Source organism: Xenorhabdus sp. PR6a, assembly GCF_028599065.1.
GTDB classification, from domain to species: Bacteria; Pseudomonadota; Gammaproteobacteria; order Enterobacterales; family Enterobacteriaceae; genus Xenorhabdus; species Xenorhabdus doucetiae.
Genome location: NZ_JAQRFJ010000025.1, coordinates 1 through 46,657 on the forward strand (window position 1 = coordinate 1; position 46,657 = coordinate 46,657).

Consider the following 46,657-nt stretch of genomic DNA (forward strand, 5'->3'; position numbering starts at 1 on the left):
CCAAACCACAAACTGTAACCACCAAATTCAAGCCCGATTCTTTCTATATAAATGGCCCGTGTATAACAACAGGGCCAGTAACTATAAGTTCTATCTGCAAAAATCACAGATTACTTGAAACCAAGTTTTTAAACTGTGATAAAGAAGCAACGCCGACCAGAGAATCAACAGGCTGGCCATTCTTGTAAACTAATGTTGTCGGGATACTACGGATACCGTATTTCATTGCAACTTCTTGAGCCTCATCAATATTGATCTCAGCAAAAGTAGCATTTTTTTGCATTTCAGCCGAAAGCTGACTGAATATCGGTGCAACCATTCGGCATGGTCCACACCATGGTGCCCAGAATCTCACCACACACACGCCCTCTGTACTTATGATGCTGTCAAAATTATCTTCAGTTAATTCAATTAAGGCACTCATAGAAACCTCTATCTAATTGATTTATAAGAATCATAAAAAACTGCGATATCAAGTGTCATCCTAAACCTTCCTGGCAATATATTCAATTATTATATTGAATATTTGTTTTGTGGTGAGTGTCTATACTGGTTTAGCAATATTTCAGCAATCTTATAACTTAACACTTGAGTATCAATGATCTCCTGATTGCCCAAGACAGCAATGGTTAAATGTGAATCTGGAAAACGCATAAAATAAGCTCTGTAACCTGCCCATTCGCCGGAATGCTCCAAACTCGGCTCTGCTAAGTGGTTGTTATGTTCTAAGCCAAATGCATAAGACTCATGATTTTTAACGATATCTCCAGTCAATGTTGTTTCTGGTAATACTTGAGTCATACGCTGGACTAATGCTTTCCCGCCAACCCTACCATGAGATAGATTTTCTCCCCATAACATGAGATCGCCAACCGTTGTGTGTACCGCCCCATCACCAGTATGTGTCCAGGGAGATTCAAAAAGCCGCCCTTCTTGACTATAGGCACGTGCAAATTCAACAGTTATTGGATATTCGTCAACAATAAATGTATTTTTCATCCCAAGAGGTTTGAAGATATGTTCTTGGCTGAATTCACTGAGTCTCATCTTGCTGGTTTTTTCAACCACTTGAGCCAATAAAAAGTATCCGGTATTGCTGTATTCAAATGCTGTTCCTGGGGAAAATACAGCTTTAGATTGCGCGTACAAATGACGCAGTGATTGTTCGATTGTCAACGGATCTTGTTCACTAATACCAACTGATTCAGCCAGCTCCATATAATCGACTAGTCCACCAGTATGATAGATTAAGTGGCGCAAAGTGACTGTCTCTGCATAATTACCTAAATCAGGCAGGAACTTTATGATTGAATCACCTAACGATAGATAACCGTCCTTTTCTAATAATAGAAGCGCAAATGCAGTGAATTGTTTTGAAACTGAGGCAATATTAAATATGCTGTCTATTGAAAGTGGTTTATATGATCCTAAGCAAGCTAACCCTACAGAACCTTGATAAGTTAATCCGTTGTCATATTTAGCCATGTATACAACACCGGGAGCATTTTTATCAAATGGTGTTAAAAGCTCCTCTAGTGCTTTAATGATTTTGGGATTTTTTTTCATAATCTAGCTAAAACCATCTCCATAAGATATTAATCATTCATTTTCAACCAATCGGTATATCCTTTGGCCCCATTACCGTAATAAGCGTCATTATTCGCATCAACCAGTTCAATTCCGTAACGTAGGCGTTCTACCAAATCGGGATTGGAAATGAACGGGCGTCCGAATGCAACTGCATCAACCTTACCTTCCGCTCGACGGGATATCGCCATTTCAAGGTCATAATTGTTATTGCCGATATAAGCGCCGTCAAATAATGATCTGAGTATATCCAGATCAATACCTTCAGGAATATCACGGCTTTTTCCCGTAGTTCCTTCAACAAAGTGGAGATAAGCCAGCTTGAATTTATTTAATTGCTGAATCAAATAGCGATAAGTTGCCATCACATGACTATCAAGTGGTGTGTTCCCTACCTCTGTGGTGACTGGGGACAATCTAATCCCAACTCGACCACCACCCCAAATATGTGCCACAACTTCAACCACTTCGAGAATCAATCTTGCTCGGTTTTCAATTGAACCACCGTATTGATCATTGCGATGGTTAGTTGAATCACGTAAGAACTGTTCCAGCAGATAATTGTTAGCTGCATGGACTTCTACACCATCAAACCCTGCACGTTTAGCACATTCTGCCGCATGACGATATTGTTCGATAATATCCGGTATTTCATCGGTTCTGAGTGCACGTGGCATAGAAGCTTCTTCAATACCACGGCGGGTATAAACATTACCATCCGCTTTAATCGCCGATGGTGCTATTGGTGCTTCTCCATTTGGTTGAAGAGAAACGTGTGAGCAACGACCGACATGCCACAATTGCATGACTATTTTTCCCCCAGCAGCGTGAACAGCGTCGGTCACTTTTTTCCATCCCGCTACCTGATCTTCTGTCCAGATACCCGGTGTCATGGCATAACCGCGCCCCTGCGCTGAAATATTGGTTGCTTCTGAAATGATCAAACCGGCACTCGCGCGCTGAACATAATATGTGATATTAAGTTCGTTCGGGACCCCCTCTTCATTCATACGACCACGGGTTAAAGGTGCCATAACAATACGATTGGCAAGCTCAATTTCACCTAATTTGGTCGGTGAGAAAAGATCGGTTCGAATACTATTATCAGTCATAATATTTCCTATTTTTAATATTGACATTCATTGTTGTACTATAACTTAGTGAATTTCCAAACGGAGAAATGTATGTTGGATAAATTAATTCCCCTCAAACCTCTTATTATGTCTTTTTGTGAAGGAGATCCGAATGAAAACCCGTGGGTTAACGGCATTAAACGGATACCAGAGCCTATTATTGTCGTTCCTTACGATACCGAATGGGATAATATTTACAACGAAGAAAAAAATAAAATCCAGCAACAATTGCAAGAGAAAATTATTAGTATTGCGCATATCGGCTCTACAGCCGTGCCTGGTTTACCCGCAAAACCCATCATAGATAAGTGCTTATCCGAACTGGATATTTCTAATCATGCGTAGAACGGATCATTTCGGTGGGATAACAGAGTTTGTTACCACAGCACAGCTAGGAAGTTTCACTGCGGCAGCAGAACGTCTTGGGTTGACCAAATCAGCGGTAGGAAAAAGTGTCGGCCGGCTTGAAGATCGCTTAGGCATCAAGCTGTTTCAACGCTCAACACGTCGTTTGAGTTTGACGCCTGATGGAAAATCCTTCCTGACAAGTTGTCAGAGTGCGATTGATATTCTCGAACAGGCTGGATCTGTGCTGACTTCACATATTACTCATCCTTCAGGGCGGCTCCGCATCGATTTGCCGGCGGCTTTTGGTCGCCAACGCATACTCCCTGCTCTTTTGAAAATAACTCGTGATTACCCTGAGCTGTCTCTTACCGTTTCATTCAGTGAGCGATTTGTTGATTTAATTGAGGAAGGCATTGATCTTGCTATACGTATCGGTGAGCTTGCTGACAGTAGTGGTTTGGTTGCCCGTAAATTAACGACGCAAAAACTTGTTATTTGTGCTGCACCGGATTATTTTTCTGCCAGAAATGAACCCCAAATTCCCGAAGAATTGAACCAACATCAATGTATTGTGGGATTTCGCAGGAATCAGCCTATATCTTGGTTATTAAAGGAGCAGAGCGGAAAAATAAAACGTTACACTCCACCAGCAACTTATGAATTTGCTGATGGAGATGCCATGTTATCCGCTGTATTGGCAGGATGTGGCTTTGCTCAACTGCCATTATGGATGGTAGGAAAACACCTTGAAAATGGAGAACTTAAAGAAGTATTACAAGCATATTCAGGTATAGAAACCCCGATCAGCGCTCTGTGGCCGCAAAACCGTCAATTATTACCCAAAATACGCTATGTTGTAGATACTTTGGTGGAAATGGCAGAAAACGGTTTATTGGATTAATTTCCACAATGGTTTTTTACATGGCCTTTAATGTAAATGCTAATAAAGCCCATTAAAGCAAAAAGGATGCTGCTCAGAACAATCGTATCTACGCCGAATTGTGAAAGAAACCATCCGCCAGTTATAGAGCCAATGGTAATGCCCAAATTTGAAAAAGAAATGTAAAGGCTGTTGGCAAACTCTGGTGCTTCGCTGGCTTCCTGCATAAGCCACGTTTGGCTGACGACCAGACCCGCAGAATGCAACCCACCCCAGAAAATCGTCTGCATACACATCGCTATGGGTGAAAACCCCCAATACCACACTTGGAGATAAAGTAAAATTAACAAGATAGGATAAGCATAAGTTGTAATAACAAGGTATTTTTGCAAAAAACCGCTAAAAATGAAGTTACCGATAAATCCACAAACTCCAAAGAGTATTAAAATGATACTGATAAGGTCATGATCAAACTGGGTAATTTTTGCAAGATAGTCAGCGATATAACTGAAACTTGAAAACATCGCAGAAAAAATCAATGTCACGGTAACAATGGCCAACCATAATTCCCCCTTTCGCAGCACATTTAATTGTTCGATATTGATACGGTTATTTGTCGCGGGGAGAGAAGGAACAAACCATAAAATACCAACGAAAGCCAGTGAACAAATAACAGCACTAAAATAAAACGCTGCACTCAGTGACAGATATTCTGCGATAAATGAACTCATGGGCATTCCCAACACCATTCCAACCGCAACGCCGGCAAAAACGATTGCCGTGGCTCCCGTACTTTTTTCTTTAGGAACGGAATTTGCTGCAATCACAAGGGCAACAGCAAAGAAAACCGCATGTACCAGTCCGGGAAGAACCCTAAATAACAGCATTAAATTAAAAATATCTGTCGTGGCATAAATCAGGTTGGAAACGACAAAAATAAGGAGAATAGTAAGAAGAACATATTTTTTGTTATATCCAGAAAGCAGCAAAGTAATAAATGGCCCCGTGACAGCGACGACAATAGCATAGATACCAACCAGAAATCCCACCTGAGTGGGTGTCACATGCAGTTGAGCTTCAAGTTGTGGCAGTAATCCAATCACAGCTATTTCAGTAGTAATAACGCCAAAAACGGCGATTGATAAGGTCAACAACATAAGAGAGTTTTTATTTTGCATAGTGGCAATCTATTTGATTTTGAAAAGGTAAGAAAAATAATGACAAATCATGAATAAAAACAGAAGGATACTTTTGTCTACTGTCTGTAGACAAAATTTCTTCAATGATTTTTTCTATGGATTTGAAGCCGCAATATTGCGGCAATAGGATGGATTTTTGTTTAGGGAGGTCAGATAAGATGAAATTTATGAGAGAATATTTTCAACAACTTTAAACTCGAACACGACAATTTCCATATCAGATGAAAAAGTCCCCTCGCGCTCAAAAAAACGCTGATGCTCTAATTGCCAGTTAAGGAGGCTTCTGTCTCCCTCTCCTTCTTTCCAGGCAAGTTCTGCGGTCATTTCTGAAAATTTCATCAGGTGCATGGCAGTAACTCTGACAACACAAACCGGATTTTCCCGACTATCAAAGACAATATAATGATGGCCAATCGTTTCTGGATCACAAGAGTAAGCATGGAATGAGCAAGCTGTCGCCGTTTTTATCCCTTTGGTCACCAACTCAGTTAATTCATCCTGCATTGCAGGAGAATCACCAAATACCCAACGCCCTGCTTTTGGATATTTGTTTTCAATTAACGTCATAACTTTGTTTGTTGTTTTCATATTATCTTTTAATACCCGTACATTTATTGTTGGGCGGCCAAAATACCCCGCCCATAAAATTAAAGGGAGTTTCCCTTATTGAATTTGGTGCAAAACATCACCCACTGCATTGAACAGACGATCAAGATCATCAGCTTTGGCATTAAACATGGGGCCAAATTGCAACGTATCACCACCAAAGCGGACATAAAAACCCGCTTTCCATAATGCAATACCGACATCAAAAGGCCGGACAACGGTATCGCCATCCCGCGGGGCAATTTGAATTGCACCTACTAGCCCGCCGTTACGAATGTCCACGACGTTTGGGCAGTACCTCAGGGCATGTAGTTTTTGTTCAAAATGGGGAGCTAATTCCGCAGCTTGTTGAGGCAGGTTTTCTTTTTCCAATAGTTCCAAGGTAGCTAACCCGGCTGCGCAAGCAACCGGATGACCGGAATAAGTATAACCGTGGCTGAATTCGATCATATGTTCGGGTAGAGGCTGCGACATAAAAGCATCGTAGATCTTGCTGGACGCAACAACGCCTCCCAGAGGAATAGCCCCGTTAGTAATTTGTTTAGCGAAATTGAGGATATCTGGCGTGACACCAAAATGTTCAGCACCGCTCCAACACCCCAAACGCCCGAAGCCGGTAATGACCTCATCAAAAATCAGCAAGATATCGTGTTGGGTACAGATTTCCCGCAAACGTTGTAAATAACCTTGTGGCGGGATAATAGCACCAGCCGATCCAGAAAGTGGTTCGACGATAACCGCCGCAATATTACTGGCGTCATGCAGTTCAATCAGTTTCAGTAGCTCATCTGCCAGTTCAGGGCCACCAGCAGATGGCATTCCCTTAGTAAAAGCCATATTAGATTGTAATGTATGTGGCAGATGGTCAACATCCATAAACTGACCAAACATTTTGCGATTACCGCCAATACCACCAAGACTGGTTCCTGCAATATTGACACCATGATAGCCGCGCGCCCGACCGATAAATTTAGTTTTTGCTGGTTGCCCTTGAATTCGCCAGTAAGCACGAGCCATTTTCACGGCGGTATCGGCTGCTTCTGAACCTGAGCTGGTGAAAAATACATGATTCAAATCATCGGGCATAAGACTGGCAATCTTATCGGCCAGCTTAAATGACAATGGATGGCCATATTGGAAGCCAGGGGAATAATCCAATGTTCCCAGTTGTTCTGAGACGGCTTGACGAATTTCAGTGCGTGAATGACCTGCCCCGCACGCCCACAATCCTGATAAGCTGTCATAAATACGCCGGCCTTGATCATCGACCAGCCAGTTTCCTTCCGCTGAGACAATTAAACGTGGATCTTGTTGAAAATGACGATTAGCACTGAAAGGCATCCAATGTGCTTTAAGGTTCAGTGTTTGAAAATAATTTCTATCTGACATTTTTTAACTCCTCGTACAAGGTTTTCACAAAGCGCTTGCAGTGAAACGAGACTCAAGTTAAATCTCAATTATTAAATCATTAGTCAAGCTCATTTGGTGAACGTCGGGATTTGGATAAAAATTAACATAAGCACAGGCAGGCATAATCCAAAATATTTTAACAATCTCCACCCGAAATGCAGTAAGATTAGCTTCCAATCGTGAAACTGATCTGGATCATTAGCTTGTTATCGCTTTTTCACCTATCACAACGTCGAACACCTGCCATTATCGCTTTACTGGCGATTCTGATGTTGTTCATTGCACCGGTGGTATCAAAAACACTGGAGCACTCCCGTGAAGGAATAAAAGCACACACCATGAATCATCATCATGGTGCAGATCATATCCATATGGGATTGATGGATGATATCGCTTGTGGTTACTGCCAGCTTTTGATTAATCTGCCGCTATTGGCAGGCGATTTTGTTCCTTTTATTTTACTGACACTCATTGTGTCCAGGGCACCACCGGTACTGCGCTTCTCTGGCCCAATTATTCGGCTGTTCTACGGTGAATCACAACCCCGCGCCCCACCCCTTAATTAGCCTGATTATTTGAAATAAATCATTTTTTCCTTGCTTTACGCAGTTTGTACAGCAAGTCAGTCATTTTTCAAACAAACTCCAAAACCGGAATTTGTTGCTAGTTAAGGGATTTTTTATGTCTACTACACAATTATCTACTACACCGTTATTGCGTATATCGCCTCTGACAGCTGCTTTGGTTATCGCACTCGCTATACCAACCAGTGGTTTGGCTGCTACCAATGCGGAACACAGCAAAGAAACAAAAGATGGACATCACGTTAATAATGTTGACGAAACGGTGATAACCGTAATCGCCCCGGCAACTTCACCGCTTGAGGTCGCTTCTTCACTGAAAACGCCTCGCCAACCCGTGCCAGCCAGCGACGGTTCTGATTACCTGAAAACCATTCCTGGTTTTTCCCAGATCCGTAACGGGGGAACTAACGGCGATCCGGTATTCCGTGGCATGTTTGGTTCCCGTCTGAGAATGTTGATTGATGACAGCGAAATTCTCGGTTCTTGTGGCGGGCGTATGGATGCACCAAGTTCCTATATCTCACCAGAGAATTATGATGTCCTGAGTCTGGTTAAAGGCCCACAAACGGTACTTTGGGGCCCCGGTAACTCAGCGGGAACGATCCGTTTTGAGCGCACTCGCCCTCAGTTTGAACACGTTGGCGCTCAAGGTAATGTCAGCACAGTGATTGGTTCTAATCGTCGTTGGGATGGTAATGCCGATCTCAGTATTGGCAACAAACAAGGGTATATCCGCCTGATCGGTAACAAATCCCGCTCCAATGATTATAAAGATGGTGATGGTAACCGCGTTCCTTCCCGCTGGGATAAATGGAATACCGATATCGCATTGGGCTGGACACCTGATGAAAATACGTTACTGGAATTAAATGCTGGACAAGGTGATGGTGAGGCACGTTACGCCACACGTATGATGGATGGTGCACAATTTAAGCGTAAAAGTTTTGGTGTGCGTTTTGAGAAATCCAATATTGGCGAAGTGTTTGATAAATTTGAAACCAATTTTTATTACAACTACACCGACCATGTGATGGATAGCTATTCCATGCGTCATTCAAAAATGGGAAAAATGATCTCAGAACCCGATCGCCTGACAATGGGTGGCCGAATGATGGGAACTTGGATCTGGGAAGATTTCAAGTTACAGAGCGGTGCAGATATGCAGATGAATACTCGTCGCACCAAAGAAACGGGCTGGGTGAAAAACGCCCGTTTTCGTGATTACGGTATTTTTGGTGAATTAACCTGGGATGCCACTGAACAGAGTAAAATTATTGGTGGGGTGCGTCTAGATCGTGCGACAGTATATAAATATGTGACCCAACAAGAGCGTAAGGAAACCCTCCCTGCCGGCTTTATTCGGTTTGAACATAACCTGAAAGATGTTCCTGTGATGTTTTATGCCGGTGTTGGTCATACCGAGCGTTTTCCTGATTATTGGGAGTTGTTTTCAGGTAAAGCGGGCGGAAATGCGTTCAAGGATATCAAAACTGAGAAAACCACCCAGTTGGATATTGGTGCGCAATATAACGATGACCAATTGAAAGGTTGGATATCCGCGTATGTCGGTAAAGTGAATGATTTTATCCTGTTTGATTATGGCAAAAAATCCGCCCACAACGTGAATGCGACCATTATGGGGGGAGAAACGGGTGTGGCTTATAAGTTCAACGATCATTGGAAAACCGATGCCAGCTTAGCGTATTCCTGGGCGCAAAATACGACTAACCATCGTCCACTGCCGCAAATCCCACCGTTGGAAGCCCGTTTTGGCCTGACTTGGGAACAGGGTGATTGGACGAGCAGCGGTTTGTTACGTCTGGTCAACAGCCAGCATCGGGTAGCCATCAATGAGGGTAACGTGGTCGGCAAAGATTTTGATAGCAGCAAAGGCTTCGCCATCCTATCGGCGAACTCAGCCTATCAGGTGACCAAAAATGTTCAGATCAGTGCCGGTATTGACAATATTTTTGATAAAACTTACAGCGAGCACCTTAACTTGGCGGGAAATAAGGACTTTGGTTATTCCGGTGACACGATGGTCAACGAACCGGGTCGTACTTACTGGGCAAGAGTTAATGTGAAGTTCTAATTTTCTCTACGCTTAAACCTATTTCGCCCTGACATCAGCCAGGGCGAAATAGGTTTAAGATTCATTCGCCAGCAACCAATCCCGCAACAGGGTTGCAAGCTGTTCTTGTTGAGTGTCTGTCAGTGGTTCGAGAATTGCTTTTTGGTTTTCCAAATGGCTTTCCACGGCTTTATCTATTAATGCCTTTCCCTTTGGCGTCAGAAAAATCTTGCAACTACGTCGATCTTTTTCATTCGCAATACGCTCAATCAATCCTCGCTGCACCATATGTTCAATACGTGTGCTCATGGCTCCGGAAGTCAACATGACGGATTGATACATTTCGGTTGGTGTGACTGGCGTGTTATTACGACGCAGTGTCGCAAGGATATCAAACTCTATGCCACTTAAGTCATGTTTTTTGAAAGCATGTTGCAAGCGTTGTTCAACAATTTTGTTTATCCGGCATAGCCGTCCAATAACGCCTATTGACGACGGATCAAGGTCTGGGCGTTGCTGTTCCCACTGCATCAATAATCGGTCAACGTGATCGTACTTCATGCCTTTTTCCCTATTCATTTTATTTCGACAAAAAGATACTTGATAAAAATCGGTTAGGCTATTATTTTAATTTATCTTCACGTAAAGATACTTCACGTAAAGATAAATTAAAATTGAGGTATTAAGGAACTGATATACAAGGTGAAAAAAATGTCAGAAATTAGATTTATCCGGAATATCCTGCTGACTGCGTTGGCTCCGATTGTTTGGGGAAGTACTTACATTATTACAACAGAAGTATTACCACCGAATATGCCTCTGCTGGCTTCTACCATCAGGGCGTTACCTGCCGGTATATTATTACTGTTGATTTGCCGTACCGCACCCAAAGGGATCTGGTGGTTACGTATTATGGTATTAGGCCTGCTCAATATCGGGGCTTTCTTCTATTTTCTCTTTGTTGCGGCGGGATATCTCCCTGGTGGAACGGCGTCACTCATCGTGGCTTGCCAACCCATTATTGTTATTTTGTTAAGCACCTGTCTATTAAAAACTTCCCTCACCATAAAACACACTATCTCGGCAATATTGGGCATTATCGGGATCAGCTTATTGGTCTTGAATTCAACCACCCACTTAAATTGGCAAGGCGTTATTGCAGGTTTAGCGGGATGTGGCTGCATGGCTTTGGGGGTTGTACTGACTAAATATTGGCACCGCCCAACTAACTTATCATTGCTCAGTTTTACTGGCTGGCAATTAACTTTTGGGGGATTGATGTTATTACCCGTCGCTATTTACATGGAAGGTCTGCCGCAACATCTTACTGTGACCAATATTCTCGGTTACAGCTATTTATGTCTGGTTGGCGCCGTATTTTCTTACATTATTTGGTTTCGCGGAATTGAAAAGTTACCGGTTGTGACAATCTCTTTTTTGGGATTTCTGAGTGCCCTTTCCGCTTGTATTTTGGGCTATTTGTTTCTAAAACAAACATTTTCCTTGCTGCAACTGTTTGGAGCATGCACCATTATTATCGCTGTTTGGCTTTCTATTCCACGCAATCAAATATAAAAAAACCAACGTAATCATTATCGAGTAAAAAATAACAGGAAAATCAATGAAACTTACTATCATCTCAGGCAGTCAACGCCCCGATTCTCACAGCCAACGTGTCGCTTGTTATTTGCAGAAATTGAGTTATGAGCATGGATTTACTGATATAACGCTTCTGGATCTTTCCAAAGCAGAATTGCCATTACACGATGGTTATACAACGGATATCTCCGCAGAGTCTCACCCTTGGCAGGCAATTGCACCCTACTTGAGAGAGAGTGAAGCATTTATCCTGGTGACGCCAGAATGGCATGGAATGGCAACGCCGGCATTGAAGAACTTTTTATTACATTGTTCTGTCGCAGAATTAGGCCATAAGCCTGCATTATTGACGAGTGTATCCGGTGGAATTAACGGTGTTTACCCCCTTTGCGAATTACGCATGACCGGTTTTAAAAATAACCATGTCTGCTTCTTGCCTGATCATCTGATTTTCCGTCAGGGGGAAAATTTGATTTCAAACGAGCTGATTTGTCACGATGAGGCATTTGAAAACCGCGTTAACTATACGCTGAAACTACTTAAATCTTATACCAAAGCATTAAAGCAAGTTCGTGAAGATGTTGGCGAAGAGAGTCAAAATTATCCGTATGGTATGTAAGTAATATATTCTGTTCCTGATATATCAGTCTCGGCTCAAAAATTTGAGCCGAGAAGTCTACAGTTAGAGATAATTTCACCGAAAAAACCACCGATTCCGTCAAAACTGTATAAAAACACAGTGCCCCGTATTTTTGGCACTTTTGTTTAATAAGAAAACACAATTCGCTTTTATTTCGACCTGTCGGGTTAATTAATCATCAGGCAGAGACTTAATACAAGCTCTCTATCTTTTTAAACACATAAAATACTCCTGGCATCCCGTGTTCTTATCTATTTCCTCGCTGACAACATCAAACCCCTGTGATAAGTAGAACTCATAACTGGCTTGGTTTTGCTGATAAACCGATAACGTGAGTTCAGTTCTTCGATTTTTGGCGTCATTCACTAATGCCTTTCCGATCCCCTGCCCCTGTTTATCGGGCGAAACAAAAACTGCGGCCACGTTATTTCCATGCAGCGCATAAAAACCGGTAACGTGAGAACCCTGTACATAGACGTAAACTTCCGAAGCCGGAATATAGGTATTTCTCATGTTGTCGACTTGTGATTGCCAAAATTCAGCCGCCACAAAATGATGAGCCTTGATGGAGGCGTCTAACCAAATAGACAGAACCGCGTCCATATCTGCTTCGGTAAATGATCTGATCACTTTTTGTTGTCCCCTGTAATAACTCTAATTCCGGTGTAATTTTCTCAATAAGTAAAATGCAATAAAAGTGGCTATGACATTGTAAAGCATACTGTGGACAAAGGCATTTTGGTACGTAACAAACGACGGTGTATCTATTTCGGTAAAATGCCATTGCACTAACATGCTAACGATAGCAACACCAAACGCGGCACCAATTTGCTGCAAAGTCGCAATTACCCCTGATGCCATACCTGCAAATTTCATGTTAACAAAAGCCAAAACAATATTGAGCAATGGCGTCATGACAAAACCTTGCCCATATCCAAGCAATATGAGAATTGGCACGATCACAAATAACGATGCAGTTATTGATGAATTTGCCGGTAATAGTGAATTAATGGCAACAATCAGGGCAATGAAGGAGAGCATATAGAGTAAGCCTCCGGCCATAATGGCTTTACCGCCAACGCGCTTAACCCAATAAGGGGCATTGAGTGAAGATAAAACAAACCCTATGCTTGCAGGGGCAAAAATCAAACCTGCATCTAATGCGTTAAAACCTAACCCATTTTGTAAAAATAAAGCAAAAACAAGGAAGAATGAACTGGAAGTGGAATAGACAAATAAAACCAATAAACAACCTAAGCTAAATTGTTTGTTTTTTAATAAGTCAAAATTGAATAGTGGTGTTTTTCCTTTCGCAACATAACGTTTTTCATGGCGGATAAATTGTAACAGCATCAGGCAAGCCAGAAAGAGTAGTGCCCAACACCATATTGGCCAGCCCAATGTTGACCCAACCAAAAGTGGCAGCAACAAAGCAGAAATACCCATGCTGGAAAGCGCCACCCCAGATAAATCTAATTCCGTTTTTTTCTGGGCAATACTTTCGTTGAAGTAACCAGAGAAAATTAACGCCAATAAACCAATGGGAACATTAACCAGAAAAATTGAGCGCCATTGTAAGTCCCATAAATTGACGAAAATCATCCAACCTCCCAGAGTTTGGCCTGCAATGGCAGCAAAACCTAAAGTCATGCCCAATAAACCGAATGCGCGACGGCGATTATCATCATCAAAGCTGACACGGATACTGGCATAAACTTGGGGAAATAACAGGGCTGCTGATAATCCTTGCAAAAACCGGGCAAAAATCAAAAAAGTGGTTGTTGGTGCAAGACCACACAGCAATGATGTCAAAGTAAAAGCAAGTACTCCTAACTGAAACAATCGCCTGCGGCCAAATAAATCACCTAAGCGCCCTCCTGTAATCAGCAATAAACCAAAGCCAATTTCATAGGTTACGATCACGAGCGTTACCTGGAATAAACTCGCGTGTAAATGTAATTGAATATTGGCAATGGCAACGTTGACAACGAAAAGATCAAAAATAGTCACAAATCCGGCTGATAACAAAACTGATAAGGCTAAATAATCCTTTTTGGTCATGATACAAATCCTCACAATGTTTGAAATACAGTGTTTGAGATAAACAGATTTTAATCACCCCGTTAGCTTGTTACAATTTAACCACTTATACTATTACTAAAAGTAATGGATTGAAATTCATGACAAAAATGAAAAGATCTCGTACTGAGTTAGCCGACTTTTTACGCACTAAAAGAGAAAGTATCAGCCCTGAATCCGTTGGGTTGCCGCATATCGGGCATCGTCGTACCCCAGGATTAAGGCGTGAAGAAATAGCCGCTTTGGCGGGTGTTGGCGTAACTTGGTATACATGGCTGGAACAAGGCCGTGAAATTGGCGTATCCGCTGCTTTTTTAGATAATCTTGCCAAAATTTTAAAGCTGACTACCGCTGAACGCAGGCATTTATACTTACTGGCACACACGCGTGAACCTGCCGAAACCGGGCAAACCTGGTGCGTTGTTTCACCATTGATCAAACGGCTTATGAATGACTTACCCCCTCACCTAACTTATGTGCTGAATTTGCATTGGGATATTTTGGCCTTTAATCAGCCAGCAGATAAGTGCTTTCGTTTCAGTCAAGCTGAAGATGAACAGCGTAATTTTTTGTGGTTATTATTTACCAATGAATATTATCGCGAACTCTTCTCTCACTGGGAACGAGATGCTTATCGTTTACTGGCTAGCTTTAGGCGTGATTATGTTCTTGCTGCCAAAGACAGTTATATTCAAGAGCTTGTGAATAAGTTACTTAAAATATCACCTGACTTTTATGTTATGTGGCATAGACATGAAATCTATGAACCGTGTAATGGGGTACGAGAGCTAAATGTGAATGGACAAGCAATCACTTTCGATTACACATCAATGGTTACCGATGTAGAAAGACACTTGCGTTTGATTGTTTATGCCAAAAGATAAACGAATTATTTTCACCCATTTATTAGTAGATGGGTGAAATAAAAATATTTAATTTGAAATTACTTTTTGTAAAAAACAATATTTATTATAGGTTGGATAATGTTTTTATATAAATAGCAATTATTAAAAATCAACTTTCCTGATTAATTAACATAAAAACTTTTTACAAAATCATTCGATAAAAACGACAATAAATAAACCATCATTTAAGTAATTGTTACAACCAAGTATCTTCATAAAAAATAACATATTAATAACAATTAACATCCAATCAATACGTAATATACCGTAATTACATCACCTTGAAGAGAGATCAAGATGATGCGCGTTATCTATATGATTTTTAATTTGTTATAAAATGGTTATAAGAAAGTTAATATTTTTCCTTGCATTTTGGGTTTAATTATTATGCCATAGCAGCTCGTAGGTAGAGAATATTACGGTTTGCATTGTCCTATAGTCGGTCGAGAATATAGGGCAATCTCATCGTGACCTACTTATTGAAATTCAATTATCGGGTTTATTAAAATTTTAAAAAATGGAACCTCTATTATGAAGAAAAACAATTCGGCACGGCCGAACTTTTTGTGGATGACATTATTTTTGGGATTATTACCTGTCAGCGCTTCAATGGCGGCGACTGAATATCAGGAACAGGGCAAGAAAAACTCACCAAATAGTTGGCTATCAGATGAGTTTAATCAGCAGTGGGGATTGGCCGCGATTGGTGCTCATTATGCTTACGCTCGTGGTTACACGGGAAAAGGCATTAATGTTGGTGTCTTGGATGAAGCCGTTACCCATCATCCTGAATTTGCAGGAAAACTAAACATCCTGAGCCCAAATGATCCCTGGAGCTACGATATAAACAGCAATACCGGGATTATCAGTTTTGGCGCTCATGGTAACCATGTTTCAGGGATCATTGCAGCAAATCGGGATGGAAAAGAGATGCACGGCGTGGCATTTGATGCGGGTTTGATTACCGGGAAATACCTGCAAAATCCCTATAACCGCACAGAAGCCATGATCCAGAGTAACGCCCGCGTTATTAATAACAGTTGGGGTGTTCGTCCTAATTATGAGGTTGATGAATTCGGGAAACCTAAACGGTGGGCGAATGGAACGGTTAAATATTATCAGGTCAAACTGCAAGATGTCATTAATTATGTCACACCGATTAAAAATGATTTGGATCGGTTAAGCCGTTCCCCAATCCCGGAAGTTGATGACTATATAACGAGAAGTGCGGGTCTATTGCGGGCGGCACGTCAGGGAAAATTAGTGGTTTTTGCGGCGGGAAATGCCAATAACTATAACGTTACTTGGTTACATGCGGGTATGCCCTACTTCTTCCCTGACGCGTTGAAAAACTACCTCAGCGTGGCCAACCTGACCAGAGAAAATGAGATTAACGCCTCATCAACGAGCTGTGGCTATACTGCCAGTTACTGTTTGTCCGCACCAGGCACAAAAATTTACAGCAGTACCGGCGATTTCGTCTCTAAAGTGGGTGGAAAAATCGATGAAGAGGCTTTCGAAAATGGGGAGCTGACGATTGATCCTACTACCTATGAAGCCTATACCGGTACATCAATGGCATCGCCCCATGTGGCCGGAGCGGCGGCGGTCTTGATGCAGCGCTTTCCCTACATGACGGCCGGACAAATCGCCGATGTCCTCAAAACCACCGCCACCGCTTTAGGTGAGGATAGATTGGATGGCCTGTATGGTTGGGGCATGCTGAACCTGAAAGAGGCGATTGATGGCCCTAAAATGTTTATCACCGAAAAGGATATTCCCAAGAAATATTATATCCCCGGTTCTTATTCTGAAACTCAGTTTACTGCCAATATTCCGGGTATCGGCGCTATCGTGGAGGAAGGTACGACGGTAGAACGAATTTGTGACAGCATTGAGTGTGCTTATGATAGTTGGAGCAATGATATCGCCGGTCACGGTGGATTGACGAAAATCGGTGACGGTACACTTGAACTTGCCGGTAAGAATAGCACCTATAAAGGGCCAACGTTGGTAGAACAAGGCCGTTTGCAGGTCAGCGGTTCCATCACGTCGGATGTTACTGTGCAGGATGGCGCCACGCTTGGCGGGAATGGTACGGTCGGTTCAATCATGGCTAATGCCGGCGCCAGTATTGCACCAGGCAGTTGGGGAGCCGGCGGTACATTGAACGTTGATCGTAATGTTACCTTCCAAACGGGTTCCCGTTATCGGGTAGAAGTTGCACCAAATAGCCAGGGGTATAGTCATCGTCTTATCAGCAATGGCCTGGCAAATCTGAAAGGCGGTAAAGTGCAAGTTATGCTAGAAAACAGCAGAAATCTGTTATCGAAACAAGAAGTCCGTAGCTTGCTGGGTCAGCAATATAATATCCTGCAAGCAAACGAGGGTATCGATGGTCAATTTACTACGGTAGTACCAAACTATTTATTTATTGGTACTGAGTTGAGTTACCAACCCAATCGCGTGATGCTGGATATCAAACGCAACGCCACAACATTCACCAGTTTGGCAACGACCGCTAATGAACGCGCTGTAGCGGATGCTGCGGATAAGCTGAATTTAGGGCATCCGGTTTATGAAAGTATTTTGCTGCTGGACACAGAAACACAAGCTAGCCAAGCATTCCAGCAACTTTCTTCCGGACAGATCCATGCTGATATCGCTGCGGCACAAATCAACGGTAGCCGCTATCTGCGCGATACGTTAAATAGCCGTTTGCGTCAGGCTGGTGGCGGGACAATCGAACAGAATATCAAAGTGGATAAAAACGGGGCCTGGGGGCAAATCATCGGTAACTGGCAACGGGCTAATGGTAACAGTGAAGTCACGGGTTACCGTGTATCCAATTACGGTGTGTTACTGGGCGCGGATAAAGAATTGGGTAATGATTGGCGGCTTGGTGTCGCTACCGGATATACCCGTTCTTCTTTGAATGGTGGCGTTAACACTTCAGCACGCAGTAACAATTTCCATTTGGCGCTATACGGTAGCAAGCAGATTGATGCTTTGGCATTACGTGCCGGTACTGCCTACAGTTGGCATCGTTTTGACACCAAACGTTCAGTGGCTTTTGGCAACCAATCCGACAACCTGAAAGCAAAATACGGTGCTCAAACGGGTCAATTGTTTACTGAGGCGGCTTACGGAATTAATACATCCGGGCTGAATCTGGAACCGTTCGCTAACCTGTCTTATGTTTACTTCCGAAATGATGGCATTCATGAACATGGTGGTGCCGCTGCATTGAACGGTAAGAAACAATCGAAAAATGCAACCTTCTCCACATTAGGCTTACGTGTTGATCAAAGATGGCAGACTGAAAACGAAGTGACTGTCGGCGTCTATGGTGAATTAGGTTGGCAACATCAGTTCGGCAATGTTGACCGTGGCACCCAATTAAGTTTCAGCAATAGCCATGCAACGTTCACTGTCAACAGTGTTGCAGCATCACGTGATGCTGCCGTCATTAAAGCCGGTACGGAACTAGACATTAATGAAAATACTAAACTGTCACTGGGATATAACGGTGTTTTATCAGGCAACCATAAGGATAATGGTGTGTTCCTGAATGCCAATTGGAAATTTTAATCAGTAAAAATTGTGCATCTCCTTGATAACAAAAACTCACCGCGTGCGATGGCAGGCAGTGAGTTTTTTTATGGCTTTTTTTGCATGGCTTTTGTCTCCATTCTGGTACAAATCACGTCGGTAGTACTGAATAATGATTAAATTAGATAATGAGTTTTAGTCATCAATCCAATATAAAGGAGGAAATTGTGACTTATCGAAAAATTTTATTAATCAGTTTATTTTCTGTTTCAGCCAGTTCAAGTGCTTTAGCATTAAATAACAATGGTGCCCCATTGATAAAATCAACCGATCCCGGTGCTGAAAAATTTAGAACCGTTGGTAAATTTAATGGCGTTTCACATTGTACGGCAACCCTGATTTCTGCCGAAAATGCACCCAATAAAGATACACCCGCATTGATCCTCACCGCCGGGCATTGAAAACCGGTTTAATCAGTGAGGTAGATTGTACTGATGAAGCGGGATACAGTGCTTCCACTCCGGCGAACCCAAACCCACTCCAAAACATGCAAGTTCCTAACCAAGAGGGGATCTATAAGCTCTGCGTTATTCACCAGAATAATGGTGGGCAATGGCAAAAAACAAAAGATGCCTCTGTCATGTTACGAGAAATCGATAATACTCCACCAGCAATTAAGCCCACGTTAAATAAGGATGATTTTGGCGACGTTTGGCGTATCACCGTCAGCACTCGTCCATATGAAATCTCTGGTGTAAAAATTAAATATGGGTCTAAAGCGACAACCCATTGCGACGACAAAACGGATTATAGTTACCCTTGGAAGCCAATGATATTGTTGGAGAAATCTAAGGCTCCGTGGCGTGTTTGCGCCTACGGTGAAGATATGGCAAAAAATGCCAGCCCAATTAATGTGCTTGATATTGAAGCAACTATTGCTAAGTAAATAAACTCATTAACTCACTGTTAGCAAAAGCTGGCAGTGAGTTTTTCTTTATATGCTATTTATTCTTTCTGACGATAAAAATCATCTCTTCTGCCTGATCATGATAAGCCTCTTCTTGCCAGTTACCGAATACGTTGGCCGCAATCAAATTTGCGTCAGCCAATGCTTGCTCAATCTCAGTAAAGCTGGCAAAAGTAATGGCTGAAAATGCCCGATATTCTTGCTTACTGTTTACTATTTGGTAATACGTGCCATAAATCACCGTCGCATCATCAGTTCGAAAATCATTCCACGCCGAGACCGGGCCTAATGTTGGATGGGTAAACTGACGCTTAGATTCGGCCTCTGTCCAAGTTAACCACTCTTTTGCTAAAGGGTTACGGCTGTCAAAGATACATTTCCCGCCTTCGGCCAAGGATAGAGTCGGTCAATTGCCATATTTAACAATCCTTAGTATCTTACTTAATATCACTGCGTTGATTTTTTCCTCAGAACCTTGTTTTTTCTTCATGCCATCACCCTATTTTCAACACTGAACATACCCCCGAAACTTTCATCAGATTTTACCAACCCTATTTTTATATCGAAGGAGGCTTAAATGCCACCCCGTGCTGTTTTGCCTATGATGTTGCTCATATTTTCACTCATTGTATTTTTCATTGGTGCGACGGAATTTATGTTATCACCTATGCTCAAGCCGTTAGCAGATGCGTTTAAAACAACCACAGATAAAGCCGCCTGGCTGGTATCGGGTTATGCCCTCGCCTACGCACTTGCCGCACCGTTTTTTGGTTGGTTATCTAATCGGATCAACCAACACAAATTATTACGGGCATCTTTGCTGTTTCTTTTTTTGGATGGGTTAGCATTAACGATAGCGCCCAACCTGGAAATTGCCGTCGGATTGCGTATTTTTGGTGGTGTTGCTTCTGCCGCTTTGATTCCGACTATTTTTGCGCTGGTGGCCGATATTTTTCCGCCTGATCAACAAGCGCCAGCGATGGGCGTCGTCATGCTGGGTATGACCGCCGGAATTGTAGCAGGTCCTATTTTTGCCGGTATCTTAACCGAATTATTTTATTGGCAGGTGCCATTTTGGGTGAGCGCAACAGGATCTCTTTTGCTCTATGTCACAAGCAAAAAATTCATTCCAGATCAGATGAATGCCCGAAAATCGAATACCCTAAAAACAGTTCGCCAAACAGCCAGATTTCAATGGGTAAGCCAAGGCCACTTGATACGCCCCCTTATCGCCAAAGGGCTTTGGAATGGCACGGCAGTATCTGCTTTTCTATTGGCTGGCGAGGTCTTAAGACACCATTATGATCTGGCAACCGGCGCGGTTGGTCTCTCTGTGTCCGCATTAGGTATCGGGCTTGGTTTGGGTAACCTGTCCGTCAGTATGGTAAGGCACCTGAATCTCACAGATGAGTGCATACTTTTGTTGGCCATAGTCTTACTTTTCATCACCTGTTCTGCCTTTATGTTATTGCCCCTGTCTTTACTCTTTAGTTTGGGTTGCCTGATGTTATGGGGGTACACGCTTGGCCTTGCTGCTCCGATAAGCACGTCGATTCTGGCGAATCGGGCAAAACAGGAAAAAGGCCAAATATTGGCGATCTCAGAAAGCCTGAATAATCTGATCATTTTGTTTTTACTGCCAATCGCCACGATGTTGCTGACACAGCACGGCACCACGAGAACGACGATAATACTGGGAAGCGGTTTTATTGTGGCGATTGGGTTATCACTCATAGATCTATTGGTGACATTGTCACTTAATCGACGTCATTAAAACGTTGGCGTTCAGTGACAAAAATCAGCAAGTCGAGTTTGGGTATCATGGAATGCTTTTTTTAGCCATCCAAGAAAGAGTGACTGTGGCGTATTGGCTTCGAAAGTTTCGGGTGATATCAAATAATAACGCCTGACATCCAATCATTCCACGCTTCTGGACGAGTATGCGTATGCAATAGCGTCAGTAGTTGGTGTGTGATAGCGTGATTTTCTGTTTCGGGTAAACAAATTGGGCCTATCCATTCTTTTCCCAGCCGTTCAGCAACGTAGCGTCTATCCCATAGGAAATCATTGCGCCGAATAGCTAAATTCACTGAACTGCGTGAAAAATCGATATAGCCACCACCAGAAACTAAGTGAACTTCAATATCAGGGTAATGTGCTTTAAATGTTATTAACTTGGGAATGAGCCACTTCATCATAATGGTGGGTTCACATGAAACCACTAGTGGTGTTAATGGTGAAGTTTGTTGAAGCCGGTCAATGGTCAGTGCCATTAATCCAAATGCTTGCTGGCAGGCTTGTTTCAATTGTTCACCTGCTGACGTTAAAAAAATCCCCCTATTCCTCCGTTCAAACAATATGGTAACGGGCGGCGGCTTCGAATACCCGTAGTGCATTCAATGACGGGAGATTTTTCATTACAGTCCTTTATTGTTGATTTTTTTCTCAATCATTCCAGCGTAAATTAATCGTTATTCTTTAGTCAAAAAATCCAAGAGAATAAGTTAATAAAATATGACCAATGAGAGCTAGAGAACATAATGACAGAGTTAATTGCTGTAGCCGTTATTACCATTCTTGCTGTTATCAGCCCCGGCGCTGATTTTGCGATGATCACCCGCAACAGTTATCTTTATGGCCGACGGGCAGGTATAGTGGCCGCTCTTGGGATCGCATCAGGGATATTAGTTCATGTTGCTTATACCATTCTTGGTATTGGTATCTTGATTGCCCATTCTCCCAATATATTGTTTGCTATAAAAATTGCAGGAGCAGTTTATCTGATCTATATCGGCTATAAGACCCTCATATCAAAAACGGAAGTTGATATTGATATCAACTCAAGTAAAAACACTTCCATAGCTTCATTTAGAACGGGTTTCCTGACTAATGTATTAAACCCCAAATCAACACTGTTTGTTGTCAGTACATTTACTCAAATTGTTTCATCATCGACTGGCATTGGGTTACAAATGGGTTATGGGATCTTTATGTCCCTTATGCACCTCATTTGGTTTATTGGGGTGGCTGTTTTCTTCTCTCACCATAAACTTAGAGCCGCCATGTTGGTAAAGCAGACCATACTCAATCGGATCATTGGCGTCATTTTAGTGGGATTAGGAATTTCTCTGGGGATAATCCCTCTCGCTAATGGGTAAAAAAACGACAGCAACCAAGAGGATTAACGATTATGCCAATCAACTTTAATGCCCGTGAAAATAGACATACTTACCTTTATTGTCTTTGAAAGAGCACTTATCCACCATATCAACCAAGAAAATAGAATCACTTGTTTTGCTGAAGCCCACCGCTTATTGCGTTCTGGCGGCATGTACATCTTGCAGGACAGAACCTTACAAGATATCCAACTTCCTGGTTCACCTGAACATATTCGTGGTTATATCTTTGATGTTTATCCTCACCTGCGAAATTTTGAAAATCAACGTAGGCCAGATACGGTTGAAGTGATTGATGGATTACAATCCATTGGTTTTAAACAAGTTAAAGCGTTTTCTCTTTTGGAAAAACGCACCGTCTATAAGAGCTTTTCCCAATTAGCCACCGATTTTCAGGCACGAAAAGGTCGCTCTATTTTGCATGAATTAAGTAATAAAGAGATAGCTCACTTAATCAGGCATATTGAAAAATCACTGGGTGCTGAGGTTGATATTGTTGAAAAAGATTTTTGGACGGTATGGGTAGGCATAAAATAAGAGTAAGCAATATAGGCAATGGAAAAAACCCAGGCTTGAGAGAGCGTCTCCCAAGCCTGAGTCCAATTTATTATTTGTTGGCACGGCAGTATGTATCAAAATGAGTCCATATTATGATGACGTTACATAATTCGATATTTACTGCGAATATCCCTGACCTGAGATTTTAATTGACCGCAGCCCCCCAAAATTTCTGTTCCATCACTGATATCTGATATACATCGAAAACCTGCTTCAGTAAGTGCCTTGGCAAAAGACTGCATCTTTTCTGAGGGATTCAATGTGATGCCATTGATATCACTTACTTCATTCAAATATTTTAGCTTGATAATGAATGTGTCTTTATCTACCAGATCTTTTAACCGAGCTAAATCCTCTTGTGAATCATTTATTCCCTCTAACATCAAATAATTGACAATAACGGGTACATTTTTATGGTGATGGTATGCTGAAAAATGGTCAAGCAGGTCTTTGATACCAAATTTTGCTTTTGATGGAATGAGCATATTGCGCTGTTCGTCCGTTGTGGCATGAAGTGAAATGGATATCATATCCAGCGGAAGATCATAAATTTTATCTCCAGCGTGGCGAATACCCACCGTTGTCAGTGTCACCCTATCTGCCAAGGTTTGTTTTTTGAACTCAGCAATTGCGCCACTGATCTCTTTCAGATTCAGCATTGGCTCACCCATTCCGGCAAATAATATCGTATTGAGTCTTTGGCTATCTCCCAGTGCCTCTGAATGCAGTAAATGTTCATGGCATAACAAAACCTGTTGGACTATTTGTTCTGTTGTCATATTTCCCAATGGCTGTTGCCTGCCTGTTTCACAGAAAATGCAACCGACCGCACAACCGTATTGACTGGATATGCAGAGATAAGGCAAATGTTGGTTTGTATGTATAAAGAAAGTCGATTCAACGCTTTTTCTTAAGTCTGAGTCACTTGCTGATAGCAAATATTTCTTAGAGCCATTTTCAGACTCCATGATTTCGCTGATTTTCATTTTTACACCTTCTCAATATTCTTGGGCACGGCGACGCATATCTGAAACCCCACACATTTTGGGACTGGACAACGGCAAATCAGATTGCATGACTTCTTGGTGTGTTTTAACTGGATCAAGGAATAATTGATGAATTTTGTCCAGACTCAATTGGGAAAGATAACCACTATTAATCCCTTGATAATCTTCTGGAACTGTGGTTGTGGTAGGAAATAAAAGTTGATCAGGATATAAGCGACCGCTCCAAAATTCGTCACCTTTACCCAATGGTTTAACCATACTAGGCTCAACAATTTCAGAAATTTTTGCATTATTAGGGAATCGCAAGCTGTTTTCGGCTGCGGGATAGTCATGGATTACCATCCAATCAACAATATTTTGCTGCCGTTCCATTAACCCAATATCTTTAAAGAATGTTGTTAACACAATTGGAATCACTATTCCGCCTGTATCACGATAATATTCAATAAAATTTAGCCGTTTCTTTAATTGCTCATTGGTATCTAGTGCGCTGACAGAAACTCTCATCTCAGATTTGACCGCAATTAAACGCTGGGCAATATCATCAGTCATTTTTTTAAAGGCTTTGGTGATAAAAATCATTAATATTCCAGCTTCCCGTGCTAATTCGGCCATTCGTGTAGACACTTCCCAATTCCACGAAGGATCGCTATTCCATCCGCATCTGATGTATTTTTGCGAATTAGGTAAGGCTTGTAGATCACTGGAAAAAATATTTTCATCCAAATGATTATCAATACGTTTACCAAAGTCGATACCATTTTCCCAACTGGAGATGGCGGAAAAACACATACCATAACAAGCCATACTTTCTGGCAAACAGCCAGTCACTACATCGGTGGTTAAGCTATTAAATGGTAAATCACCCGCGATTCCTGCCCGAATCAACATGGGTTCAGCCGGACTGAGATCACGCCCCTGAGTATGTTTTTTATTACTATTTCTAATCAGTCGAGTAATGGATTTTTCTTGCTCTTTCGTAAGATTCATATTTAAATTCCCCCAACAGCCCAACCAGGTATTTCAGGTTGGTATAATGTATCAGGATATATTTTTAATCCTTTAATAAATCTATTTCCGGTAAAACATTCGCGGCGATGTAAAAGCTGGCTATTGTCATATAGCAGCAAATCCCCCTCCTCCCATCGATGGGAATAAATATTTTCTGATGATAAGATTTTTCCTAAAATAGATTTTTTAATTATACCTGAGTTTGATAAAATTTTTTCATCGTGAAAAAATGCGATAGTATTTTCACTGACATAAACATAACGTTGTTTTGTTTGCACATTTTCAAGTATGACAGGATGAGCAACCGTAATATGAGGTGCGTTGTCATGTGAAGCTGCCGGCTGGCGAGTGGAATATAAGTTATTCAGCATCGACACTTCATCATGGGTGAAACCAAGGTGATTTGCTGCTGTTGAAGCAAAAGAAGTATTGCCACCGCTAAATTGCACTACCTCACCATATAAGATGCTAACTGAGGCGGGGTTAACCCTAAACTCCTGATCAGAATGCCAAAAATCGGTGTCATTTCCGGCAAAACCCAGTTGCTTACCATTGTTATCACAAATATTTGTCAAGTAAGCGATATATTTTCGGTTGTCTGATAACGAAATTTTTCTGGCGGGTTCTTCGAGTTTTCCGCTTCCTATACGTTGTGCAAAATGCACCAATGCTTCATCGTCCATATTTTGATTCTTAAAAACCAAGAGAGCATATTTCGATAGGTACAACTTTATTTTTTCATATTCTTCTAGTGATAACTCTGAAAGATTTCGGCCGATTATATATGCGCCAAAATTCCCATTAATAGGCTCGATCATAAATGACATAAGTTATTCCTATAAAAATATTTATTTAGTTAAGGATGATTGATGGTTTTATATTTTTTATTCACACCTCCTTAATTCATTATCTGTATTATTATCTTTAGTGATATTAAACATTACTCTTTATAGACTTCATGTGCAGTGATATTTCTTGTCAAATGAAAGGTTATATTTTCATTTAATGTTAATTAAATGAAAAACATTTGCAATTTAAGCATCAATGATTTTGACTCGCATTGAAAACGTTTTTATTTTGTGACAAAAATCACATTTTATTATATGAAGAATAAATGATTGTTTTTCATAGGACTGTGAAATAATATATTTGTTATCTATTGATTATATTAAGAAAATAAATTTTCATAATTTGAATTAACAGCCAACTTAAAATACTTAATAAAATAAAAACATCTAAGATAAAAAAAGAGCTTATGTTTATCTAAGCTCTTTTTTAGTTAAAAAACTATTTTTCAGTTAGTTAAACGATACCTGAATGTTTTTCAGGCCTATTTTAACTAACCAATAAATGGTACATCCGGTTCTAATCTCAATCGGGCTTTTTTATCTTCTTCATCGACAATCTGGGTTAATTTCTTAACAAAAATAGCTTGAAGCTGTTCCCAGAACTCTTCAAAGTGTTCTTCATCGCGTAAACAATAAGTCATTACCGCAGCCCGTAATACATAGATATTGCGGACTTTTTCCCATTCACTGCGGTTAAAACCACATTTCTGTGCATGGTGCCACGGCGTATCGCCATATTCTTTATAATCTAAGATGGTTGATGATGTGAGAAAATCGTTGGTATAAGCGCGCCCCGCAGAGTATGAACAAAGCTCGTACAGACGCTTGTTAAGCGCATTATGATTGCTCAGGCTTTCATTGCCTACTTCTTTAAATGTAAAGTTGATCATATGGAAATCAGGGGATGGAAAAATATGCACTTCAAATCGATGCTTGCCGATTTCTATTGGTGGTAAGTTTGCCAATTTGTTCAACAAGCTTTGTGCCGTGACAATGCCGGCAGCAATGACTTTCCCATAGCCATTAATGTTTAAAGGTAATAAACGATGGGCAGCCCAAAGTGCCGCTGCTGTTGCTCCCGATTTTGAACCTTCCATGATGGATGAACCCAGAATCCCCCGATTCTTGGTGCTGGTTTTATCAGCATGGCCTTCAAATACGTATGCTGCGTGCGAAGAGATCAGTTCAAGAATGCGCTTATCTTTCATGCAGATGGCGCCAGCGGCATATTGAATAAAACCCACTTTATGCGGGTCGACGGTAATCGAATCAACGTCTTTCAATGCCTTGAAACTCTGATAAACTTCCGGTTTTGGCCAACTGATATTTTCTGGCATGATCCCCGCCGAACGGTGGTAATTGGCCAGTTCATCATATTCCACAAATTCACCTTGCTCATTTAAGAGCATGGAACACGCATATCCTGCATAAGCGGCATCTACGTGAATATAGAATGATTCACCATAACGTTCTTCACACTCTTTTCTTAACGCAATCACTTCATCAATCCGATCAATGGCGCCAACTTCCGTCGTCCCCACCACGGCAATCATCGCCAGGATAGGTTCACCTTGCTCAATCAGTCCAAAGGTGATTTTCCGCATTTGGGCAACATCAGTTTGATAATGATCATTTACAGGCAATGGAATAATGTTTTCCTGGCCAATACCGAAAATATCTGCGGCTTTCATCCAGGAATAGTGTTTGGATTGTGGAACCAGTAACTTGCCTAGAATTTGTGCTTTAACGCCAGTTCCACGGCATGTCATATCGCGGATTTCTTCAAACAGCCCACGTTTTTGCAATTCGGTAATCAAATCCAACAGTTCGGCAGTTGGCATATTTTTCAACTGCTTAGGTGTCTTATGCTCGATCAGATCTTTTGCTTTAGGATGTTGGGATATTGCAAAAGATAATGTTTTTAAATTCCTGGCTACCCACAATCCTTCATAGTTAGCCACGGTGCCACCAGAAGTAATATGCCCCCAAGATTGCTGAGGGTTATAGCCAAACATGCGGCAGAGATCCAACCCTGATTCCAGCTCTAATTCTGTTGTTGTCGGGGATGCTTCATAACTACAGTTATTCGGGTTGTACATCATGGCCATAACGTAGGCAAGATTAGAAACCATCAAGGTATCACTGCTGATATGACCGAGGTAACGGGGAGAAAAGAAAGGAATAGACGAATTTTTCAGTTTTGCTGACAACTGATTTAAGATCCCTTCTGTACGATAAAGCGTTTCTCTGTAGTTATGTTCATAGCGATCAACGGATGTCACTAAGGTAGAATCTTCAGGGTGAAAACCTGAACGCCAATGCATATGTTCACTAACTGCATAATCCATCATCTCTCTAAAAAAAACAGCGTTCTCTGATTTTGGCCCCAAAAACAAGGCATCTACATTTAAATTAGGATGAAACGGTTTAGTCATGATCATGTAACCTTTTAACTGATTCTTTGTGTTTTGTCTTAAATTAAAAATTTATAAAATCATTAATAATTTCATTTTTATTTTCTGTTCTAACGACAAATGCCTTGCGGTGGTGATAAACCCCCCACAATAACTCAACGAAAATAATTGTTTGATTTTCGATCACTGAAATCGCATAAAAATCATTCTGCAATATATATCGAACTAATATATACAGATATAAAACATAATGCTTAGAATATTAATAATAAGTTAATAATTAATTTTAAATTTGTGCGCTACCACAAAGAAATGAAAAGAACACCTGATAGTATTAAATAGAAAATATTTACAAAAGAAACTATAAAATGGTTAATTTTATACATAACAGAAACCGTAATATCGCCCCAGTTTCTGTTATGTCGAGCGAAGAGCGAAAAGAATAGGATTAATCAATCAAGAGAGTATGAATCATCTTTCATACATTTCACATAATAAAAAATGTATATTGATTAATCACTTCAGCGATGAACACGAGGGCTGCCCCGATGAGAATGGCATGGTTTTTAATGGAATAGCTTTTATTAATCAATAAGTTATTTCTTCCTTTCCATAGAGAGTAACTCAGGATTACCATCGCAATAATATACAGGCACCATGAAAGCATTCTTAATCCAAAGGCACTTTTGATATTGAATTCAGCTTGGGGTGGAAAAATAACATTAGCATTGACTATTGTAACTTCCGATAACCACTCCATATAGGCGGGTTGTTCAATCAGTCGCATTGTGATGCTGATAAAAACAATCAACAGAGCTGCCATCACCAATTTAACAGGCAACTTTCCTTGGAGGCATTTTCCTAACGGATAAGCAATAAATGACAGCGCCAACGCAGGCCCTAACGTAAATACTGCGCTATAAAATAGAAAATAGGTGTTAATATTTGCCCATGTGATCATGGCACTATTAACGTAAATAATCGCCATATAATAGAGATCAATTAAACCAATAACGCCAATCACCAGCATAATATAAACATATGCGTGTTTTGTAATCATAAAGAAAAGTGTGTATAAGATCAGCCCCCCAAAGTAGATGGCAGCAAAGAGTGTTTCTATATTTACCCATCCTTGTACTATGTTCTGCAATGCGTGATAAACATTAAATGGGTGTCCTAGAATGTTTAAAGAAGCAGTCAGCCCTACTCCTGCCAGTGTGCTACTGACTAATAATGTTCTTAGTAATACTTCTTGCACAAAAATGGTCACTGGATGTTGCCATGTGTTTGACTCATGCTTCAACCAGTAAATATAAAGCCCGTTCATCAATACAAGCCCTACTGAGCTTTGGACTATCATTGTAAGTGCAATTAACAACCATTCACTCATGTCAACCCTATTTCATTTGTCTGTAACCAAATAACATCATCGACGTGTATTATATCAACATATTATTAATTCAATTTCAGTTTTATTGAGATATTATATTGAATGGCTAAAATTTTACGCAAGTGCGACATTAATCCCCCCAAATTTCCTTTTCTTACCAGAATGATAAATACCGTGATAGTGGGAGTACTTACTCTTATCAGAGCAACCTAAATATGTTAAGTTTACGCATATCAATCACTTCTAATGAGTATTCCCTATGATCCCGGAAAAACGTATTATTCGTCGGATTCAATCTGGTGGTTGTGCAATCCACTGTCAGGATTGTAGCATTAGCCAGCTTTGCATTCCTTTCACCTTAAATGAACATGAACTTGACCAGCTTGATAATATCATTGAGCGTAAAAAACCCATCCAGAAAGGGCAAACGTTATTTAAGGCTGGTGATGCACTAAAATCACTCTATGCCATCCGTTCTGGGACCATCAAAAGCTATACTATTACCGAAGAAGGTGATGAACAAATTACAGGTTTCCACCTTGCCGGTGATTTAGTTGGATTTGATGCCATCATTAATACTGAACATCCCAGTTTTGCCCAAGCCCTGGAAACGTCAATGGTATGTGAAATCCCATTTGAAACGCTGGATGACCTTTCCGGAAAAATGCCTAATCTCCGTCAACAAATGATGCGTTTGATGAGTGGGGAAATCAAAGGCGACCAAGAGATGATTTTGCTGCTTTCCAAAAAGAACGCAGAAGAGAGATTGGCTGCCTTTGTTTACAATCTGTCACGCCGCTTTGCACAACGCGGTTTCTCTCCCCGCGAATTCCGCCTTACCATGACACGCGGTGACATTGGCAATTACTTAGGCTTGACGGTTGAGACAATTAGCCGCTTGCTTGGCCGTTTCCAAAAAAATGGTATTTTGGCTGTCAAAGGTAAATATATTGCGGTCGAAGATATGGGTAAATTGACTGAGTTGGCCGGCAAGCCTTCGGCTAATGTGTCCTAACATTAGCTAAATTTTAGGCCAGATCACGATATTTTGCTGATCTGGCGTACTCTTTCCCTGTTATAGTTGTCCATATTGGTTTATCTTCTGTACGAAAGAGGCATCCAGACTCTGCGAGGAACTCAATATGGCAAACTACCAAAACCTCTTGGTTGCAATTGATCCCAATCAGGATGATCAACCCGCCTTAAGGCGCGCAGTTTATATCGTGCAACGTAATGGAGGGAGAATTAAAGCGTTTTTACCTATTTATGACCTTTCATATGAAATGACGACGTTACTTTCTCCAGAAGAAAGAAATGCGATGCGAAAAGGTGTTATAGGCCAACGCGTCGCTTGGATAAAACAGCAAGCCCATTACTATCTTGAATCAGGCATTGATATTGAGATCAAAGTGGTTTGGCATAATCGTCCTTATGAAGCCATCATTCAAGAAGTCATCATCGGCAATCACGACTTGTTATTGAAAATGGCACATCAGCATTCCCGATTGGAATCGATGATTTTTACCCCGCTCGACTGGCATCTGTTACGTAAGTGCCCTTGCCCAGTGTGGATGGTAAAAGATCAAACATGGCCAGAAAATGGTTCTGCTGTTGTGGCTGTCAATTTATCGAATGAAGAACCTTACCATAATGAACTGAATCTAAAATTGGTACGCGAAACACAAGATCTTGCCAATCGAATTGTAAAAGACCCCTTGGTTCATCTTGTTAGCGCTTATCCCGTCGCACCTTTAAATATTGCAACTGAATTACCTGACTTTGACCCTAATGTGTATAACCAGGCATTGCGCGGTCAACATTTGATCGCCATGAAAGAGTTGCGCCAAAAATTCTATGTGGATGAACAACAAACTCACGTTCATGAAGGCGTGCCGGAAAAAGTGATCCCTGAAGTTTGTGATGAACTCAATGCGGGGGTGGTGGTTTTAGGTATTCTTGGCCGAACGGGTTTATCAGCCGCATTTCTTGGCAATACCGCAGAACATGTTATCGATCGACTAAAATGTGATTTGTTGGCGATAAAGCCTGATGGATTTGTTTGCCCAATCAAGGTAGATGAAGAGTAATGTACTGATTGCCCGAATTTTGTTTCGGGCAATCATGCTTTTCAAGTCGGTCAGTTTGGGCGAAAAACCTTTGAGGAATGAGTTAGAAATTTAAATTTCTGGCGGCATTCCTTAAGCGTTCATCTCCGCGTCGATCATACTTCTGGGTTGTCGTGATGCTTGAATGCCCCATTGCATCTTTGACGGTGACGATATCTTCTCCATTGTCCAACATAGCTGATGCAAATGTCCTGCGTAGATCATGCGGGGCAAACTTTTCCAACCTGCTTTCTATCCTGCGTGTTTCAAGGATGTGATAGATTGCTTGATCTGACAAACGGTTATCGGTTACATCATCATGACGACGAATGCGGGTAAAAAGTGGACCCGGATGATCACCACGCACTTCATCTATCCAACGATTTAAACGTTCCCATGTCCCTTCCGGCATATAAGACAACCGTTCTTTATTACCTTTTCCCATCACTCTTAGCGCTTGTTCGCGATGAATAATGTGTTTTATATCGAGTGAAACAATTTCTGAACGACGAAGCCCACACCCGATAAGCACACCAATTATGGCAGCATCACGTAATCCTTTGGTGCTGATATCATTTTCGCAGGTAAAAAATAATGTTTTTATTTCATAACGTTCAAGCGCCCTGCCTTTTGGTAACCGGTTTCCCCTGACAGATCGCACCTGTTTTATATGTTGAAAACTATCGGTATCGAGTTGCTTCATGGTCCATGCTTCCAACGCAACGCCTTTCAAAGCAGCAAGATAAGTATTAATTGTTGCGGGAGCTTTACCCGAATCTGAAAGCATTTCCATAATTGCCTGAATATGGTGGCGACGGAGTGCATGCCAAGTACAGTCCTGCACATTTTGGTAGCCCAACATTTTTGCCACGATATCCAGAAATGATTTCATGGTTTGGCGACTGCGTTTTGATCCAAGACTGACAAGATAGGCAATGGCGGGATTGTTATAGTTTTGCCTTCCTGATGCTGACAGCGATATCAGCATATCCTGTTCTTGTTGATAATCGGCCGGCACAATCAGTGATTTTTTATCACCACTATTTTCATGTTCGAACGGAGCAGACATTTCCATTTCCCTATTCCAGTTGGTTTATTTCTTATGCGATTTTGGTGCGCCTTAATGGTTACGCTCCGTAAAAATTACGGTCAATCACTCACACCATCTTATTTAATAAATCTTACTTTTTCAAATGTATATTTTAATAAGTAGAGTATTTTTTGAAATGAGAGATATGCATAATATATTGAATAATAATGATAAATTTAAATTGGCGGGATTTTATGGATGGATTGTTTTGGTTGTAAGTTAGTATGAGTAATCACCAGAATCGTGTTACTGGATTAGAAAAAAAATCACACAAGGTGATTTTTTTAAATTTGTCAGTGTCAAAGGTGACATTAAGTTTTAGCGAACTTACTGAGATAATTTGTACTGGGATTGCTTAGACCAACCTTCTGCATACCACTGTGCTTTTCCATAGGTATAATCAGGAAATTCAGTTTCCAATGTTGTTTCTTTTTTCAGGATACGACGCACCATATCCGCCAATTGGCGAAGTTCTTCGACATTGCGAATTTCTAGCGGTGCCACGATAGCGACATGACGATAGCGCTCCAGCATTTCGACTTTCATAGAGGGCGTGATAATAAAATCAGCTTCTTTGCGTAAACGGATTTTTTCTGCTTCCACTGCATCCCCCCATCTCCGTCGGTCTTCATTGGGAAGCAGAATGTAGTAATGTACTTTTTTCCGGCTCCGCCCCACTTTTTTGTAGTTTTTTTCGGTCTGAAAGAAATTATCGCCTTCGGTGTGAGCATACAGATGGTTGGCTGCTTTCAGGGCGGCGTCCTCAATTTTGTCCCAATAAACACAGCGAGGATGCTGCCATGTCACTACAACGCGCACTTTGCCCAGAATAAAAGCAACATCATCCCACCAAGATAATTCGTCCGGATCACGTTCTCTGTAATCATGATAAACCAAAATGCCTTGTTCAAATTGGTTGTGATGTTGATTACGATGATACTGTTTAGCCAGACGGCGATTTCGTTCAAATTTTCTGTTTTTCATAAGGTTGTGTTATCTCCTGGCTCTTTAACTATAAGCTGGGGCTGTATTAAGTTTTCTTCAAATTCAGCCCCTAACTTCCTCATTTCATCCAAAATAAGAGACAATTCGCTTTGATCTAACGTCAATTGGGCTGCTACGAAAAAAAGGATATGTTGATTTAATTCTCGCGGTTTTTCACCTCCAGTGTACTTGCGCCATTGGTTACTGCTAGATACCCCCGCAAGTTCTGCCATTTGTTGCCCCGTAAAATGCAATCGGCCTTTAAGATCAGTCAGATCATTTGTTGAAGGAGGGATGTAATTCTCAATTAGTCGCATAAGTATTCCATTAAAAAATGGGGCACATAGCCCCATTCATTAACCTACAAAAATATATTTTATGGCCGCGATGACGACTGCAACCCCAACCGTAAGGATTATTTTTTTCAGCCAATCTATATCACTTTTGATTGATGTTAAATCAGCTTTTAAATTGCTTTCTGTTTGTTTTAAATCCTCTTTTGTCGCCGTACTGACGTTTTGTAAGTCCGCTATAATCTCGACAATTTTTTCTGCTTGTGATTCATCCATGCCTGATTCTTTTAGAGATTTAATGGCGTTATGTATATTCATAGTTATGGACGGCATTTTTCACCCTCTTAGGGTTGATGGCTGCTGATCATCAGCTACCTGTGTAATTAACACTAACACCAAAGGGGCTAATTAGCTAGATTTTTATGCAACTCCCCGCTTCCGCATACGTTTTACCGAGGCAGCGCAATAAACCCCTCCTCCAACCCATAAACCTCTATTCCTTCCGGCATGGACTCTCCGATAGTGACCTGACGAGACACAACCTGACGTTTTAAATCCGGACGCCAATTGACAATTAATTGCCCATTGCTATCGCGAGTCAATGCGGCTTCGGGTACAACAATGCCCTGTTCATTGCGATAAATAACAATATTGACTTTAGCACTCATTCCCGGCCTGATGGGATAACCTTGGTTCATGGATGAAGTGACTTTAATCACCACATCGTAATAAATCGCCGATCCGGGTTTATCCGTACTCACGCTTTGCATCGCAATGGTTTCAATTTCTCCATCCAAAAGATGATCAGAAAATCCCTCCCCGCTAATTTTTACTGCCTGCCCTTCTTTGAGTTTGGCGAGATCGGTTTCTTCAACTTGGGCCAGTACCTGATATTGTGTGGTGTCCATCATTTCTAATAAGGGCATCCCTTCGGTAACTCTAACGCCGGTCTGAATCGTTAAGAGTTTCTTACTTTCCCCCTGTGCTGCCGCCCTAAGCACGACTCCCGAAAATGGTGCTTTAATTTCTTTATGTAAATATTGCTCTTGCAGCGCCTGATAACGGCTTGTTGCATTTTGAAGTTCCATTTCTGCAACACGGACATTATTGACGCTGCCTTTTTGTCGAATAGAGGTAAGATCATCCTGTACGGAAGCCAGTTCCGTGAGTTGCCGGCGAAGTTGTTGCTGGAGATTTTCCACTTCCATTTTTGGCACGATGCCCCGCGAAAAAAGTGCCTGCGTCTTGGCAAGGTTATTTTTTAATTCGATAACCATATGGTTCGCATTTTCAACATTTCTTCTGGCACGGATCACGTCTTGGCTATTTTCCCAATCATGCAATTGGTCAACGGCAGATGAGGCCTTGATCATCTCAACTTGTGCTTGCCGAAGCTCAATATCAATCTTTCGGGTATCAAGTGTCACTAAGGTCTGGCCGGCTTCAACTCGTTGCCCTTCTTTGACCAAAACCTGTTGGATAATGGCATCAAATGGCGCGGGTATGGTTTCAAGGCGCGCAGATTGTAGATGACCAACTAAGCCAAGTCGTTTTTCTATCACGCGTTGTTTTACTGCAATCCATTGTACCGATTCCTGATCCGGAGAGGGTTTTAAGAACAAAAAGGCAAAAAAACAAACTATCACGATAAATATGCCCGCTATGGCCCAGCGATAACGTTTAATCATTGAGGGTTATCTCCCAGCTTTCTAAGGTCGTGCCAAGAATGTGATCCAGTTCAGCCTGAGAATTGAGATAGTGAATCAGGGTATTCAAGCGGGCATTTTCAGCATTTCTCAGGTCAGTTTCAAAACTCAGAACCTGAAAGTTGCTGGATCGCCCGGCCTGCAATTTTTCCTGTTCAATGTCGAGTTTCTGTTGCGAAAGTGAACGGGCTTTTATCGCTAATTGATATTCCTGCCAGCGTGATTCGGTATCACGGATGACATTGATGACTTTTTGTTCCAGATTTGTTTTTGCCTCTTCCACGTGTAACGTCTGTTTCTGGACGTTGACTTTGGCCTGAACTTCCGTTTGTTTCTGTGTCATATCACCAATCGGAATATCCAATTGTATCCCCACGTAATTTTCCCAGTTTCGAGGTTCAGAAGAGGATGAACGATACTGGGATCGCCCTCCAACCAGTGATAAATCCCAGAGCCGCTTATTTCGTGCCTGCATTAATTGAATCTCTGCCGTTTTTGCGGAAAGTAATTGGGTAAGATAATCCGGTTGTTGAGCCTGTGCCTTTTTAATGGATTGTTCAATATTCAGGCTGACGTGAGTGCCTTTCAATGTATCTGTCGCATAAATCGGGGTTTTATGGTTTAGCGCGAGTAATTTCAGTAACGCCAGTTTCGTGGTATGTACATTATTTTCAGCCTCTTTTGCTGAAAGCTCCTGCATGGCGAGATCAGCCTGCGTTTGTATGATATCGGTCTGCGCCATTCTGCCTGCATCAATCAACTCTTTATTAATTGCCACTAATTTCTGCATACGCTTAAGGGAAGCAACCGATAATGATTGTTGCTCCTGAGCACGAAGTAACGCATGGTATGCCAGAATAATTTGTGTGATTGAATCAGAAACCGTCGCTTTTAAAGTCAGCCGGTGGGTTTGTTCCTGGAGTTTGGCCAGCAAAATCGGGGCATTATTCACATCGGTGCCGGCTCCCCGTAAAAGTGGTTGGATCACCGTCATACTTGCACCATCATTGTGAAAATTGTTTCTCCCCGATTTGGTGTTTTCACGTGTCCATGAAAGTGTAAAACGAGTTCCCAACGGCGTGAGTAATGTGGCATTCGGCGAAAGGTTCAATTTCCTGAAACCGGCATTCTGATTTTTACCCGCCATGTAACGCCCGCTAAGCTGTAACTTTGGTGTAAACCGGTCTTCTGCTACCCGTAAATCAAATTTCTGCGCGACACGATCCAAATAAGCACTGCGTATCGCATAGTTATTTCTCAAACCCAGCCCTATTGCATCGCTCAGCGACAAGCCGATAACCTCTTTCGCTGGTTCTGATAAAGTTAATGGTGCCTGTTCAGCGGCAAAAAGCCCGGTTTGAGGAAAAAGAAGAAATAAACTCAACGAGCCATAAAGGAGATATTTTTTAGTCATCGCGTAATGCCTGTACGGGTTCCATTTGAGAGGCTTTGTGTGCAGGATAAAAACCGGAGATAAGTCCCGCCATGATTGAACTCCCTATCCCTAACGGAAGAGATAATGGAGCCAGAGAAAATGACCAGCCAGAATAAAGGACAAAAAGGCCGGAGACGATGATACCAGCCAGTGCACCCAGCATGGCACCGGCGAAAGTCAATGCCGCCGCTTCATACAAAAAAAGCCGCCGGATATCCTGCGTTCTTGCCCCTAACGCCATCCGCAATCCAATCTCTTTGCGTCGGGTCGATACGTTCATCAACATCACATTGGAAATGGCAATGCCGCCGGTAAGCAGCGAAATGACCGCCAACCCGATTAACATAAAAGAAAATGTTTTACTTTGTTCTTCCTGCCCTTGCAGAAGTTGTTCAGCGACCCGGACATCAATATCAACTGCCGGAAACTTGCGTTTGAGCAACGCCAATAAATCTTTTGCATCAGTTTCTGTGGTGGCCGTGGTGATGGTGCGGGCAATAATGCCATTCAGATCGGTATTGGGTGATATTTTGCGCATGGCATTGATAGGAACAATCACCACTGAATCGAGCGAAAAAGGAAAGATCGGGTTTTGCCCTTTTATCTCGAATATACCAATAACGGTGTATAGATAATTACCAAGCTGAATTTGTTTGCCAAGCACACGGGATGGCTCCCCTTCACCAAGAGTAACAGCCACTTCGTTGCCAATCACCAGATAAGGAGATTGTTGATCATAATCAGAGATAAACCGGCCATAACGCAGCCGCAACTGCATGACCTCTTTCAGTTCCGCAGAGGAGCCTATCAGGGTAAATGTATCTGTTTTTCCGTTATAACGTCCGGGAGAAGGAAAATAGATCCACGGTGCTGCTGAAGATAATCCCGGAATTGCCGTTGTCAGGTCGGCCATGTTAAGTGATGCACTATCAATTCCATGATCGTAGGTGTTCAGATTGACGGTAATAACGTTGATATCCAGCCCGCTGAACATTTTCAGTGCCGCAAGGCTGGCGTTATGTCCGGTATTCACAAAGGCCACAATCGATGCACACCCAATGGCAATCCCTGATAAAGCAAGCAAAGTGCTTCTTCCCGTTGCCAATAAATTCCGCCAGGCTTCTCGCCAAATCATTAATACCGACATACCATAATGGCTGGGCTGATGATCACGCATAAATGGTTACACCTCTGGTTTCCTGCAATTGACCATCAATCATGCGTAATTCACGCTGCATATGGTTTGCAACCATCGGGTCATGTGTGATAACGACCAGTGTCATCGCTTTGTCTGTGTGAAGGGAAGAAAGCAGCAATAAAATTTCTTCTGCCGTTTGTTGATCTAAATTACCGGTGGGTTCATCGGCCAACAGTAACGAAGGTTCTCCCGCCAGTGCTCTGGCGAGAGCCACTCGCTGCCGCTGCCCGCCGGATAAGTCGGCCGGATAATAAGCAGCACGCTGTGAAAGCCCTACCAAATGCAGTTTTTCTTCGGCAATTTTATGCGCTTGTGAGGAAGTCAACCCGCGGTAAAGCAGCGGCAGAGCGATGTTTTCTGTCGCTGTCATTCCGGCCAACAGATGAAAACTTTGAAAAACAAAACCAATTTCTTTATTACGCATTCTGGCACGCAGGTCGGCATTGGCTGTGGACATATTGACACCGCAAAGAAAATATTCCCCAGAGGTGGATTTATCCAGCAGACCAAGAATATTCAGTAAAGTGCTTTTACCTGATCCCGATGTTCCGACAATCGCGCAACTCTGGCCGGCATAAATTTGTGCTGTAATATTTTTTAGAACCGGTGTTGGGTTTTCTCCGCCCTGTTGATAAACACGGGTTAAGTGCTGCATATTGATAACCGGTGATATCGGCGTTGGCGGCTGAATAGCATTTATAAGATCCATTGTTTTTATAATTTCTCCGTTTTAATCCTCTTTTTTCATTAAATTAACTGACTTCCATTTACATTGATAACTTAATAATTCATTGAGCAATTATCAATAATCTTTCTTATGTCGGTGATTAATAGCGCCGTAATGATTTGTCATAAATTATGATAATAAAAGCCAACTTTCTAATCCAGAATGAAATATATAGATGATATATAAATTTTAAAATTGCGATATCATCCGATGATGATTTAGATTTGGCTTGCATTATTAGAAGTGACTTTACAAGCAATAAAATTAACTTTCAAATTTTAAGACGATTACAGGAGAATGTTTATGTTTAAGAAATTATTGACAGTTGGGGCATTGGCGACAGCATTAATTGGTGGAATTGGGACTGCAATAGCAGAATACAGTTGCCAATCTACAGATACGCGTTACAAGGGAACTGACTCTCGAGGAACGCTCTACGAGAGATATGTTGTTAATCCCAATAATAACTTTGCCAATACATTTACTAGTGATGGAATCAAATGGTATTTAAAAAGGGTTGATGGAGCGTGTAAATTCCGTACTGGGAATACAGCTTACCAAGCTTACTATGAAGGAAGAACGTACTAATTAGCCAAATAAAATTATTATCATAGTTAATTTTAACACAGGTAAACCTCGTTGAAATAACGAGGTTTTTTGTTATAAATAATAAAATCCCATGTCTTCCCTTGATAACGTTTTTTAAACGCCTTCTTTTAAAAATCATTTGCCGCATTGAATTTCAGAGAAATTCATATACAAAATTATAATAATTAAATTATAAAAATAAAATTATAAAAATAAAATAGAGCTTCGCATTTATATACGAAGCCCATAGAGGTTATTTGAACTTTCCAATTACAAAGCCCGAAGAATCGCCTCCACACTCTCCTTGGCATCGCCAAATAACATCTGTGTATTTTCTTTAAAGAATAAGGGGTTTTGCACTCCGGCATATCCGGTATTCATTGAACGCTTAAATACAATGACATTCTGTGCGTGCCAAACTTCCAGGACCGGCATTCCGGCAATGGGACTGGCAGGATCTTCTTGAGCAGCGGGGTTTACGGTGTCATTGGCGCCAATCACTAAAACCGTATCGGTTTCGGAGAAATCATCATTAATTTCATCCATTTCCAGAACAATATCATAAGGCACTTTTGCTTCGGCCAGTAACACGTTCATATGACCCGGTAACCGCCCCGCAACGGGATGAATCCCAAAGCGAACATTAATGCCCTTTTCACGCAATTTCGCGGTAATGTCATGCACCGGATATTGCGCTTGAGCGACTGCCATGCCGTAACCCGGAGTAATGATCACCGAAGTGGAATTTCTCAACAGTTCAGCGACCTCTTCCGCCGTTGTTTCACGATACTCTCCCAGTTCTTGTGCATCCCCTCCAGCCGTACCATCGGTGCCGAAACCGCCGGCAATGACACTGATAAAGGAGCGGTTCATCGCCTTGCACATAATATAAGACAGGATGGCCCCCGAAGAACCGACTAAAGCACCGGTGACAATCAGCAAGTCATTACTTAGCATAAAACCTGCCGCCGCTGCCGCCCAACCTGAATAGGAGTTCAGCATGGAAATAACGACCGGCATATCCGCCCCGCCAATGGAAGCCACTAAATGCCAGCCAAAAGCCAGTGCGATAATGGTCATCACCAGTAAAGTGAAAACTTGCACGCCAACACTTTCTGTTTTGATAAAGGCAAACATCAGGATCAGGGAGACGATCAAGGCGGCCAGATTCAATTTGTGCCGGTGTGGTAACATCAATGGCTTGGAAGAGATTTTTCCGCGCAATTTACCAAATGCCACAACCGAGCCGGTAAAGGTGACGGCACCAATAAATACCCCAAGAAAGACTTCGGTCAGATGAATATTTTCCATAATGGGGGTGGCAAAAATATCGTGGGTGGCGAAACTATTAAACCCAACCAGCACCGCCGCCAAACCGACAAAACTGTGCAAAATGGCCACCAACTCCGGCATCTGAGTCATTTCCACTTTTTTGGCGAGACGAATGCCAATAACTGCACCGATGACCATGGCTAAAATAATCCAGCCAACGTTACCCGCATCTGGCCCTAAGATCGTGGCAATCAAGGCAATTGCCATACCAACGATGCCAAAGATATTACCGCGTTTAGCGCTTTCGTGGCGGGAAAGCCCGGCAAGACTGAAAATAAATAAAATGGCGGCAACAATATAAGCGGCTGTAACTACTCCGTTCGACATAAGCTATCCCCTTATCCTTTACGAAACATTTTCAGCATACGTTGAGTGACCGTAAAGCCACCAAAAATATTGATGCTGGCAATTAATACGGCAATGAATGAGAAGAAACTTACCCATCCCCCTTGACCAATTTGCAGTACAGCCCCAACCACAATGATGCCGGAAATCGCGTTAGTGACGGACATTAATGGGGTGTGCAATGAATGGCTGACATTCCAGACAACGTAATAACCGACCACACAGGACAAGGCGAAAACGGTAAAATGCGATAAAAACTCTTTCGGCGCAACATCTGCCAGCCAGCCATACAGAATGATGGCGAGTGCGAGCAATCCATACTTCAGCCACGGAGATTTGGGCTTTTCTGCCGGTTTTTCCTCTTTCTTTGCTGCGGCGGGTTTAGCCGTTGCTGGTTGGGCTGAAACTTGGATGGGTGGTGCTGGCCAGGTGATCTCACCCTCTTTAATCACAGTGACGTTACGTATAACGACATCAGCAAAATCGATGGATATTTCTCCATTTTTTTCTTTGCACAGTAGTTTCAGCAAGTTGACCAGATTGGTGCCGTAGAGTTGTGATGATTGCGTTGGCAACCGGCTGGGCAAATCCGTATAGCCGATAATTTTTACCCCATTGGCTGTCACAATAAGTTTATCGGCTTGGGTATATGCACAGTTGCCTCCCGTTTGGGCGGCCAGATCGACAATCACACTGCCGGGCTTCATGGCGTCAACCATCTCCTTTGTGATAAGCCGTGGTGCCGGTTTCCCCGGAATCAATGCCGTAGTCACGATAATATCGACTTCTTTGGCTTGTGCAGCAAACAACGCCATTTCGGCTTCGATAAAGGCTTCTGACATCACTTTTGCATAACCGTCACCGCTGCCGGCCTCTTCCTTGAAATTCAATTCCAGAAATTCAGCCCCCATGCTTTGCACTTGCTCCTTCACTTCTGGACGCGTATCAAAAGCGCGAACAATCGCACCGAGGCTACCGGCCGCACTAATGGCCGCCAATCCCGCCACACCCGCGCCAATAATCATGACTTTCGCTGGTGGTATTTTGCCTGCTGCGGTAATTTGCCCCGTGAAAAAACGGCCAAATTCATGAGCGGATTCAACAATGGCGCGATAACCGGCAATATTTGCCATTGAGCTGAGGGCATCTAAAGATTGTGCGCGGGAAATTCGAGGCACGGCATCCATCGCCAGAACGGTGACCTTGCGTTCTGCCAGCTTTGCCATTAAGTCTGGATTTTGCGACGGCCAGATAAAACTGATCAGCGTCGCACCTTGTTTCATCAAGGCAATTTCATCATCGTCAGGGGCGTTGACCTTTAAAATGATATCGGATTGCCAAACTGGGTGGATTTCTGCTATATCCGCCCCCGCTTTTTGATAAGCGACATCATCAAAACTGGCCAGTTTACCTGCTCCCGTCTCAACGGTGACGTTAAATCCCAATTTACGCAATTGCTCCACGGTTGATGGTGTGGCAGCAACGCGCGCTTCATTGGAAAATTGCTCTTTTGGTACACCAATACGCATAATGTTTCCTTCTTTAAGAATGAAATATTGCTGATTATGACCTTGTTGAAGCCTATTTAACGATTAGTTTGACTTTATTGCTGCTATCAGCGAAATCTATCAAGAGAATACCAAATAGTAACTCAATGAAAATAATCTCAACGAATTATCATCATAAAGGCAGAAAAAGCAAAATGACCTTTTAATGTAAACTATTCTTTAATTCATATAACTTACTATATTTATTAAAATTCTTGGTGTCATAGACTAAAAACAGCTTATCGTTTCTTAGAAGACATAATTTATTGCGACAATTAGCATTATTACATGTAATAATTGCGCCCTATGTGATACATAACAATGTTCAGCCCGTTATAAATATTTTAATGCGCAAGGCGAAAGGATTTTTTATGAAGCTGAAGACAACGATCATCGCTACCGCGGTGCTCTCAATAACCATGATGACTGCTGCTCATGCGGCTAAAGAGTTGACACCAGAACAAGCAGCAGAGATTAAACCTTTTGAGCGGATCTCGGTGACTGGTCGTTTTAATGCCATTTATGAAGCTGCTGACGCAGTTTCCCGTCAGGCCGATAAAAAAGGTGCTGACAGTTTTTATATCCAGAGCCTCGATGACCTCAATGGACGTGGTAACTTACGTGTTGTTGCCGATTTGTACCATAAAGATGCGGAAAAAGCAGATAAAACACCTAATTATCGCATCTACCGCGGTATCAAAGAGTTACCTAAAATTGAAGCCACCACTTTAGAACCTTTCGATACGGTAACCGTGAACGGCTATTTCCCTACTGATCCTGACCTGAAAGAAGCTATCGCTAAAGAGGCTAAAAAGAAAAATGCAGCCTCCTTCTTTATTGTGCGTGATATTGCACCTAATAATGGTGGCAACCAAATAGTCACCGCCTATGTTTATAAAGAGGATGCGCCAAAACGTAAAGTTCAGTCTAGTGAGGCTGTAATCCCAGCCGATTCTGAAACAGGACGCAAGGCGCTGGCACAAGGTGGGGAAGAAGCCAAGAAAGTTGAAATCCCAGGTGTGGCTTCTTCAACTTCAACCAGTAATGTGATTGGCAACTTTTTTGAAACCCAGTCAGCAAAAGGTGGGCGTTACACTGTCACTCTACCTGATGGCACAAAAATTCAAGAGTTGAATAAAGCATCCGCCGCTCTGATGGCTCCGTTCGATTCCATCACCTTCTCTGGTTATTACACTACCGCACCTGAGGTTTCTTATCAGGTTGCTAAACGCGCAGCAGAGAAAGGCGCAAAATATTACCATATCACAAGAGAATGGCAGTCTAATGGTGGCAACGTTACCATCAGTGCAGATTTATTCAAATAATGATATATTCAAATAAAATAGTTCAGTAATTCGTAAAAAAAGGCACAAATGTTTTTTGTGCCTTTTCTATCTTCTTTTTCTGAGGGTTTTATTATTTATCTATATCAATAACTTCCTGCAAGTTAACAATTCATCAACATCATATTTTGGTATGATTTACAGATGACCCCGTTTAGCCTCCCTTTTCATTGACATTATTTACATAATTGTTCGTAATTTGTTTCACTAGTGTAAAATTTATAATCAATATTATCAAACCTGTTTATCTTATGAACATTACTATGTTTATTAAGGCGATAATACGTATTAGAAAAATTATCTGTAATTCATTTTCTTACTCCTCCACACAATTTTATGCATAAAATTTATATTTTTTTGCATAGTCAACCATTGCATACCCTCCTTTCACTCCGTAGAATCGCCCTGTTTTTAGATTTATCTGCTAAATCCGTACTGCAATCCATCGCATGGATGCAATAAATGTCCAATATGTGTTCGATATTCAGGACAAGTGTTCTGGCTAATCGTGTCGATTATATTATTTTTGGGAACGTATCTTTGGAAAAAAAATTAGGCCTTACGTCTCTGACTGCACTGGTTTTCAGTTCTATGGTCGGTGCCGGCGTATTCAGTTTGCCGCAAAACATGGCGCAGGCAGGCAGTCCTGCAGCATTAATGATTGGTTGGGGAATAACAGGCGTAGGTATTCTCTTTTTAGCCACTTCCTTACTTTTACTTTCACGACTTCGCCCTGATTTGGATAGCGGTATTTTTACTTACGCAAGAGAAGGTTTTGGCGAGTTAGTTGGATTTTGTTCTGCATGGGGATATTGGTTCTGTGCCATTATTGCCAATGTTTCTTATTTAGTTATCGTCTTTGCCGCGTTAAGTTTTTTCACTGATTCCGAACACTCAATTATCTTTGGTGATGGCAATACCTGGCAATCATTGATAGGTGAATCTATTTTACTCTGGTTTGTTCACTGGCTGGTATTGCGCGGTGTACAAACGGCTGCGGGAGTCAACTTGCTGGCAACAATGGCAAAATTATTGCCATTGGGCATGTTTATTATTTTAGCTGTTATCGCTTTTAAGATGGATGTTTTTTCCTTTGACTTTAGTGGCATTGAAATGGGCGTTCCCGTCTGGCAGCAAGTTAAAGATACGATGCTCATTACACTGTGGGTTTTCATTGGTGTTGAAGGTGCGGTTGTGGTTTCTGCGCGAGCCAGAAAACGCAAGGATATTGGTATCGCAACGGTGCTGGCTGTTATCTCAGCATTAGGGGTATATGTACTGGTTACCCTGCTTTCATTGGGCTTGGTTACCAGACCTGAATTGGCCGCTATGCGTAATCCCTCTATGGCAACGTTGATGGTTGGGTTAATGGGTTCCGCAGGTGAAATTGTAATTATTGCTGGTTTGATCATCTCTGTTTGCGGCGCTTACCTGAGCTGGACAATCATGGCAGCAGAAGTCCCCTTTATCGCGTCATTACACGGTTCATTTCCTAAGGTATTCAAAAAACAAAACAGCAAGAAAGCGCCTGAGTCATCACTTTGGATCACAAATGGCGCGGTTCAACTCTCTTTGATTGTTATTTGGTTAAGTGGCAGTAACTACAATACATTACTTTCTATTGCTTCTGAAATGATCCTTGTACCTTACTTTCTTGTCGGTGCATTTTTAGTGAAGGTCGCCTTCCAACGCAGTAGCCGCGCTCTACTCTTTATTGCCTTAAGCGCTTGCACTTATGGATTATGGTTACTTTATGCTTCGGGATTAATGCATCTCTTGCTTTCAGTTGTGCTATACGCCCCAGGACTATTGGTTTTCTTGTATGCACGTAGACAGGATCGGGAAAGAGCACCATTAACCGTAGTTGAGAAATCGGCCATTGTGATTTTGTTTCTGATGGCATTCCCGTCTACATGGCAGTTAATGCACTAGCAGTCATTTCGGAGCATTATAATTCTTGCTGTTTAATATACTTTTAAGTGAATAAAATAAGAGGAGAG

44 protein-coding genes are annotated in these 46,657 nt (G+C 41.8%); 18 read left to right on the forward strand and 26 right to left on the reverse strand.

The features are described 5' to 3' along the window. Window positions 1-103 precede the first annotated feature (103 nt). The 3 genes from trxA to PSI15_RS08715 all read right to left on the reverse strand — a co-directional run bounded on the left by trxA (window position 104) and on the right by PSI15_RS08715 (window position 2,699). Window positions 104-424 carry a thioredoxin gene (gene trxA / locus PSI15_RS08705; protein ID WP_045970815.1) on the reverse strand — a complete coding sequence of 107 codons (321 nt, stop codon included), beginning with the start codon at window positions 422-424 and terminating at the stop codon, window positions 104-106. A gap of 89 nt (window positions 425-513) precedes the next feature. Beyond that, a complete protein-coding gene (locus tag PSI15_RS08710) occupies window positions 514-1,566 on the reverse strand; it encodes a serine hydrolase domain-containing protein (RefSeq protein ID WP_273583193.1) in 1,053 nt (350 codons plus the stop codon). A gap of 29 nt (window positions 1,567-1,595) precedes the next feature. After that, window positions 1,596-2,699 (reverse strand): alkene reductase, encoded by a 1,104-nt coding sequence (locus PSI15_RS08715; protein ID WP_273583194.1) that lies wholly within the window; start codon window positions 2,697-2,699, stop codon window positions 1,596-1,598. 72 nt (window positions 2,700-2,771) lie between these two features. Here PSI15_RS08715 and PSI15_RS08720 point away from each other — a divergent pair, with 72 nt between their 5' ends. Together PSI15_RS08720 and PSI15_RS08725 are read left to right on the forward strand one after the other, a co-directional pair. Continuing rightward, window positions 2,772-3,065: a GrpB family protein gene (locus tag PSI15_RS08720; protein ID WP_273583195.1), complete on the forward strand. Its 294-nt coding sequence runs from the start codon at window positions 2,772-2,774 to the stop codon at window positions 3,063-3,065. Then, window positions 3,058-3,969 (forward strand): LysR family transcriptional regulator, encoded by a 912-nt coding sequence (locus PSI15_RS08725; RefSeq protein ID WP_273583196.1) that lies wholly within the window; start codon window positions 3,058-3,060, stop codon window positions 3,967-3,969. Before PSI15_RS08720 ends, PSI15_RS08725 begins: the two co-directional genes overlap by 8 nt. On the opposite strand, the gene PSI15_RS08730 is transcribed toward PSI15_RS08725, so the two are convergent. From PSI15_RS08730 to PSI15_RS08740, 3 genes are all read right to left on the reverse strand, one after another. Beyond that, entirely contained in the window at window positions 3,966-5,126 is a 1,161-nt protein-coding gene (locus PSI15_RS08730) for an MFS transporter (RefSeq protein ID WP_273583197.1), read from the reverse strand. The two genes, PSI15_RS08725 and PSI15_RS08730, sit on opposite strands and share 4 nt — an antisense overlap. A 186-nt stretch (window positions 5,127-5,312) precedes the next feature. Beyond that, window positions 5,313-5,735, reverse strand: coding sequence for an ASCH domain-containing protein (locus tag PSI15_RS08735; protein ID WP_273583198.1), 423 nt, complete (start codon window positions 5,733-5,735; stop codon window positions 5,313-5,315). A gap of 75 nt (window positions 5,736-5,810) precedes the next feature. Then, the gene (locus PSI15_RS08740) at window positions 5,811-7,142 is read right to left on the reverse strand and encodes an aspartate aminotransferase family protein (RefSeq protein WP_273583199.1); all 1,332 of its coding nucleotides are present in this window, start codon (window positions 7,140-7,142) and stop codon (window positions 5,811-5,813) included. 200 nt (window positions 7,143-7,342) lie between these two features. On the opposite strand from PSI15_RS08740, the gene PSI15_RS08745 reads away from it, so the two are divergent. Together PSI15_RS08745 and PSI15_RS08750 are read left to right on the forward strand one after the other, a co-directional pair. Then, the gene (locus PSI15_RS08745) at window positions 7,343-7,729 is read left to right on the forward strand and encodes a DUF2946 domain-containing protein (protein WP_231854383.1); all 387 of its coding nucleotides are present in this window, start codon (window positions 7,343-7,345) and stop codon (window positions 7,727-7,729) included. 115 nt (window positions 7,730-7,844) lie between these two features. Then, window positions 7,845-9,839, forward strand: a complete 1,995-nt coding sequence (locus PSI15_RS08750; protein WP_273583200.1) for a TonB-dependent copper receptor — start codon at window positions 7,845-7,847, stop codon at window positions 9,837-9,839. A gap of 54 nt (window positions 9,840-9,893) precedes the next feature. On the opposite strand, the gene PSI15_RS08755 is transcribed toward PSI15_RS08750, so the two are convergent. Further along, on the reverse strand, window positions 9,894-10,379 hold the full coding sequence (locus PSI15_RS08755) for a MarR family winged helix-turn-helix transcriptional regulator (protein ID WP_273583201.1): 486 nt from the start codon (window positions 10,377-10,379) through the stop codon (window positions 9,894-9,896). A 150-nt stretch (window positions 10,380-10,529) separates the two neighbouring features. Between PSI15_RS08755 and PSI15_RS08760 the strand changes: the two genes are divergently transcribed. Together PSI15_RS08760 and PSI15_RS08765 are read left to right on the forward strand one after the other, a co-directional pair. Then, window positions 10,530-11,393 carry an EamA family transporter gene (locus PSI15_RS08760; protein ID WP_273583202.1) on the forward strand — a complete coding sequence of 288 codons (864 nt, stop codon included), beginning with the start codon at window positions 10,530-10,532 and terminating at the stop codon, window positions 11,391-11,393. Window positions 11,394-11,439: 46 nt separating this feature from the next. Next, window positions 11,440-12,036 (forward strand): NADPH-dependent FMN reductase, encoded by a 597-nt coding sequence (locus PSI15_RS08765; protein ID WP_273583203.1) that lies wholly within the window; start codon window positions 11,440-11,442, stop codon window positions 12,034-12,036. Window positions 12,037-12,261: 225 nt separating this feature from the next. Here the strand turns inward: PSI15_RS08765 and PSI15_RS08770 are convergent, their stop codons facing one another. Together PSI15_RS08770 and PSI15_RS08775 are read right to left on the reverse strand one after the other, a co-directional pair. Continuing rightward, window positions 12,262-12,687: an N-acetyltransferase gene (locus PSI15_RS08770; RefSeq protein WP_273583204.1), complete on the reverse strand. Its 426-nt coding sequence runs from the start codon at window positions 12,685-12,687 to the stop codon at window positions 12,262-12,264. Window positions 12,688-12,711: 24 nt separating this feature from the next. Then, window positions 12,712-14,118: an MFS transporter gene (locus PSI15_RS08775; protein ID WP_273583205.1), complete on the reverse strand. Its 1,407-nt coding sequence runs from the start codon at window positions 14,116-14,118 to the stop codon at window positions 12,712-12,714. A gap of 119 nt (window positions 14,119-14,237) precedes the next feature. Here PSI15_RS08775 and PSI15_RS08780 point away from each other — a divergent pair, with 119 nt between their 5' ends. The 4 genes from PSI15_RS08780 (at window position 14,238) to PSI15_RS08795 (ending at window position 19,539) form a co-directional block, all read left to right on the forward strand. Continuing rightward, on the forward strand, window positions 14,238-15,020 hold the full coding sequence (locus PSI15_RS08780; protein ID WP_273583206.1) for a helix-turn-helix transcriptional regulator: 783 nt from the start codon (window positions 14,238-14,240) through the stop codon (window positions 15,018-15,020). Between the two features lie 552 nt (window positions 15,021-15,572). Continuing rightward, the gene (locus PSI15_RS08785; RefSeq protein ID WP_273583207.1) at window positions 15,573-18,632 is read left to right on the forward strand and encodes an autotransporter domain-containing protein; all 3,060 of its coding nucleotides are present in this window, start codon (window positions 15,573-15,575) and stop codon (window positions 18,630-18,632) included. Between the two features lie 188 nt (window positions 18,633-18,820). Next, a complete protein-coding gene (locus tag PSI15_RS08790; protein ID WP_273583208.1) occupies window positions 18,821-19,054 on the forward strand; it encodes a hypothetical protein in 234 nt (77 codons plus the stop codon). Beyond that, window positions 19,051-19,539, forward strand: a complete 489-nt coding sequence (locus tag PSI15_RS08795; RefSeq protein ID WP_273583209.1) for a hypothetical protein — start codon at window positions 19,051-19,053, stop codon at window positions 19,537-19,539. The genes PSI15_RS08790 and PSI15_RS08795 overlap by 4 nt, the downstream gene beginning before the upstream one ends. A gap of 55 nt (window positions 19,540-19,594) precedes the next feature. Here the strand turns inward: PSI15_RS08795 and PSI15_RS08800 are convergent, their stop codons facing one another. Continuing rightward, window positions 19,595-19,954: a hypothetical protein gene (locus PSI15_RS08800; RefSeq protein ID WP_273583210.1), complete on the reverse strand. Its 360-nt coding sequence runs from the start codon at window positions 19,952-19,954 to the stop codon at window positions 19,595-19,597. Between the two features lie 183 nt (window positions 19,955-20,137). Here PSI15_RS08800 and PSI15_RS08805 point away from each other — a divergent pair, with 183 nt between their 5' ends. Continuing rightward, a complete protein-coding gene (locus PSI15_RS08805; protein WP_273583211.1) occupies window positions 20,138-21,334 on the forward strand; it encodes an MFS transporter in 1,197 nt (398 codons plus the stop codon). 118 nt (window positions 21,335-21,452) lie between these two features. Here PSI15_RS08805 and PSI15_RS08810 read toward each other — a convergent pair whose 3' ends face one another. Beyond that, window positions 21,453-21,866, reverse strand: coding sequence for a LysR substrate-binding domain-containing protein (locus tag PSI15_RS08810; RefSeq protein WP_273583212.1), 414 nt, complete (start codon window positions 21,864-21,866; stop codon window positions 21,453-21,455). Between the two features lie 234 nt (window positions 21,867-22,100). On the opposite strand from PSI15_RS08810, the gene PSI15_RS08815 reads away from it, so the two are divergent. Next, window positions 22,101-22,718, forward strand: a complete 618-nt coding sequence (locus PSI15_RS08815; RefSeq protein WP_273583213.1) for a LysE family translocator — start codon at window positions 22,101-22,103, stop codon at window positions 22,716-22,718. Between the two features lie 54 nt (window positions 22,719-22,772). Beyond that, complete coding sequence (locus PSI15_RS08820) at window positions 22,773-23,273, forward strand: class I SAM-dependent methyltransferase (protein ID WP_273583214.1); 501 nt, start codon at window positions 22,773-22,775, stop codon at window positions 23,271-23,273. Window positions 23,274-23,395: 122 nt separating this feature from the next. Here PSI15_RS08820 and PSI15_RS08825 read toward each other — a convergent pair whose 3' ends face one another. The 5 genes from PSI15_RS08825 to PSI15_RS08845 all read right to left on the reverse strand — a co-directional run bounded on the left by PSI15_RS08825 (window position 23,396) and on the right by PSI15_RS08845 (window position 29,964). Next, window positions 23,396-24,280: a radical SAM protein gene (locus PSI15_RS08825; RefSeq protein WP_273583215.1), complete on the reverse strand. Its 885-nt coding sequence runs from the start codon at window positions 24,278-24,280 to the stop codon at window positions 23,396-23,398. Between the two features lie 12 nt (window positions 24,281-24,292). Next, window positions 24,293-25,291 (reverse strand): hypothetical protein, encoded by a 999-nt coding sequence (locus tag PSI15_RS08830; protein ID WP_273583216.1) that lies wholly within the window; start codon window positions 25,289-25,291, stop codon window positions 24,293-24,295. A gap of 2 nt (window positions 25,292-25,293) precedes the next feature. After that, the gene (locus tag PSI15_RS08835; RefSeq protein WP_273583217.1) at window positions 25,294-26,139 is read right to left on the reverse strand and encodes a TauD/TfdA dioxygenase family protein; all 846 of its coding nucleotides are present in this window, start codon (window positions 26,137-26,139) and stop codon (window positions 25,294-25,296) included. Between the two features lie 512 nt (window positions 26,140-26,651). After that, window positions 26,652-28,595, reverse strand: a complete 1,944-nt coding sequence (locus PSI15_RS08840) for a pyridoxal phosphate-dependent decarboxylase family protein (protein WP_273583218.1) — start codon at window positions 28,593-28,595, stop codon at window positions 26,652-26,654. Between the two features lie 466 nt (window positions 28,596-29,061). After that, a complete protein-coding gene (locus PSI15_RS08845) occupies window positions 29,062-29,964 on the reverse strand; it encodes a dimethyl sulfoxide reductase anchor subunit family protein (protein ID WP_273583219.1) in 903 nt (300 codons plus the stop codon). A gap of 259 nt (window positions 29,965-30,223) precedes the next feature. Here PSI15_RS08845 and PSI15_RS08850 point away from each other — a divergent pair, with 259 nt between their 5' ends. Continuing rightward, a complete protein-coding gene (locus PSI15_RS08850) occupies window positions 30,224-30,979 on the forward strand; it encodes an FNR family transcription factor (RefSeq protein WP_045970769.1) in 756 nt (251 codons plus the stop codon). 127 nt (window positions 30,980-31,106) lie between these two features. Beyond that, the gene (gene uspE, locus PSI15_RS08855) at window positions 31,107-32,051 is read left to right on the forward strand and encodes a universal stress protein UspE (protein WP_273583220.1); all 945 of its coding nucleotides are present in this window, start codon (window positions 31,107-31,109) and stop codon (window positions 32,049-32,051) included. An 82-nt stretch (window positions 32,052-32,133) separates the two neighbouring features. Here uspE and PSI15_RS08860 read toward each other — a convergent pair whose 3' ends face one another. The 8 genes from PSI15_RS08860 to PSI15_RS08895 all read right to left on the reverse strand — a co-directional run bounded on the left by PSI15_RS08860 (window position 32,134) and on the right by PSI15_RS08895 (window position 39,484). Beyond that, complete coding sequence (locus PSI15_RS08860; protein WP_273583232.1) at window positions 32,134-33,057, reverse strand: tyrosine-type recombinase/integrase; 924 nt, start codon at window positions 33,055-33,057, stop codon at window positions 32,134-32,136. Between the two features lie 429 nt (window positions 33,058-33,486). Then, the gene (locus tag PSI15_RS08865) at window positions 33,487-34,143 is read right to left on the reverse strand and encodes a hypothetical protein (protein ID WP_273583221.1); all 657 of its coding nucleotides are present in this window, start codon (window positions 34,141-34,143) and stop codon (window positions 33,487-33,489) included. Next, window positions 34,140-34,376, reverse strand: coding sequence for a hypothetical protein (locus tag PSI15_RS08870; RefSeq protein WP_273583222.1), 237 nt, complete (start codon window positions 34,374-34,376; stop codon window positions 34,140-34,142). The genes PSI15_RS08865 and PSI15_RS08870 overlap by 4 nt, the downstream gene beginning before the upstream one ends. A 123-nt stretch (window positions 34,377-34,499) precedes the next feature. After that, window positions 34,500-34,769 carry a hypothetical protein gene (locus PSI15_RS08875; protein WP_045970755.1) on the reverse strand — a complete coding sequence of 90 codons (270 nt, stop codon included), beginning with the start codon at window positions 34,767-34,769 and terminating at the stop codon, window positions 34,500-34,502. Between the two features lie 116 nt (window positions 34,770-34,885). After that, window positions 34,886-36,124, reverse strand: a complete 1,239-nt coding sequence (locus PSI15_RS08880; RefSeq protein ID WP_273583223.1) for an HlyD family secretion protein — start codon at window positions 36,122-36,124, stop codon at window positions 34,886-34,888. Further along, the gene (locus PSI15_RS08885; protein WP_273583224.1) at window positions 36,117-37,556 is read right to left on the reverse strand and encodes a TolC family protein; all 1,440 of its coding nucleotides are present in this window, start codon (window positions 37,554-37,556) and stop codon (window positions 36,117-36,119) included. The genes PSI15_RS08880 and PSI15_RS08885 overlap by 8 nt, the downstream gene beginning before the upstream one ends. After that, window positions 37,549-38,754, reverse strand: coding sequence for an ABC transporter permease (locus tag PSI15_RS08890; RefSeq protein WP_273583225.1), 1,206 nt, complete (start codon window positions 38,752-38,754; stop codon window positions 37,549-37,551). The genes PSI15_RS08885 and PSI15_RS08890 overlap by 8 nt, the downstream gene beginning before the upstream one ends. Beyond that, window positions 38,747-39,484 (reverse strand): ABC transporter ATP-binding protein, encoded by a 738-nt coding sequence (locus tag PSI15_RS08895; RefSeq protein WP_273583226.1) that lies wholly within the window; start codon window positions 39,482-39,484, stop codon window positions 38,747-38,749. The genes PSI15_RS08890 and PSI15_RS08895 overlap by 8 nt, the downstream gene beginning before the upstream one ends. A 321-nt stretch (window positions 39,485-39,805) precedes the next feature. On the opposite strand from PSI15_RS08895, the gene PSI15_RS08900 reads away from it, so the two are divergent. After that, window positions 39,806-40,090 carry an LCI fold-containing protein gene (locus tag PSI15_RS08900; protein WP_273583227.1) on the forward strand — a complete coding sequence of 95 codons (285 nt, stop codon included), beginning with the start codon at window positions 39,806-39,808 and terminating at the stop codon, window positions 40,088-40,090. A gap of 270 nt (window positions 40,091-40,360) precedes the next feature. Here the strand turns inward: PSI15_RS08900 and pntB are convergent, their stop codons facing one another. Further along, a complete protein-coding gene (pntB, locus tag PSI15_RS08905; protein ID WP_273583228.1) occupies window positions 40,361-41,749 on the reverse strand; it encodes a Re/Si-specific NAD(P)(+) transhydrogenase subunit beta in 1,389 nt (462 codons plus the stop codon). An 11-nt stretch (window positions 41,750-41,760) separates the two neighbouring features. Then, the gene (gene pntA / locus PSI15_RS08910; protein ID WP_273583229.1) at window positions 41,761-43,296 is read right to left on the reverse strand and encodes a Re/Si-specific NAD(P)(+) transhydrogenase subunit alpha; all 1,536 of its coding nucleotides are present in this window, start codon (window positions 43,294-43,296) and stop codon (window positions 41,761-41,763) included. A gap of 389 nt (window positions 43,297-43,685) precedes the next feature. On the opposite strand from pntA, the gene ydgH reads away from it, so the two are divergent. Together ydgH and PSI15_RS08920 are read left to right on the forward strand one after the other, a co-directional pair. Further along, on the forward strand, window positions 43,686-44,639 hold the full coding sequence (ydgH, locus tag PSI15_RS08915) for a DUF1471 family protein YdgH (RefSeq protein ID WP_273583230.1): 954 nt from the start codon (window positions 43,686-43,688) through the stop codon (window positions 44,637-44,639). Window positions 44,640-45,197: 558 nt separating this feature from the next. Beyond that, window positions 45,198-46,589, forward strand: a complete 1,392-nt coding sequence (locus PSI15_RS08920) for a basic amino acid/polyamine antiporter (RefSeq protein WP_273583231.1) — start codon at window positions 45,198-45,200, stop codon at window positions 46,587-46,589. Window positions 46,590-46,657: the final 68 nt, after the last annotated feature.

Coding starts and splice junctions, on each gene's coding strand:
- PSI15_RS08840 (WP_273583218.1), bottom strand. CDS start 28,595: ATGACTAAACCGTTTCATCCTAATTTAAATGTAGATGCCTTGTTTTTG.
- PSI15_RS08845 (WP_273583219.1), bottom strand. CDS start 29,964: ATGAGTGAATGGTTGTTAATTGCACTTACAATGATAGTCCAAAGCTCA.
- PSI15_RS08765 (WP_273583203.1), top strand. CDS start 11,440: ATGAAACTTACTATCATCTCAGGCAGTCAACGCCCCGATTCTCACAGC.
- PSI15_RS08715 (WP_273583194.1), bottom strand. CDS start 2,699: ATGACTGATAATAGTATTCGAACCGATCTTTTCTCACCGACCAAATTA.
- PSI15_RS08775 (WP_273583205.1), bottom strand. CDS start 14,118: ATGACCAAAAAGGATTATTTAGCCTTATCAGTTTTGTTATCAGCCGGA.
- PSI15_RS08885 (WP_273583224.1), bottom strand. CDS start 37,556: ATGACTAAAAAATATCTCCTTTATGGCTCGTTGAGTTTATTTCTTCTT.
- PSI15_RS08900 (WP_273583227.1), top strand. CDS start 39,806: ATGTTTAAGAAATTATTGACAGTTGGGGCATTGGCGACAGCATTAATT.
- PSI15_RS08760 (WP_273583202.1), top strand. CDS start 10,530: ATGTCAGAAATTAGATTTATCCGGAATATCCTGCTGACTGCGTTGGCT.
- PSI15_RS08780 (WP_273583206.1), top strand. CDS start 14,238: ATGACAAAAATGAAAAGATCTCGTACTGAGTTAGCCGACTTTTTACGC.
- PSI15_RS08895 (WP_273583226.1), bottom strand. CDS start 39,484: ATGGATCTTATAAATGCTATTCAGCCGCCAACGCCGATATCACCGGTT.
- PSI15_RS08725 (WP_273583196.1), top strand. CDS start 3,058: ATGCGTAGAACGGATCATTTCGGTGGGATAACAGAGTTTGTTACCACA.
- PSI15_RS08740 (WP_273583199.1), bottom strand. CDS start 7,142: ATGTCAGATAGAAATTATTTTCAAACACTGAACCTTAAAGCACATTGG.
- PSI15_RS08835 (WP_273583217.1), bottom strand. CDS start 26,139: ATGTCATTTATGATCGAGCCTATTAATGGGAATTTTGGCGCATATATA.
- PSI15_RS08850 (WP_045970769.1), top strand. CDS start 30,224: ATGATCCCGGAAAAACGTATTATTCGTCGGATTCAATCTGGTGGTTGT.
- PSI15_RS08875 (WP_045970755.1), bottom strand. CDS start 34,769: ATGCCGTCCATAACTATGAATATACATAACGCCATTAAATCTCTAAAA.
- PSI15_RS08880 (WP_273583223.1), bottom strand. CDS start 36,124: ATGATTAAACGTTATCGCTGGGCCATAGCGGGCATATTTATCGTGATA.
- uspE (WP_273583220.1), top strand. CDS start 31,107: ATGGCAAACTACCAAAACCTCTTGGTTGCAATTGATCCCAATCAGGAT.
- PSI15_RS08710 (WP_273583193.1), bottom strand. CDS start 1,566: ATGAAAAAAAATCCCAAAATCATTAAAGCACTAGAGGAGCTTTTAACA.
- PSI15_RS08860 (WP_273583232.1), bottom strand. CDS start 33,057: ATGCTGATATCGCTGTCAGCATCAGGAAGGCAAAACTATAACAATCCC.
- PSI15_RS08720 (WP_273583195.1), top strand. CDS start 2,772: ATGTTGGATAAATTAATTCCCCTCAAACCTCTTATTATGTCTTTTTGT.
- pntB (WP_273583228.1), bottom strand. CDS start 41,749: ATGTCGAACGGAGTAGTTACAGCCGCTTATATTGTTGCCGCCATTTTA.
- PSI15_RS08785 (WP_273583207.1), top strand. CDS start 15,573: ATGAAGAAAAACAATTCGGCACGGCCGAACTTTTTGTGGATGACATTA.
- PSI15_RS08870 (WP_273583222.1), bottom strand. CDS start 34,376: ATGGCAGAACTTGCGGGGGTATCTAGCAGTAACCAATGGCGCAAGTAC.
- PSI15_RS08735 (WP_273583198.1), bottom strand. CDS start 5,735: ATGAAAACAACAAACAAAGTTATGACGTTAATTGAAAACAAATATCCA.
- PSI15_RS08805 (WP_273583211.1), top strand. CDS start 20,138: ATGCCACCCCGTGCTGTTTTGCCTATGATGTTGCTCATATTTTCACTC.
- PSI15_RS08890 (WP_273583225.1), bottom strand. CDS start 38,754: ATGCGTGATCATCAGCCCAGCCATTATGGTATGTCGGTATTAATGATT.
- PSI15_RS08825 (WP_273583215.1), bottom strand. CDS start 24,280: ATGAAAATCAGCGAAATCATGGAGTCTGAAAATGGCTCTAAGAAATAT.
- ydgH (WP_273583230.1), top strand. CDS start 43,686: ATGAAGCTGAAGACAACGATCATCGCTACCGCGGTGCTCTCAATAACC.
- PSI15_RS08865 (WP_273583221.1), bottom strand. CDS start 34,143: ATGAAAAACAGAAAATTTGAACGAAATCGCCGTCTGGCTAAACAGTAT.
- PSI15_RS08815 (WP_273583213.1), top strand. CDS start 22,101: ATGACAGAGTTAATTGCTGTAGCCGTTATTACCATTCTTGCTGTTATC.
- PSI15_RS08750 (WP_273583200.1), top strand. CDS start 7,845: ATGTCTACTACACAATTATCTACTACACCGTTATTGCGTATATCGCCT.
- PSI15_RS08730 (WP_273583197.1), bottom strand. CDS start 5,126: ATGCAAAATAAAAACTCTCTTATGTTGTTGACCTTATCAATCGCCGTT.
- PSI15_RS08755 (WP_273583201.1), bottom strand. CDS start 10,379: ATGAAGTACGATCACGTTGACCGATTATTGATGCAGTGGGAACAGCAA.
- PSI15_RS08830 (WP_273583216.1), bottom strand. CDS start 25,291: ATGAATCTTACGAAAGAGCAAGAAAAATCCATTACTCGACTGATTAGA.
- pntA (WP_273583229.1), bottom strand. CDS start 43,296: ATGCGTATTGGTGTACCAAAAGAGCAATTTTCCAATGAAGCGCGCGTT.
- trxA (WP_045970815.1), bottom strand. CDS start 424: ATGAGTGCCTTAATTGAATTAACTGAAGATAATTTTGACAGCATCATA.